The sequence below is a fragment of the Pseudomonas paraeruginosa PA7 genome (assembly GCF_000017205.1).
Lineage (GTDB): Bacteria > Pseudomonadota > Gammaproteobacteria > Pseudomonadales > Pseudomonadaceae > Pseudomonas > Pseudomonas paraeruginosa.
In genome coordinates, this window is the sequence record NC_009656.1 from 1260427 (window position 1) to 1316388 (window position 55962).

The 55962-nt window shown below is 66.0% G+C and carries 53 protein-coding genes, 1 tRNA gene and 2 pseudogenes (2 of these 56 cut by a window edge); 39 read left to right on the forward strand and 17 right to left on the reverse strand.

The window, feature by feature from the left end:
* The 16 genes and pseudogenes from vgrG2b to PSPA7_RS06010 form a co-directional block, all read left to right on the forward strand.
* Positions 1-2665 carry the 3' portion of a type VI secretion system spike protein VgrG2b gene (gene vgrG2b / locus PSPA7_RS05935; protein WP_012074520.1) on the forward strand. Its footprint begins 395 nt before the window's first position, so only the last 2665 of its 3060 coding nucleotides appear in the window; the start codon falls outside the window, past its left edge; it ends in the stop codon at positions 2663-2665.
* A gap of 3 nt (positions 2666-2668) precedes the next feature.
* Positions 2669-3166: a type VI lipase immunity protein Tli3 gene (tli3, locus tag PSPA7_RS05940; RefSeq protein ID WP_012074521.1), complete on the forward strand. Its 498-nt coding sequence runs from the start codon at positions 2669-2671 to the stop codon at positions 3164-3166.
* A complete protein-coding gene (tle3, locus tag PSPA7_RS05945) occupies positions 3163-5313 on the forward strand; it encodes a type VI lipase effector Tle3 (RefSeq protein WP_012074522.1) in 2151 nt (716 codons plus the stop codon). Before tli3 ends, tle3 begins: the two co-directional genes overlap by 4 nt.
* Positions 5313-6859: pseudogene (tla3, locus tag PSPA7_RS30800) on the forward strand (type VI lipase adapter protein Tla3). The gene tle3 and the pseudogene tla3 overlap by 1 nt, the downstream one beginning before the upstream one ends.
* A gap of 4 nt (positions 6860-6863) precedes the next feature.
* A complete protein-coding gene (locus PSPA7_RS32615) occupies positions 6864-7274 on the forward strand; it encodes a DUF2388 domain-containing protein (protein ID WP_228380088.1) in 411 nt (136 codons plus the stop codon).
* A gap of 102 nt (positions 7275-7376) precedes the next feature.
* Positions 7377-7637, forward strand: a complete 261-nt coding sequence (locus PSPA7_RS05960; protein WP_033997057.1) for a PAAR domain-containing protein — start codon at positions 7377-7379, stop codon at positions 7635-7637.
* A 3-nt stretch (positions 7638-7640) separates the two neighbouring features.
* On the forward strand, positions 7641-8294 hold the full coding sequence (locus PSPA7_RS05965; RefSeq protein ID WP_033997054.1) for a hypothetical protein: 654 nt from the start codon (positions 7641-7643) through the stop codon (positions 8292-8294).
* A gap of 250 nt (positions 8295-8544) precedes the next feature.
* Entirely contained in the window at positions 8545-9570 is a 1026-nt protein-coding gene (locus PSPA7_RS05970) for an amino acid ABC transporter substrate-binding protein (RefSeq protein WP_012074525.1), read from the forward strand.
* A 112-nt stretch (positions 9571-9682) separates the two neighbouring features.
* Positions 9683-10399, forward strand: coding sequence for a phosphatidylcholine synthase (pcsA, locus tag PSPA7_RS05975; RefSeq protein WP_023443016.1), 717 nt, complete (start codon positions 9683-9685; stop codon positions 10397-10399).
* 73 nt (positions 10400-10472) lie between these two features.
* Positions 10473-10955, forward strand: a complete 483-nt coding sequence (locus tag PSPA7_RS05980) for a nuclear transport factor 2 family protein (RefSeq protein WP_012074526.1) — start codon at positions 10473-10475, stop codon at positions 10953-10955.
* 66 nt (positions 10956-11021) lie between these two features.
* Positions 11022-11723 carry a glutathione S-transferase C-terminal domain-containing protein gene (locus PSPA7_RS05985; RefSeq protein WP_012074527.1) on the forward strand — a complete coding sequence of 234 codons (702 nt, stop codon included), beginning with the start codon at positions 11022-11024 and terminating at the stop codon, positions 11721-11723.
* Positions 11716-12030 (forward strand): GIY-YIG nuclease family protein, encoded by a 315-nt coding sequence (locus PSPA7_RS05990; protein WP_003152939.1) that lies wholly within the window; start codon positions 11716-11718, stop codon positions 12028-12030. The genes PSPA7_RS05985 and PSPA7_RS05990 overlap by 8 nt, the downstream gene beginning before the upstream one ends.
* Before the next feature lie 28 nt (positions 12031-12058).
* On the forward strand, positions 12059-12748 hold the full coding sequence (locus tag PSPA7_RS05995; RefSeq protein WP_012074528.1) for a CatB-related O-acetyltransferase: 690 nt from the start codon (positions 12059-12061) through the stop codon (positions 12746-12748).
* Between the two features lie 122 nt (positions 12749-12870).
* Complete coding sequence (locus tag PSPA7_RS06000) at positions 12871-13806, forward strand: glutathione S-transferase family protein (RefSeq protein WP_012074529.1); 936 nt, start codon at positions 12871-12873, stop codon at positions 13804-13806.
* Positions 13803-14051: pseudogene (locus PSPA7_RS06005) on the forward strand (VIT1/CCC1 transporter family protein); the annotation flags it as partial. The gene PSPA7_RS06000 and the pseudogene PSPA7_RS06005, both read left to right, overlap by 4 nt.
* A gap of 103 nt (positions 14052-14154) precedes the next feature.
* Positions 14155-15066, forward strand: a complete 912-nt coding sequence (locus PSPA7_RS06010) for a hypothetical protein (protein ID WP_012074531.1) — start codon at positions 14155-14157, stop codon at positions 15064-15066.
* A gap of 42 nt (positions 15067-15108) precedes the next feature.
* On the opposite strand, the gene yejK is transcribed toward PSPA7_RS06010, so the two are convergent.
* The 3 genes from yejK to PSPA7_RS06025 all read right to left on the reverse strand — a co-directional run bounded on the left by yejK (position 15109) and on the right by PSPA7_RS06025 (position 18105).
* A complete protein-coding gene (gene yejK / locus PSPA7_RS06015; RefSeq protein ID WP_003092908.1) occupies positions 15109-16113 on the reverse strand; it encodes a nucleoid-associated protein YejK in 1005 nt (334 codons plus the stop codon).
* Between the two features lie 92 nt (positions 16114-16205).
* Positions 16206-17561: a TAXI family TRAP transporter solute-binding subunit gene (locus PSPA7_RS06020; RefSeq protein WP_012074532.1), complete on the reverse strand. Its 1356-nt coding sequence runs from the start codon at positions 17559-17561 to the stop codon at positions 16206-16208.
* Between the two features lie 73 nt (positions 17562-17634).
* The gene (locus tag PSPA7_RS06025) at positions 17635-18105 is read right to left on the reverse strand and encodes an Rv1443c family protein (RefSeq protein WP_012074533.1); all 471 of its coding nucleotides are present in this window, start codon (positions 18103-18105) and stop codon (positions 17635-17637) included.
* A 103-nt stretch (positions 18106-18208) separates the two neighbouring features.
* On the opposite strand from PSPA7_RS06025, the gene PSPA7_RS06030 reads away from it, so the two are divergent.
* The gene (locus PSPA7_RS06030) at positions 18209-18751 is read left to right on the forward strand and encodes a hydrolase (protein WP_012074534.1); all 543 of its coding nucleotides are present in this window, start codon (positions 18209-18211) and stop codon (positions 18749-18751) included.
* On the opposite strand, the gene PSPA7_RS06035 is transcribed toward PSPA7_RS06030, so the two are convergent.
* Positions 18741-19637 (reverse strand): LysR substrate-binding domain-containing protein, encoded by an 897-nt coding sequence (locus PSPA7_RS06035; RefSeq protein WP_012074535.1) that lies wholly within the window; start codon positions 19635-19637, stop codon positions 18741-18743. The two genes, PSPA7_RS06030 and PSPA7_RS06035, sit on opposite strands and share 11 nt — an antisense overlap.
* A gap of 123 nt (positions 19638-19760) precedes the next feature.
* Between PSPA7_RS06035 and PSPA7_RS06040 the strand changes: the two genes are divergently transcribed.
* Positions 19761-20372, forward strand: a complete 612-nt coding sequence (locus tag PSPA7_RS06040) for a glutathione S-transferase (protein ID WP_012074536.1) — start codon at positions 19761-19763, stop codon at positions 20370-20372.
* A 148-nt stretch (positions 20373-20520) separates the two neighbouring features.
* Here the strand turns inward: PSPA7_RS06040 and PSPA7_RS06045 are convergent, their stop codons facing one another.
* Positions 20521-21414: a LysR family transcriptional regulator gene (locus PSPA7_RS06045; RefSeq protein ID WP_003151833.1), complete on the reverse strand. Its 894-nt coding sequence runs from the start codon at positions 21412-21414 to the stop codon at positions 20521-20523.
* 145 nt (positions 21415-21559) lie between these two features.
* On the opposite strand from PSPA7_RS06045, the gene PSPA7_RS06050 reads away from it, so the two are divergent.
* From PSPA7_RS06050 to PSPA7_RS06065, 4 genes are all read left to right on the forward strand, one after another.
* Positions 21560-22639, forward strand: coding sequence for a 4-oxalomesaconate tautomerase (locus tag PSPA7_RS06050; protein WP_071535386.1), 1080 nt, complete (start codon positions 21560-21562; stop codon positions 22637-22639).
* Between the two features lie 60 nt (positions 22640-22699).
* The gene (gene dctA, locus PSPA7_RS06055) at positions 22700-24007 is read left to right on the forward strand and encodes a C4-dicarboxylate transporter DctA (protein ID WP_012074538.1); all 1308 of its coding nucleotides are present in this window, start codon (positions 22700-22702) and stop codon (positions 24005-24007) included.
* A 126-nt stretch (positions 24008-24133) separates the two neighbouring features.
* Complete coding sequence (locus tag PSPA7_RS06060) at positions 24134-25438, forward strand: CitMHS family transporter (protein WP_012074539.1); 1305 nt, start codon at positions 24134-24136, stop codon at positions 25436-25438.
* Between the two features lie 39 nt (positions 25439-25477).
* Positions 25478-26731 carry an OprD family porin gene (locus PSPA7_RS06065; RefSeq protein WP_012074540.1) on the forward strand — a complete coding sequence of 418 codons (1254 nt, stop codon included), beginning with the start codon at positions 25478-25480 and terminating at the stop codon, positions 26729-26731.
* A 221-nt stretch (positions 26732-26952) separates the two neighbouring features.
* Here PSPA7_RS06065 and rlmF read toward each other — a convergent pair whose 3' ends face one another.
* The 5 genes from rlmF to PSPA7_RS06090 form a co-directional block, all read right to left on the reverse strand.
* Positions 26953-27957 carry a 23S rRNA (adenine(1618)-N(6))-methyltransferase RlmF gene (gene rlmF / locus PSPA7_RS06070; protein ID WP_041025455.1) on the reverse strand — a complete coding sequence of 335 codons (1005 nt, stop codon included), beginning with the start codon at positions 27955-27957 and terminating at the stop codon, positions 26953-26955.
* Between the two features lie 91 nt (positions 27958-28048).
* Entirely contained in the window at positions 28049-29881 is a 1833-nt protein-coding gene (locus PSPA7_RS06075) for an SLC13 family permease (RefSeq protein ID WP_012074542.1), read from the reverse strand.
* Positions 29882-29998: 117 nt separating this feature from the next.
* The gene (locus PSPA7_RS06080) at positions 29999-30793 is read right to left on the reverse strand and encodes an ABC transporter ATP-binding protein (protein ID WP_012074543.1); all 795 of its coding nucleotides are present in this window, start codon (positions 30791-30793) and stop codon (positions 29999-30001) included.
* A 2-nt stretch (positions 30794-30795) separates the two neighbouring features.
* Positions 30796-31686 (reverse strand): ABC transporter permease, encoded by an 891-nt coding sequence (locus PSPA7_RS06085; RefSeq protein ID WP_003157608.1) that lies wholly within the window; start codon positions 31684-31686, stop codon positions 30796-30798.
* Positions 31687-31768: 82 nt separating this feature from the next.
* The gene (locus tag PSPA7_RS06090; protein WP_003157607.1) at positions 31769-32746 is read right to left on the reverse strand and encodes an ABC transporter substrate-binding protein; all 978 of its coding nucleotides are present in this window, start codon (positions 32744-32746) and stop codon (positions 31769-31771) included.
* Positions 32747-32940: 194 nt separating this feature from the next.
* Between PSPA7_RS06090 and PSPA7_RS06095 the strand changes: the two genes are divergently transcribed.
* The gene (locus PSPA7_RS06095; protein WP_003157606.1) at positions 32941-33354 is read left to right on the forward strand and encodes a putative signal transducing protein; all 414 of its coding nucleotides are present in this window, start codon (positions 32941-32943) and stop codon (positions 33352-33354) included.
* A gap of 37 nt (positions 33355-33391) precedes the next feature.
* Here the strand turns inward: PSPA7_RS06095 and PSPA7_RS06100 are convergent, their stop codons facing one another.
* The 4 genes from PSPA7_RS06100 to PSPA7_RS06115 form a co-directional block, all read right to left on the reverse strand.
* A complete protein-coding gene (locus tag PSPA7_RS06100) occupies positions 33392-36244 on the reverse strand; it encodes a valine--tRNA ligase (RefSeq protein ID WP_012074544.1) in 2853 nt (950 codons plus the stop codon).
* A 120-nt stretch (positions 36245-36364) separates the two neighbouring features.
* Positions 36365-36733 (reverse strand): hypothetical protein, encoded by a 369-nt coding sequence (locus PSPA7_RS06105; protein WP_041025295.1) that lies wholly within the window; start codon positions 36731-36733, stop codon positions 36365-36367.
* Positions 36734-36744: 11 nt separating this feature from the next.
* Positions 36745-37173: a DNA polymerase III subunit chi gene (gene holC, locus PSPA7_RS06110; RefSeq protein ID WP_003149876.1), complete on the reverse strand. Its 429-nt coding sequence runs from the start codon at positions 37171-37173 to the stop codon at positions 36745-36747.
* The gene (locus PSPA7_RS06115) at positions 37170-38657 is read right to left on the reverse strand and encodes a leucyl aminopeptidase (RefSeq protein WP_012074546.1); all 1488 of its coding nucleotides are present in this window, start codon (positions 38655-38657) and stop codon (positions 37170-37172) included. The genes holC and PSPA7_RS06115 overlap by 4 nt, the downstream gene beginning before the upstream one ends.
* 512 nt (positions 38658-39169) lie before the next feature.
* Between PSPA7_RS06115 and lptF the strand changes: the two genes are divergently transcribed.
* The gene (lptF, locus tag PSPA7_RS06125; protein ID WP_003149870.1) at positions 39170-40288 is read left to right on the forward strand and encodes an LPS export ABC transporter permease LptF; all 1119 of its coding nucleotides are present in this window, start codon (positions 39170-39172) and stop codon (positions 40286-40288) included.
* Positions 40281-41348: an LPS export ABC transporter permease LptG gene (gene lptG / locus PSPA7_RS06130; protein WP_012074547.1), complete on the forward strand. Its 1068-nt coding sequence runs from the start codon at positions 40281-40283 to the stop codon at positions 41346-41348. Before lptF ends, lptG begins: the two co-directional genes overlap by 8 nt.
* Positions 41349-41523: 175 nt before the next feature.
* Here lptG and PSPA7_RS06135 read toward each other — a convergent pair whose 3' ends face one another.
* Positions 41524-42021 (reverse strand): RDD family protein, encoded by a 498-nt coding sequence (locus PSPA7_RS06135; RefSeq protein ID WP_012074548.1) that lies wholly within the window; start codon positions 42019-42021, stop codon positions 41524-41526.
* 131 nt (positions 42022-42152) lie between these two features.
* On the opposite strand from PSPA7_RS06135, the gene PSPA7_RS06140 reads away from it, so the two are divergent.
* Complete coding sequence (locus PSPA7_RS06140; protein ID WP_012074549.1) at positions 42153-43718, forward strand: EAL domain-containing protein; 1566 nt, start codon at positions 42153-42155, stop codon at positions 43716-43718.
* Positions 43719-43919: 201 nt separating this feature from the next.
* Positions 43920-44243, forward strand: coding sequence for a lipoprotein YegR (gene yegR / locus PSPA7_RS06145; RefSeq protein ID WP_003149864.1), 324 nt, complete (start codon positions 43920-43922; stop codon positions 44241-44243).
* Between the two features lie 303 nt (positions 44244-44546).
* On the opposite strand, the gene PSPA7_RS06150 is transcribed toward yegR, so the two are convergent.
* Positions 44547-44633, reverse strand: a tRNA-Leu gene (locus PSPA7_RS06150).
* Between the two features lie 102 nt (positions 44634-44735).
* Between PSPA7_RS06150 and queA the strand changes: the two genes are divergently transcribed.
* From queA to PSPA7_RS06180, 6 genes are all read left to right on the forward strand, one after another.
* Positions 44736-45779 carry a tRNA preQ1(34) S-adenosylmethionine ribosyltransferase-isomerase QueA gene (queA, locus tag PSPA7_RS06155; protein ID WP_012074550.1) on the forward strand — a complete coding sequence of 348 codons (1044 nt, stop codon included), beginning with the start codon at positions 44736-44738 and terminating at the stop codon, positions 45777-45779.
* A 12-nt stretch (positions 45780-45791) separates the two neighbouring features.
* Positions 45792-46910, forward strand: coding sequence for a tRNA guanosine(34) transglycosylase Tgt (gene tgt / locus PSPA7_RS06160; RefSeq protein ID WP_003150725.1), 1119 nt, complete (start codon positions 45792-45794; stop codon positions 46908-46910).
* A gap of 43 nt (positions 46911-46953) precedes the next feature.
* A complete protein-coding gene (gene yajC, locus PSPA7_RS06165; RefSeq protein WP_003092856.1) occupies positions 46954-47292 on the forward strand; it encodes a preprotein translocase subunit YajC in 339 nt (112 codons plus the stop codon).
* Between the two features lie 59 nt (positions 47293-47351).
* Positions 47352-49214: a protein translocase subunit SecD gene (secD, locus tag PSPA7_RS06170; RefSeq protein ID WP_003150724.1), complete on the forward strand. Its 1863-nt coding sequence runs from the start codon at positions 47352-47354 to the stop codon at positions 49212-49214.
* 10 nt (positions 49215-49224) lie between these two features.
* Positions 49225-50145, forward strand: coding sequence for a protein translocase subunit SecF (gene secF / locus PSPA7_RS06175; protein ID WP_003150723.1), 921 nt, complete (start codon positions 49225-49227; stop codon positions 50143-50145).
* A gap of 183 nt (positions 50146-50328) precedes the next feature.
* The gene (locus tag PSPA7_RS06180; protein WP_012074552.1) at positions 50329-50877 is read left to right on the forward strand and encodes a glycine zipper 2TM domain-containing protein; all 549 of its coding nucleotides are present in this window, start codon (positions 50329-50331) and stop codon (positions 50875-50877) included.
* Between the two features lie 102 nt (positions 50878-50979).
* Here the strand turns inward: PSPA7_RS06180 and suhB are convergent, their stop codons facing one another.
* On the reverse strand, positions 50980-51795 hold the full coding sequence (suhB, locus tag PSPA7_RS06185) for a type III secretion system regulator SuhB (RefSeq protein WP_003150721.1): 816 nt from the start codon (positions 51793-51795) through the stop codon (positions 50980-50982).
* 151 nt (positions 51796-51946) lie between these two features.
* Here suhB and trmJ point away from each other — a divergent pair, with 151 nt between their 5' ends.
* The 6 genes from trmJ to iscA form a co-directional block, all read left to right on the forward strand.
* The gene (gene trmJ / locus PSPA7_RS06190) at positions 51947-52720 is read left to right on the forward strand and encodes a tRNA (cytosine(32)/uridine(32)-2'-O)-methyltransferase TrmJ (protein ID WP_003150720.1); all 774 of its coding nucleotides are present in this window, start codon (positions 51947-51949) and stop codon (positions 52718-52720) included.
* On the forward strand, positions 52720-53496 hold the full coding sequence (cysE, locus tag PSPA7_RS06195) for a serine O-acetyltransferase (protein ID WP_012074554.1): 777 nt from the start codon (positions 52720-52722) through the stop codon (positions 53494-53496). Before trmJ ends, cysE begins: the two co-directional genes overlap by 1 nt.
* Positions 53497-53638: 142 nt before the next feature.
* Positions 53639-54130: a Fe-S cluster assembly transcriptional regulator IscR gene (iscR, locus tag PSPA7_RS06200; RefSeq protein WP_003092836.1), complete on the forward strand. Its 492-nt coding sequence runs from the start codon at positions 53639-53641 to the stop codon at positions 54128-54130.
* Positions 54131-54159: 29 nt separating this feature from the next.
* Positions 54160-55374, forward strand: coding sequence for an IscS subfamily cysteine desulfurase (locus PSPA7_RS06205; protein ID WP_012074555.1), 1215 nt, complete (start codon positions 54160-54162; stop codon positions 55372-55374).
* Positions 55375-55409: 35 nt separating this feature from the next.
* Positions 55410-55796 (forward strand): Fe-S cluster assembly scaffold IscU, encoded by a 387-nt coding sequence (gene iscU, locus PSPA7_RS06210; protein ID WP_003092829.1) that lies wholly within the window; start codon positions 55410-55412, stop codon positions 55794-55796.
* A 27-nt stretch (positions 55797-55823) separates the two neighbouring features.
* Positions 55824-55962: the start of an iron-sulfur cluster assembly protein IscA gene (gene iscA, locus PSPA7_RS06215; protein WP_003100617.1), read on the forward strand. It continues 185 nt past the right edge of the window; 139 of the gene's 324 nt are visible here — the first part of the coding sequence; its start codon is at positions 55824-55826; its stop codon lies off the right edge, out of view.

A 55962-nucleotide genomic window follows, 5' to 3' on the forward strand; every position in this document is an offset into this window, starting at 1 on the left:
GCAGCGCATCTACCACGAGCACCTGCCGCGCGAATACTGCGTGCAGGCCGGCGACAGCGATCGCTACCTGCACGACCGGCTGGCCTTCGAGGAGGGTCTGGTCTACTACTTCCGCTTCGACGAGCAGCGCCACACCCTGGTCTGCTGCGACCGGCTCTATGTCCAGGAGCGCATCGCCGGCGGCCCGGTGCTGTTCAGCGCCCAGCCGGAGGGCGACAACCCGCGGCCGGTGCTGCATGCCTTGCGCTACAGCGAAAACGTCCGCACGGCGCGGCAGACCCAGCGCGACTACAGCTTCAAGCGGCCGACCTTCGACCAGGAACAGCACCTGCATGGCGAGGCGCTCGAGCACCAGGGCTCGACCTACGAGCGCTACGACTACCCCGGGCGCTACAAGCAGAGTGCCGCGGGCCGGCCCTTCAGCGAAAACCGCCTGCGCGGGCACCGGCGCGACGCGCGGGTGGCCTGCGTCAGCGGCGACGACCCGCGGCTGATCCCGGGCCACGCGTTCGAGCTGAGCGGTCATCCGCGCGCCGACTTCAACGCCTGGTGGCGGCCGGTGCGGGTGGTCCATCGCGGCACCCAGTATGCCGGCCAGGAGGAAGAGTCCGCCGACGCTCCCCTGGGGGTGAGCTACGACCTGCACGCCGAACTGGTGCCCGAGGACGCCGAATGGCGTCCCGAGCCGCTGCCCCGGCCGCGCATCGACGGTCCGCAGATCGCCACGGTGGTCGGCCCGGCAGGGGAAGAGATCCATTGCGACGAGTGGGGACGGGTGAAGGTGCGGTTCCCCTGGGATCGCGAGGGCCGTCCGGACGAATTCAGCACCTGCTGGATCCGCGTCGCGCAGAACTGGGCGGGCGCCGACTGGGGGCACATGGCGATCCCGCGGATCGGCCAGGAGGTGATCGTCGACTACCTGGACGGAGACTGCGACCAGCCGATCATCACCGGGCGCACCTACCGGGCGACCAACCGGCCGCCCTACGCGCTGCCTGACCACAAGATCCTCAGCACCATCAAGAGCAAGGAGTACAAGGGCAGCCGGGCCAACGAGCTGCGCATCGACGACACCACGGCGCAGATCAGTGCGGCGCTGATGAGCGACCACGGCGCCAGCGCGCTGCACCTGGGCTACCTGACCCATCCTCGGCCCGAAGGCGGCCAGCCGCGCGGCGAGGGCTTCGAACTGCGCACAGACGAACATGGCGCGGTGCGTGCGGCCAGGGGCCTGCTGCTGAGCGCCGAGGAACAGCTCAGGGCCGGTGCCGGCCATCTCGAGCGTGGCGTGGTGGTGCAGGTGCTGGAAGCGGCGCTGGAACTGGCCCGCGAGCTGGGCGACTACGCCGGGGAGCACCAGGGCGTGGGGCACGATGCGGCGCCGCAGCAGAGCCTCCAGGAAGCCGTGCGCGACCTCGGCCTTGGCGCCAACGACGAACCCGGGCAGGGCGTCGGCGGCAAGCCGGCGATCGCCCTGAGCGGCCCGGCGGGGATCGCCGCGGCGACGCCGGCGAGCCTGACCCTGGCCGCCGGCGAGCACGTCGACAGCGTGGCCCGGCAGAACCAGCAGGTGACCGCCGGGCAGAAGGTGGTGGTCAACGCCGGCAGCGACATCGGCCTGTTCGCCCAGGGCGGCGAACTGCGCCAGATCGCCCACCAGGGGCCGATGCTGCTGCAGGCGCAGAAGAACGATATCCGCCTGGAGGCCGAGCAGAGCGTGGAGGTCAGCGCCAGCCAGCAGCACGTGCTGGTCACGGCGAAGGAGCACATCACCCTGATGTGCGGCGGCGCCTACCTGACCCTCAAGGGCGGCAACATCGAGCTGGGCATGCCCGGCAACTTCGTGGTCAAGGCGGCGAAGCACAGTCATGTCGGTGCGGCCAGCCTGGAAGCCGAGCTGCCGCAGTTCGAGGTGGGCGAGACGCAGCGGCGGTTCGTCCTCAAGCAACTGGACGGGCAGACGGCCATGCCCAACGTGCCTTATACCATCACCATGGCCAACGGCGAGGTCATCGAGGGCGTCACCGACGCCGAAGGCGCCACCCGGTTGCTGCAGAAGGATGCGATGAACATCGCCAAGGTCGATATGAAACACGCGAAATCGCCCGCCTCCGCAGTTGCCGGGATAACGGCGGCGGTTGGCGCGGCGGTTGCCCTCGGCAAGCTCCTGGGTGGCCCCGACGCCGAGGCCGGACGTGCTCTCAGCGAAGGGGAAATCAGCCTGGCGAAAGGCGTATTCGGCGATTCCATCGACTATTCCACGGTCCGCCTGCGCGACGAGGACTATGTCCCCTGGCAGGGCAAGGACTACGTGATGGCGCCGAACGGCCACATCTACTTCGGCGAGGAGTTGCGCGGCGTGGCGGACTGGAGCCTGGAGAGCCTGCAGCGCCAGGGCCTGTTCATCCACGAAATGACCCATGTCTGGCAGCACCAGCATGGCGTCAACGTCCTTATGGTGGGGGCCTACCAGCAAGCCAGGCAGTTTCTCCTGGGCGACCAGTACGCCTACCGGTTGGAGCCGGGAAAGACGTTGAAGGACTACAACATCGAACAGCAGGGAGACATCGTTCGAGATTATTTCCTCGAGAAGAACGAGTTCGGGGAAGCCTCTGCGAACAGCAGGTTCGCTGGCGTACTGAAAAACTTCCCAACGGGATACTGACCGATGAAATGCAAGACCTTGCTCATTGTCTGTCTGCTCGGCCTGGAAAGCGTCCAGGCCCTGGCCGTTTCCAAACTGCCGCCGCAGATCCCGGTGTACGCCGGCTCCGGGCGCGTGACACTGGATCTACGCCCCTTGCTGGCGGAAACCAACGACGTCGAGATCACCCGTGTTTCGGTATGTCGGCGGGTCGGCAGCCGTTGCCAGGAAACGCTGTGGCGGATCGAACTGCCTCCGGGGTGGCGTGCCGGGGAGATCGAGGTATTCGGCGACTATCCCGGCTCCAGCGCGCTCCTGCGCCGGCCGGAGCGCTTGCAGCCCGGAGGGAGCTACAACGCGTTCATTCATTTCAACGAGCGCAGCCGTCGGCACCGGCAAACGGTTTCCAGCATCGCCGTCGAATTCTGCCTGGCCGGCGAACCTGGCAACTGGTTGCTGCTCGATGACGCGACCTGCCTGGCAAGACGCAACGCCGAGGAGCGGCAAGGAGAGAAACCATGAACGTTAGGGTTCGGTCGAGGACGATCGTCTCTGCCCAGTCCATCACCCTGCCCAAGGGCGGCGACGTGCACCTGGTGCCGCCTCCGCCCAAGCCTTGCGTGACCATCGTGGTGCATGGCGTCAACGATCTCGCCGGCTGCTACGAGCGGATCGAGCGCGGGCTCTGCCAGGGTCTCAACGAGCGCCTGGACATGCCGCCGACCTTGCCCGGCGGGCAGGCCAATCCCGGCTACCTGACGCCGGCGGGCTACAGCCTGCCGGCGGACGACGAAGGCAAGGCGGAGAACCCCGACGCCGTCTACTACCGGCGCAAGTTCGCCAGTGGCGCCGGCGGGGCCGCCGTACGCAGCGTGCTCGTACCTTTCTACTGGGGCTTCCGCGAGGAAGAGCAATACATCAACAAGACCGCGGCCCACGGCGAATGGCTGGACCGCAACGGCAACCGGCTGGACAAGTCCGGCACCAAGGAAGGCGGGCAGTTCGTCAATGCCACCACCAACCTGCCGGACATGTGGGGCCAGGGCTTCAACGGCAAGCTGTTCGGTTTCGTGTCGCTGGACTGGTTCGGCGGCACCATGACCCATCCGCTGTTTTCGGCGGCGGGGCGCAAGTACATGGTCCTGGCGGCCATGCGCCTGGCCATGCTGATCAAGATCATCCGCAAGCGTTACCCCGACGACACCATCAATGTCGTCGGGCACAGCCAGGGCACCCTGTTGACCCTGCTGGCACATGCCTTCCTCAAGGACGACGGCGTGGCGCCGGCGGACGGGGTGATCATGCTCAACTCCCCCTACGGCCTGTTCGAACCCCTCAACGAGAAGTTCCAGAACTGGAACGGCCAGCAGACTCGCGAGGCGCGGCTGGCCACGCTCAAGGGCATCCTCGAGTTCATCTGCGGCCGACGCCATCCGGTCCCCGCGCTGAGCAGCGTCGCGTTGCGCAACTGCCAAGGCTATGGCGCGATAGGCGGCCCCGGCTGGGTGGGTGGCCAGGGCTGCCAGACGAGCATCGACGGGGAACGGCTCAGCTTCGACGAGCGCGACAATCGCGGCAGCGTCTACCTGTACTTCACGCCCCAGGACCAGACGGTGGGACTTGCCAACGTCCAGGGTATCGGCTGGCGCGGCATTGCTGAGCAGGTCAACGGGCTCCCGGGAAGGACCGGGCTGCCGCAGGGTTTTCACCAGCGCATCTTCACCGTACGCAAGCGCAATGGCGAGAAGGAAAAGATCGGCGGGCACGCCCCTCCCCATGCCTACCCTCTTCTGCTGGCCGGCGAGAAGACCTGGGAAGACACCGGGCTGGGCGGCAAGGACAGATTCGGCCGGGCGAACTTCGACCAGGGCGACAGCGTGCTGCTGACCGCGCCGCGTCTGCCGTTGCCGACGGAAGCGCGATTCGATTTCGACGGAACCGTCACGGCGCCGGGAGAGAACTCCGCCAGCGGCGTCTATCAGGTGCGCGATACCCTCGATCCGATCGACGCCGCCATCGGCGTAAGCAACGGCGGCTGGAAGGAGAAGGACAGCGGGCACGCCGTCGCGCAACAGGTGGACGCCGCGCTGGCGTACCGCTACGGGCGCGACGCGCGCAGCGTGGAAAGGGCGTTGAACGAAGGCAAGGAACTGGCCCAGCAGACCCATGTGTTTTCCGCTCGTGAACTGGGTACCGGCATGGTTCTGGTCACCCGCGCGGAAACTCCCTACGAGGCCCGGCTGCGCCTGCAGACGGCGGAGGGCCATCTGGAGCCCTTGTCGTTCCACTCGGCCATACCCAACAACCCGGAGCACAGCCGGCGGGTACTGGCCTATGACCTGGCCATCGGGGCCGGGGACAGCGTGGATGATGTGGTTTTCTATCAGTATCTGTGTCGGGTGGCGGATTGGCGGTTGGATTGGAGAGCCCCGCGAGGAGGAATAAATGAGCAAGCGGACTCTGAAGTTGATCTTCCCGATGAAGAGCTTTACGCACTATATCGTGCCGAAGAATATGAAAATAGAGAGTTGATTGACTCTGCAGTGATTTACCGAAAATCTGGAAACTTCCCTTCAATAGTAGGCAATAGCCTACCCACTTTGGTGGCGACGCAAACCATCCTGGACCGCTATCACGAACAACCGGTACGTTTTGGAGGGCCGATCTAATGCGCTTGATGCTCTTCGTTCTCTCTTTTGTCGGTGTCCTTTTGAATTGCACTGTGGGGCAGACGGCTGAGTCGCCACTGTCCTTGATGCGCTGCTTCGCCAGTCCGGCGACGTCCGTTACTGCCTACGCCTCGGCCAAGGAGGCCACCATGTCCGCTGATGCTTATCACGCACCGACAACTTCGCCGCGCCTGGAAACCCTGGACGTGCTCAGCATAGGCATGAGCCTGGATGTGTTTCGCCAGGGGCAGGTGTGGAAGGCCTTGCAGAAGCAAAATGCCATACAGGCCGAGGCCTTGCATGTCGGTAGCATTCTGCCGATGGACCCGAAGAAGTATCCGATTTCTGCGTCTGACAAGGATATGGCTTATTCGAAACGCGAGGCTGATGCACTGGAGTTAGGACTGAAGAATTTTTTGGAAAAATGGCCTATCCCAACAATGACGGTGGTGCGTGGTTGGAACCCGAGTACTCCTAACCTACGTTTTACCCCAGAGGAAACGCAGGAAAGCTTATCGGTCATGGTTAATGACATACGTGTTCCTGCGGGACTGCATTGGCATCGCATTGCGAATCTGCAAGATGGCATCGTCTGTAATGACACACCTGAGGGAGTACTGGAGGCAGTGTTTCGCCTTTTCGAGCGTCATCCAGACCTTCCAGCAGTTTTGATATATGCCAATGATGGAATAAATATGGCCGGCTCTTTATCAAGCCGAGATATAACTTTGAAATCTTTGGGGGGCGGTTCTGGCCCTCGCGTACCGGGAACCTTGACAGACACCATGGTCGCCCTGATCGTCGGCCGCCCCGAGCGGGTCGACTGGCTACGCCAGTTCGCCCCCTACACCAAGGTCAACGAAAACAGGATCGACCCCGAGTTCCGTGGCTGGGGCTGGCGCAAGCCGCCGGTGGAGTTCCGCCCCACGCGGTTCATTCCTCAGCCCTGGACCGCGCGCGCCCTGGAGCAGTGGGATGCGTTGCCGGTGCTGGCCAGGCTGCATCGGCCGGTGAGTGTGCCGCTGACCCGCCCGGATACCGGCGAACGGCTCAAGCGCGAAGCCCTCACCGCACAACTGGCCGCCGCCTGGAAGACGGCCAGCGCCACACTGACATCGGCGCCTGCCCGGCTGTTCTACGACGGTGGGCTGAATGCCACGCCGCTGGCCGAACTCACCCCGGCGCTGGGCGCCGCGCAGAGTTCGTTGGACCTGCTGGACTCGCGGGAAAGCTACGACCTGACCCAGCGCCTGGGCGACACCGGCGCTGCCTCGCCCTTTGTCGGTATCGCCCTGGCGACCATGGCCAGCTACCTCAACGGTGACAGCAGCATGGTGATGCCGTTGCGGCGCAAGGACCAGGCGACCCTGATCGGCATCAGTTCGCCGACGCCTGGGAAGAAGCCCGCTCACGACCCGTTCGGCGTCGACCTGCTGCCGCAGACCGCCAGTCGACTAACGACCCGGTTGCCGCCCGGCGAAGACTATGCCCTGGAAGAGTTCTGAGCAGCCTCAAGCCTAGGAGCGACTGGCTGGACGATTTGTAGATCGATGGTTTCCCGCCTCGGATGGAGTTTTCGTCAGATGACAAGGACAGGATGTTCGGAATATGCATGGGGCTTCTGTATTGCGCTGTTCAGCCAGCTTTGCTGGGCCGATTCTTCATTCGACCTGGGGGAATTCAGTGCGCAGGCTACCCTGGGAACGACATTCGTTCCGCCCTTATTGACGACGATGGGGTCCGGCTATGTGAGCGATACCCGGCCGTTCGAAGGAATGTTCGTATTCAAGAAATACGCGTATGCCCGCGAGGACGCCGCCGCCTTCGTGGCTTCGGCGGGTGTTATCGACGGCGCGCAGTTGGAGCGTGCCTGGCGCGACTATCTTGCCGGTGTCCCTGGACCCAGGCTGGAACGGAAAGCTTTCGCGGCGGGCGTGCTGGCCTGGAGCGCAGCGGAGTGAGGTGGGCAGAGTGCTCCTCCCAGCGGAGGGCGCGATGCGCAGCCAGGTCGGGGAACCGGCTGACCGGGTGGGTCGACCAGATGGAGAGTGAGGAGGACAACGATGGATATCGTCCGGCTCGGTGATAGCACCGACCACGGTGGCACGGTTATAGAAGCGTTCGGCCAGACCGATCTCAACGGTAAGCCGATGGCCGGGGTTGGCCACCAGGTGGTTTGCCCCTTGTGCAAAGGGACCTTCCCCATTATCGAAGGCAGCGCACTGCTGGATGTGGACGGGGTGCCGGTGGCCCTGCACGGGATGAAGACGGCCTGCGGTGCCAGCCTGATCGCCAGCGGGCCGTTGGGAGCGGCGGAGAACTGAGGGATGCAGGGGAGCCAGCCTACCCGGCGGAGTGACGTTGCGTCGCATGCCGCTGCCGTCGCCCTGGACTCGGGCAAGTTCCGGGAACTCCTGCTGCGGTATGAATTGCAATGCCTGGACGATGAATGGAAAGGCTGGTCGCGCAAGTACCGCTTCCGTTGCCGGCAAGGCCATGTCTTCGACAGGAGCGCCGATGCGCTTGCCCGCGCCAGGACCGACGCCTGCCCGACCTGTGCGGCGGAGCTGCGCAACCGGCGCCTGTCCGATGCCACCCGTGCGGCGGGAGTAACCTGCCTGGAAGCGGGTTGGCTTGGAAGCAAGGCGGGCCATCGCTGTCGATGCCCGGCCGGGCACCATTGGTTGCGGACGGGCGAGCAGTTGCTTCGGCGGGCGCAATGCCCCCATTGTCATCGCCAGTCCACGCAGGACCACAGGTTGCAGCAGCTCGAGGCACAGGCTGCCCGCCACGGCGGGGAGTGCCTGGTCGACAGGTTCGCCGGGCTGAACTGGCGCTATTCGTTCCGCTGTCGCCAGGGCCATGAATGGAAAGCCATGGGCGCGGCGGTGTTGCGCGGGTCCTGGTGCCCGGTGTGCGCCAGGGAGCAGCGGCTGCTGAAGGCGAGTGGGACGCGGAAGAGGAAAGCGTCCTCCGCATAACGCCGCGCCACCGTCTTTCGCCGATGCCGCCCCGCCGCCAACTCGGCGCGGCGGGTTGCCGGAGTCCGGACATTCGCCAATTCCCCACGGATGCGCTTTGCTAAGGGAAGTGCGCCGGGCACACCGTTCGTCGCCCGTCGTCGCCTCGTGGCGGGCAGCCCCTGCCGGTGCCGCGGCGGTTGCGGTTACAGTTCGGTGACGGGCCGGGTACGCAGCTTACGGGACGAGGGGCGAAGGGAGTGGCGAACAGATGACGATAATGAAAGGTACCTGGCTGTTGCTGGCCGCCCTTTGCCTCGGCGCCAGCGCCACGGCCCAGGCCGGGGCGACGCTGGATGCGGTGAAGCGCAAGGGCTACCTGCAGTGCGGCGTCAGCGATGGCCTGGCGGGGTTCTCCTACGCCGACGCCAAGGGCCGCTACCAGGGCCTCGACGTCGATTTCTGCCGGGCGCTGGCCGCCGCGCTGTTCGGCGACGCCGGGAAGGTGCGCTTCACCCCGCTGTCCACCACCGAACGCTTTTCCGCGTTGCAGTCCGGCACGGTCGACCTGCTGTCGCGCAACACGTCCTGGACCAGCGCGCGGGACACCGCGCTGGGCATCCACTTCACCGGCGTCACCTATTTCGACGGCCAGGGCTTCCTGGTCAACCGCCGGCTCGGCGTGTCCAGCGCCCGCGAGCTGAAGGACGCGACGGTGTGCATCCAGTCCGGCACCACCAACGAGCTGAACGTGGCGGATTATTTCCGCGCCCACGGCATCCGCTACAAGGCGGTCCTCGACGACAGCTACGAGAAGAGCGCCCGCGCCCTGGAGGCGGGGCAGTGCGACGTGCTCAGCTCCGACCAGTCGCAGCTCTACGCCCAGCGCCTGAAGCTGGCCAAGCCGGAGCAGTACGTGGTGCTGCCGGAAGTGATCTCCAAGGAGCCGCTCGGCCCAGCCGTGCGCCAGGGCGACGAGGCCTGGTTCAACATCGTCCGCTGGACCCTGTACGGCCTGCTCAATGCCGAGGAACTGGGCGTCACCTCGAGTAACGTCGAGCGCCAGGCCAGGGACAGCCGCAACCCGGACGTCGCCCGCCTGCTCGGCAGCGAGGGTGACGTCGGCAAGGACCTGCAGCTGCCGCGCGACTGGGTGGTGCAGATGGTGCGCCAGGTCGGCAACTACGGCGAGATCTTCGCCCGCAACGTCGGTGACGGCAGCCCGCTGAAGATGCCGCGCGGGCTCAACGCGCAATGGAATCTCGGCGGCCTGCACTATGCGCCGCCGATCCGCTGACCGGCGGGGGCTGGCTGAACTCTCGCCAGCACCGACAATCCGATAACAGACAGACGCACCGGTGCCGGTGCACTATAGAGCGACGTGTCATGCCGAACACCGAACAAGAGAAATGCCCGTGAACCTATCGATGACTCCCATCAACAAAGCCAAGGCCTGGGGCGTCCACGCCGTCACCGCCAGCGGCGTGATCCTGGCCCTGCTGGCCCTGCTCGCGCTGGTCGACAACAAACCCCAGGCCTGCCTGCTCTGGCTCGGCGTGGCGCTGCTGGTGGACGGCCTCGACGGCACCCTGGCGCGCAAGTACGAAGTCAAGGAGATGCTGCCGCACTTCGACGGCTCGGTACTCGACCTGGTGATCGACTACCTGACCTACGTGTTCATCCCGGCGATCTTCATCTACCGCTACATTCCCCTGCCGGAGCACTTCGAGCTGCTGGCGGTGGGGGTGATCCTGGTCTCGTCGCTGTTCTGCTTCTGCAACGTCAACATGAAGAGCACCGACAACTACTTCGTCGGCTTCCCGGCCGCCTGGAACGTGGTGGCGGTGTACTTCTACGTGCTCGACCTGCACCCCTGGGTCAACCTCGCCACCGTGCTGGTGCTGGCTGCCCTGACCCTGACCCGGATGAAGTTCCTCCACCCGTTCCGCGTGCGCCAGTTCATGCCGCTGAACATCGCGGTGACCTTCGTCTGGCTGATCAGTAGCGGCCTGCTGATCGTCCAGCAGCCGGCCGACCTGCCGCTCCTGCTCGGCCTGTGGTTCGCCGCCTCGGCCTATTTCGTCGGCATCTGCCTGTGGCGCAGCGCCCGCGAGTGGTTCGGCTGAACCGGCCTGGGCGGCAACGGCGTTCCCGTGCGGGGACGCCGGATGAACTTCCACTCTCCGCAAGGGAGCCCCCATGGACCATCCCAACGCCGAACTGATCGTGCGCTTCTACCAGGCCTTCCAGCGCCTCGACGGCGAGGCCATGGCGGCTTGCTACGCGCCGCAGGCGACCTTCCACGACCCGGCCTTCGGCGAGCTGCGCGGGCGCGAGGTAGGCGACATGTGGCGCCTGCTGGCCAGCCGGGCCCGGGATTTCCGCCTGGACTACGCGGACGTCCGCGCCGACGGGAACGAGGGGCGTGCGCAATGGGTGGCCCACTACCTGTTCACCCAGACCGGGCGCAGGGTAGAGAACCGCATCGAAGCCCGCTTCCGTTTCGCCGATGGCTTGATCGTCGAGCATCGCGACCATTTCGACCTGTGGCGCTGGAGCCGCCAGGCGCTCGGCCTCACGGGCCTGCTGCTGGGCTGGACGCCGCCGCTGCAGCGGGCGATCCGCCAGCAGGCGCGCAAGGGCCTGGCCGCCTACCAGGCAGCCCATCCGGCGGCCGGCTGAGGCTGGCGGTGGCCGAAGCGCGGATAATCTCCTAAGCTCGCCGCGGACAACCCGCAGGACGCCGCGATGATCACGCTCTTCCAGTTCCCCGCCGCATTCAACGTTCCCAATGCCAGTCCCTACTGCCTGAAGCTGGAAACCTGGTTGCGCCTGGCCGGCCTGGAGTACCAGGTGAAGGTCGTCCGCGATCCGCGCAAGGCACCCAAGGGCAAGCTGCCCTACGTGCGTATCGACGGCGAGGCGATCGGCGATAGCGAAATCATCATCCGTACCCTCGACGAGCGTTACGGGGTCACCCTCGACGCCGGCCTGGACGCCCGCGGCAAGGGCTGGGCACGGGCGATCACGCGTCTGTGCGACGAACACCTGTACTACCTGATGCTGTATTTCCGCTGGTTCGACGAGGACAGCTGGCGGGTGCTCAAGCCGGTGTTCTTCGGCGCGCTGCCGTTCGGCGTGCGCGACGCGGTGGCGGCGCTGATGCGCCGCAGGGTGGGCCATACCCTCAAGGCCCAGGGCCTCGGCGCCCACAGCCGGGACGAACTGCTGGCCTTCGCCCGCGACGACCTCGATGCGCTGGATGGCCTGCTCGGCCAGGTCCCGTACTACGGCGGCGAACATCCGTGCAGCGCCGATGCCGCCGCTTACGGTATCCTCGCCAACCTCATCGAGGCGACCCTGGATACCCCGCTCAGCCATGTGGCGCGCGGCTATCCGCGCCTGGTGGCATATTGCGAGCGGATGCGGGAGCGGGTCTGGAGTGAGTGAGGCGACGGCCGCCACGGTGGCGCTCGGGAAGAGCTGGTCGGTGTACCTGGTAAGGGCGGCAAACGGCGCGCTGTATTGCGGCATCAGCGACGATCCGCTGCGTCGCTTCGATACCCACTGCAGCGGCAAGGGCGCTCGCTTCTTCCATTCCAGCCCGGCACGCGCGCTGGTCTACGTCGAGGCCTGCGCCAGCAAGGGCGATGCCCTGCGCCGCGAGCGGGCGATCAAGGCCCTGAGCAAGCGCGCCAAGGAGCGCCTGTTGGTCGGTGTACCGGTGTTGCGCGAGGTCGGCGAGCCGGCAATCTAGGACGTTCATCTGCGGTCATGGGGTATTCGTGGGTTACCTGAAGAATCATTGGTGGAAACGCTGGATCCGCCGCCGCGGCTGCAAGCTCGCCGGCGGCCCGGCCAGTGTCGGCAAGCGCACCACGCTGGTGCTCGAGGAGCGCGTCGAACTCGGCCACCTGCGCATCGTCCCGCCGAGGCTGGAGATCGGCGCCTACAGCTATGTGCGCAGCGGCACCGACCTGTCTCTGGTGGCGTCCATCGGACGTTTCTGCTCGATCGGCTCGGACTGCTTCATCGGCCAGGAAAAACACACCCATCCCAGCGACTGGGTGAGCAGCCATCCGTTCCAGCACACCGGCACCGCGCTGCGCTACGAGCCGGCGCCGAGCTACGCGGAGATCGGCCACGACGTCTGGATCGGACACAGCGCGATGGTGATGGAGGGGGTCAAGGTCGGCACCGGGGCGATCATCGCCACGCGTGCCGTGGTGACGCGCGACGTGCCGCCCTACGCCATCGTCGCCGGCACGCCGGCGCAGGTGATCCGCTACCGGCATCCGCCGGAAATCGTCGAGCGCCTGCTCGCCTCGCGCTGGTGGGAGCTGGATACTTCCTTCCTCACCGGCTTGCCGCTGGACCGACCGCAGGATTTCCTCGCCGCCCTGGAGGCGCGCGCGGCGCCGCGCGCGACGTACCGGCGGATGACCATCACCCGCCAGGGCTGCCGGCTGGACTGAGCGGATCCGCCGCGGGGGCGTCATCGCCCTCCGCGATGGGTTGCGCTTCATGTCCCGGATTGTCATAGGCGCGTTTTCCCCGCCGCGCTAAGCTGGTGTTTCACATCCGCCTGGAGGCGCCCATGTCAGAGCTGATCCTGCATCACTATCCCACTTCGCCCTTCGCCGAGAAGGCGCGCCTGCTGCTCGGTTTCAAGCAACTGTCCTGGCGCTCGGTGATGATTCCGCCGGTGATGCCCAAGCCGGACCTGGTGGCGCTGACCGGTGGCTACCGGAAGACCCCGGTGCTGCAGGTCGGCGCCGACGTGTATTGCGATACCGCGTTGATCGCCCGTCGCCTGGAGCAGGAAAAGGCGGTGCCGGCGCTGTTTCCCGAAGGCCGGGAGATGACCGCCGCGAGCTTCGCCCAATGGGCCGATGCGGTGCTGTTCCAGCACGCGGTGAGCCTGGTGTTCGCTCCGGAATCCATCGCCGTGCGCTTCGGCAAGCTGCCGCCGGAATTCCTCAAGGCCTTCATGGCCGACCGCAGCCAGCTGTTCAGCGGCGGCAGCGCCAGCCGCCTGTCGCTGGAGCAGGCGCGCCACCAGTGGCCGGGCTTCATGGCGCGGCTGGAACGCCAGCTGGCGCGCGAGGAGGGCGACTTCCTGTTCGGCGAGCCATCCGTCGCCGACTTCGCCGTGGCACACTGCCTGTGGTTCCTCAAGGGCACGCCGGTCACCGCGCCGCTGGTGGATGACTATCCGCAGGTGCAGGCCTGGTTGGGCCGGGTGCTCGGCTTCGGCCACGGCGCGCCGGCCGAGATGAGCGCGGAGGAAGCCCTGGAGGTGGCCCGCGGCAGCCAGCCCGCGGCATTGCCGGACGAATCCTTCAACGATCCCAACGGCTTCCTGCCCGGCCAGGCGGTGGCCATCGCCGCCACCGACTACGGCGTCGACGCGGTACAGGGCGAGCTGCTCTTCGCCGGCAGCGAAGAACTCATCCTGCGCCGCGAGGATCCGCGCGCCGGCACGGTGCATGTGCACTTCCCGCGCCTGGGCTTCCGCATCGAGGCGCGCTGAGGCATGTCGGCGGGGCCCCCCTGCCGCGGCCGGACGCCGATCCGTCGCAGTGCGCGTTGCCCGGGGCGAGGCCGGACCGCGACGCCGGCACCAAGCTGTGCGCCGCAGTGCTCGGCGCCAACGACGGCCTGGTGTCGAACCTGTGCCTGGTAATGGGCGTGGCGGGGGCGAGCATGGCGCATTCGTCCATCGTCCTCACCGGGCGGGCCGGACTGGTGTCCGGCGCCTGCTCGATGGCGCTCGGCGTGGGCCTGGGCTGAAAACCCTTCGCCTGCGGCGCGTGCCGCCTTACACTGCGGAGCCCGGCCGGCGTGGCCGGGAACAGGAAAAACCGACCAGGGAGTGGCCATGAACGCCTACGACATCGAAATCGTCAACGACGCCGCGCACGCCGGCGAAGCCAACCACGGCTGGTGCTTCGGCCTGCCGCCGGGCATCCGTCCGGAGCAGTGGCCGCTGGATCCGGACACCGGCTATCCGCTGATGCACGGCTTCACCCTGCTGCTGCCGGAGGACTACCGGGTGCATGGCCCGGAGATCGTCGCGCTGAGCTTCTTCGCCCTCGCCCCGGACCAGAACGACGGTGGACCGACCAGCGTCGACGGCATTCGCGAGATGCTCATCGATCCGCCCGCGCAACCGCCGGCCGAAGCGGAACTGCGGCCGTTCTGGGAGGCCGGGCGCAATAGCCATCCGCGTTTGCATCGGATGGAGGACATCCTCGGCGGCGCCTATGCGGTGATCCTGCTCGACGCCGCTGAATTCAGCGGCGCGCCCTGCCAGCCGCCGGCGCTGCCGGCGGGCAACCAGCTGTTGGCGCAGACCGAGCCGCCGCAGTGGCTGGAGGCTGGTTCGGCGGCCAGCTTCGTGCCGGACTGGGCGGAGGACGACTACTACCTGCTGCGTGCCCTCGGTGGCCGCCCGGCGGCCGGCCACCAGCAGCGCTACCCGCTGCGCTGGACGGCGCGGGTGCAGGATCCCAACGCCGGGGTGGTGCCCAGCGAATACGGCGACGGCGGCTACCAACTGCCGCACTATTGGCTGGACGGCAAGATCGAGCGCGACAACTACCGCGAGCATCCCTGGGTGGAAGGGCACCTGCCGAACCATATCGGCGGCACCATGCGTCCGGTGCAGGGCGTGCCGGAGATGAGCCCGTTCTACGTGGAGTTCGAGGAATACCTGGGCGGCTACAACTTCGGCGGCGGCAACGCCCAGCTCGATTTCCGCGACATGCGCTTCGACTGGGCCTGCGGCTGAGGAGGGAAGGGGAGCGCCGGCGGCGCTCCCGGGCGGCGCGGCTCAGTCCTTGCGCCGCTTGAGCTGGTCCTTCAACTGGGTCGGCAACTGGCGGATGATGAGCATGTCGCGCTCTTCGTCGTACTCCACCTTTGAGCCCAGCAGGTGCGCCTCGAAGCTGATCGACAGGCCTTCGGCGCGGCCGGTGAAGCGACGGAACTGGTTGAGGGTGCGCTTGTCCGCCGGGATTTCCGGCGACAGGCCGTAGTCCTTGTTGCGGATGTAGTCGTAGAACGCCCGTGGTTGCTGGTCGTCCATCAGTTCGGAGAGCGCGTCGAGGGTCATCGGCTCGCCGATGCGCGCCTGCGAGGTGGCGTAGTCGACCAGCGTCTCGGTTTTCTCGCGGGCCTGTTCCTCGGCCATGTCCTCGCTTTCGACGAAGTCGCTGAAGGCCTTCAGCAGGGTACGCGTCTCGCTCGGCGAATCGACCCCTTCCTGGCAGCCGATGAAGTCGCGGAAGTAATCGGAGACCTTCTTCCCGCCCTTGCCCTTGATGAACGAGATGTACTGCTTCGACTGCTTGTTGTTGCGCCATTCGGAAATGTTGATCCGCGCGGCCAGGTGCAACTGGCCGAGGTCCAGGTGGCGCGACGGGGTGACTTCCAGCGATTCGTTCACCGCCACGCCTTCGCTGTGGTGCAGCAGGGCGATCGCCAGGTAGTCGGTCATGCCCTGCTGGTAGTGGGCGAACAGGACGTGGCCGCCGGTGGAGAGATTGGACTCCTCCATCAGCTTCTGCAGGTGCTCGACCGCTTCGCGGCTGAAGCCGACGAAGTCGCGGTCACCCTCCAGGTACTCGCCGAGCCAGCCGCTGAACGGGTAGGCCCCGGACTCGCCCTGGAAGAAGCCCCAGGCCTTGTTCTTGGCGTTGTAGCTTTCGTTGAGGTCGGCCAGCAGGTTCTCGATGGCCTGGGAGTCGCCCAGCTCGGCGTCGCGCGCGTGGAGCACGGCCGGGGTGCCGTCGGGCTTTTTCTCGATCAGGTGGACGATGGCGTGATGGATCGGCATGTCAGGTTCGACCTTTCAGGTAATCGGCGGCGCCGCGCAGGTTTCCGCGACGCTGCGGGACACGCCGCTGGCGCGCCCGCGGATCGGCCAGTTTACCCGAGGTTGCCGGCTTCTGCCTGCGTCGCCTGGCGTTCCTGCAGGCCGTGCAGGCGCCTGATCACGAAGTTCAGGTGCAGGTGCAGCTCGTACAGCTCGTGGTAGTAGGAGAGCGGCACCTCCACGGTGTTCAGCTCGCTCTCCAGCTTCTCCAGCCGTTCGATCTCGCTCCTCAGCTGCTCGGCGTCGGTGCCGCTGTCGAGCTTGCGGTCGATGTCGCGGATGTAGCGGTACCAGCGGTAGATGCGTGCGCGGATGCGCCAGCGGTACAGCGGGCCGATGGACTTCATCAGCGGAATGAGGATGGCGATGAACGGAATCAGCAGGATGATGTAGCGGTCCGCCAGGGAGGCGATGCGGAACGGCAGGTAGCGCTGCAGCAGCGGCAGGCCGCTCTTGTAGTAGCGTTCGGCGTCTTCGTGCAGGCGCAGGGTGCGCGGCTCGGCGCTGGGGAAGGCACCGGGCTTGTCGAGCAGCGTGCCGTCCTTCATCACCTCGCGCGCGGCCTCCAGCACCAGCGGGACCAGTGCCGGGTGGAAGCGCTCGTTGATCACCAGGGTGGCCACCGGCGACAGGGTGCTGATGTTGCGTTCCGGCACGTTGCGCGGCAGGTTGAGCAGGCCCTCGCCGACCTCGACCCGCTTGAGGAACGGCAGGCGCGCCTCGTAGGCGGCGCTGCGGCGGAAATTGGCCAGGCGCAGCTGGTCGCTGTCGGCGAGCTTCTGGATCGCCGGGTTCTCCGCCGGCCCGACGAGGAACGCGGCGTCCAGCTTGCCGGCCAGCAGATCGTCTGCCACCGCGTTGCCGCCGCGCGCTTCCCAGGTGATCGGATAATGCCCGGGGGCGATATCGTTGGCCTGCAGGATCGCCTCGGTGGCGGCGCGGGTGCCGCTGCCATCGCTGCCGATGGCCAGGCGCAGGTGCAGCAGGTCGCTGATCCGGTCGATGTGCACGTTGCTGCGGTGGAACAGCCAGAGCGGTTCCTGGTAGACCGCGCCGAGGGTCTGCAACCGGCGCACCTGCCTGGCGTCGAGCTGGCGTTCCTGGCCGCTCTGCACCAGGGCGATGTCGACCTCGCCGTCGCCGAGCAGGCGTTCCAGGTTGTCGCGCGAGCCGGCGCTGGGCACCAGCTTCAGTTCGAAGCCCTGCTCCCTGAGCTTCTCCCGGAGCTTGCCGGCGAACACGGCATAGCCGCCGCCCTCGGCGCCGGTAGCCATGGTCGCGCTCATCGGCGGTGGCGGGGCGACGAAATAGAACACCGCGGCGACCAGGGCGGCGATCACCGGGATCAGCCAGAGGTTGGCGCGGATCAGGATGGCGAGGTCCTTGAGCAGGTGCTTGATGCGATTCATGAGCGGTCCTTGTGCTGCTCTCCAGAAGGGCGTGGGGGACGCGGCCAGGCGTCCTCCACAGCGTAGTCGAGGGTCACCGCGGGGCGGCGCGGAACTGCCGGCCGAGCACCCGGTGGCGGTGACGGAAGATGCGGGTGAGGAACCAGCGTACCAGCCCGGCGGCGAACAGCGGGCGCACGGTCAGTTGATCGACCAGCAGGCATTCTCCCGCGCCACCGGGGCTCGGCAGGATGCGTCGCTCGTGGCGCCAGAGACGCATGCCGGTCATCGGCGACTGTTCGATGAAGCCCTGGCCGGGCGTCAGCTCCAGCAGGGTCAGTTGCGAGGTGCCCAGCGGCAGCACGCCGAACAGGCGCATGCGGCTGCGAAACAGCGGTCGCCGCGGCTCCACTTCGAGGTCCGCGAGGCTGCGGACACCGGGCGGTACGCTCATGCTCAACAGCGGGCGCATCTCGCGGAGAATCCCGTCCACCGAGGTGATCCATCGCCAGAGCTGTTCCGGGCTGGCCTGCAGGCGCGATTCGAAATGCAGGCTGATGTTCATTGCGGGCTCCTGCTAGGGTTGAGGGAGGGCGCGCTGTCCATGGCGTCCGTGCCGTGCAAGCCTAAGTCAGACGAACCGAGACGTCGAACCGAAGGAGGACGCCATGCTGATCCGCGCCGCAACCTCGACCCTGCTGCTGGTCGACATCCAGGAACGCCTGCTGCCGGCCATCGACCACGGCCCGGCGCTGGTCGAGTACAGCCAGTGGCTGTTGCGCGTGGCCCGCGCGCTGGACGTGCCGGTGCTGGCCAGCGAGCAGTACAGCAAGGGCCTGGGGCCGACGGTGGCGGCCCTGCGCGACGAACTGGACGCCACGCAGATCCTCGAGAAGCTGGACTTTTCGGCCGCCGCCGACGGCGCCCTGCTGCGCGCGCCCGGCGGCGACCGCCGGCAGTTCGTGGTCTGCGGCAGCGAGGCGCACGTCTGCGTGCTGCAGACCGTGCTCGACCTGCTTGGCCGCGGGCGCGAGGTGTTCGTCGTGGAGGAGGCGATCGGCTCGCGGCGGCCGGGCGACAAGGCGCTGGCCGTGGAGCGGATGCGCCAGGCCGGAGCGATGATCGTGTCGCGGGAGATGGTCGCCTTCGAATGGATGGAACGCGCCGGCAGCGAGCGCTTCCGCGAGATCAGCCGCAACTTCATTCGCTGAGCGGCGGCTGCTCGGCCTGGTAGCGCCGGGCCTCCTCGCGCAGCCAGTCGGCGAAGGCCTGGTGACGCTCGCTCGGCGCCTCGCGCTGCGGCCAGACCAGCCAGTAGGGATAGGGGTAGGGCACGCGGATCTCGCCCAGTTGCACCAGGCGGCCCTCGGCGAGGGCGCCGGCGACCAGGCTGCGCCGCTCCAGGGCGATGCCCTGGCCCAGGCGCACGGCCTCCAGCAACAGGTTCGAATCGTTGATCAGCAGCCCGTGCTGCGGTTCCGCCACGCCGGCGCGCTGGCACCAGAGCGCCCAGGATTCGGTGGAGCGCAGGGTCGGGCAGGCGACGATCTCGCTCGGCGTGCGTGGCAGGCGGCCGCCGTTGAAAGCGGGCGCGGCGACCATCAGCAGTTCGTCGTCGAACAGCCGTTCGCAGCCGACCCCTTCCCAATCACCCTTGCCGATCCGCACCCCAAGGTCCGCCAGGCCCTGGCGCAGGTTCTGCACGTCGAGGCTGGCGATCAGTCGCACCCGGCACTGCGGATGGCGCTGGCGGAAACGCGGCAGGCGCGGCAGCAGCCAGTTCAGGCCGAAGGACGGCATTACCGTGACCACCAGCTCACCCTCCCGCGGACGCGCCCGCACCACCCGCGTGGCGTCGGCGATCTCGCCCAGCGAGGCGCGTACCTGCAGGGCGTAGAACCGGCCGTTCTCGCTCAGGCGCAGGCCGCGCCCCTCGCGGACGAACAGGGCCAGGCCGAGGAGGTTTTCCAGCAGCTTGATCTGCTGGCTGATCGCCGAGTGAGTGACGTGCAGCTCGCTGGCGGCCTGGCTGATGCTGCCGAGCCGGGCGACCGCTTCGAAGCTGCGCAGCGCAGTGAGGGGAGGAAGGTCGCTCATGTAAGTTTTTCTAAAGGATTCGCTGAATTTATCTCGATATTTTTCGCGCTGTGCAACGACTAGAGTGATTTTTCCAGGCGCTGCCCTCTTAGCGGCGCTTAATCATCGACAAAGGATGCCGCGATGCAACTGATCGGTATGCTGGATTCGCCTTTCGTCCGCCGGGTCGCCATCGCCCTGCGCCTGCTGGACCTGCCCTACGAACATCGGCCGCTGTCGGTATTTCGCAATTTCGAGGCGTTCAGCCTGTTCAACCCGATGGTCAAGGCGCCCAGTCTGGTGCTCGACGACGGCACCGTGCTGATGGATTCCAGCCTGATCCTCGATTACCTGGAGTGCCTGGCCGGCCCGGAACGCAGCCTGCTGCCGCAACGGCCGGAGGTCCGTGCACAAGCGCTGAGCCTGATCGGCGCGGCGCTGGTGGCCTGCGAGAAATCGGTGCAGATCTACTACGAACTGAACCTGCGCCCCGAGGAGCGCCGCCACGGCCCCTGGCTGGAGCGGGTGGAAGGGCAGTTGCTGGCGGCCTTCGACTGGCTGGAGGCGGCGCTGCGCCAGGAACCGCTGGCGCGCGACGGCGGCCTCGACCTGGTCGGGGTGACCGTCGCGGTGGCCTGGCGCTTCAGCCAACTGGTGGTCGCCGAGCGGGTCGTCGCCGGCGAATACCCGGAACTGGCGGGCTATTCGGATTATGCGGAGGGGTTGCCGGTGTTCCTGGAGACGCCGCCGGTCTGAACCACCGGGCGTGAAGGGCGGCAACTGGTGTCGATACATGAGCTGGTCGACATGGTCGATGCGCTGTTGCGGTTGTCCGCGGCAGAGTTCGTGCGGGGCTGGCTCCGCCGACGATTGGCTATGGGCGTTTTCGAGATGTGGAGAGGCATCAGTCGCCGGACCATTTTTCCAGGAGAATCGAAACGAACTTTTCCGCGGCGGGCGAGAGCGAAGCACCACGGCGGTAGACCATCCCGAGGGTGCGTGTGACCTGCGGTTCGATCAGCGGGATGCTGACCAGGGTCGGGTGGTCATCCGCTGGCATGGCCAGGCTGGGCATCGCCGAGACGCCCAACCCAGCTTCGACCATGCCCAGTGAGGTGGACAGGTGCTGGACCTCGTAGAACCATTTGGGGCGCCAACTGAGGCCGGAGAGCGCGTGGTCGAGCAGCATGCGATTGCCGCTGAGCCGGCCTACGCCGATCAGGCGATAGTCGGCCAGTTCGGTCCAGGTCACCGAGGCGCGCCCGGCCAGCTCGTGGTCCCGTCGGCAGGCCAGCACGAAGTGTTCCTGGACCAGGGGGACGAATTCGATGTCAGGGTGCTGGCCGCTCATCATGTTGATGCCGAAGTCGGCCTCGCCGCGCAATACGGACTCGAGTCCATCGTTGGCGCTCAGATCCAGCAGGCGGATGCGGATTTTCGGGTATTGCTCGTTGTAGAGGCGGATCACGGACGGCAGGAAGTAGAAGGCCGCCGTGGGGATGCAGGCAAGGGTGACCTGCCCCGTCTGGCGCTCCGCGAGTTCACGAATGCTGAGGATCGAGTCTTCGAAGTCGTCGAGCAGGCGGCGAGCCTTGGGCAGAAAGTCACGGCCGACGCTGGTCAGACTGACGCGCCGGGTAGTGCGATCGAGGAGAGGCGTGCCTAGCCCTTCTTCGAGTTTCTTCATCCTCCGACTCAGGGCTGGTTGGGACAGGTGAAGCGCGTCGGCAGCTTCATGAAAGCTGCCGAGTTCTGCGATTTTCACGAAAGATTTAAGATCTTGCAGCTCATATTCCATGATTCTTCTGTCGATCCCCAGATAATTATTGATTTGTTAAACGCAATAATCTGGCTGATATTTGCATTGGATTGATTTATACGCCTCTGTCACTCTTGTTTCAAACACATCAATCATGCCAATTGATCAACAAGAGTCAGTGGAAATGCAACGAATCCCTTGTGTCCTGATGCGCGGCGGTACTTCCAAAGGCCCGTTCTTCCATGCCCGGGACCTGCCTGCCAATATCGCTGAGCGTGACGAGTTGTTGATCGACCTGATGGGCTCGGGCCACGAACTGGAAATCGACGGAATCGGTGGTGGCAGTCCGCAAACCAGCAAGGTAGCCATCGTCAGCCCGTCGCCGCACCCCGAGGCCGATGTCGATTACCTGTTCGTCCAGGTGATGGTCGGCCAGCGCCGGGTCGACACCGCGCCCAACTGCGGCAACATGCTTTGCGCCGTGGGGCCGTTCGCCATCGAGCAAGGCCTGGTCGAGGCCCAGGCTGGCAAGACGCTGGTGCGTATCCGTAATCTCAATACCAACACCTTCGTCGATGCGCTGGTCGAGACCCCTGGAGGGGTGGTTCGCTACGAAGGCCGCACGGCGATCGATGGCGTGCCAGGCACGGCCGCCCCTGTGCTGCTGACCTTCCTTGATGCGGTAGGCAGCAAGACGGGCAGGCTGTTCCCCACCGGCAGCGCGCTGGACGTGATCGACGGGGTGGCGATCACGTGCATCGACATGGCTATGCCGATGATGATCGTCGAGGCTCGCCAGTTGGGCGTCTCAGGCTCGGAAACCCCGGCCTGGCTGGATGCCGACACCCGCCTGTTGCAGCGCCTGGAGGCACTGCGCCTGCGGGCGGGCAGGGCAATGGGGCTAGGCGATGTCAGTGGCATGGTCATTCCCAAGCCGGTGCTGATTTCCCCTCCGCAGCACGGCGGTACCCTCCAGGTGCGCTACTTCATGCCGCACAACTGTCATCGTGCGTTGGCCATTACCGGGGCCATCGGCCTGGCGAGCGCCTGCGTCAGCCCGGGAAGCGTGGCCATGCGCATGATCGGCGATAGGGCCTGGGACCTGACAGAGGTTCGCCTGGAACATCCCTGTGGCGTGATCGACGTGGCACTTTCACGCAGCGGCACGGAAGGACAGACGATCCAGGCTTCGGTCGTGCGTACCGCGCGGCGCCTTTTCTCGGGCTTCGTCTATGTATCGAGCCAGCGCAAGCTGGCTGGCTGAAGCACAGGCTGTGTAATCCCCAAAGCGCATCCGAACAATTTCAACAATGGGTGATGCCTCATGAAACTCGTCAAGTCGTTGTACTTCCAGATTCTCTGCGCCGTTGTGCTGGGTGTGCTGATCGGTCATGTATGGGCGGACCAGGCGGTCGCGTTGAAGCCGCTGGGCGACGCCTTCATCAAGCTGGTCAAGATGATGATCGCGCCCGTGGTGTTCTGCACCATCGTCACCGGCATCGCCGGCATGACCGACAAACGCTCCCTGGGATGCCTGATGGGCAAGACGCTGCTGCTGTTCCTGGTGCTGACCGTGATCAGCCTGGCGATCGGTCTGGCGGCGGTCTCCCTGTTCCGTCCAGGGGACGGCATGAATATCGACCCTTCCACCCTCAGTACCGAGGGACTTGGCCAGTACGCGGCCTCGGCGGCCAGGCTGAGCGTGGTCGACTTTTTCATGCACATCATTCCCGCGACCTTTGTCGGTGCGTTCGACAAGGGCGAGGTGCTGCCGGTGCTGTTCATCGCGGCGCTGTCGGGATTCGCCCTGTCGTCGCTGGGCGAAAGGGGGCGGCCGCTGCTGGTGGTAATCGAGTCTGCTTCGCAGATGGTTTTCCGTATCTTCGGCTACCTGATGCGTTTCGCCCCGGTCGGCGCCTTCGGCGCCCTGGCCTTTACCGTCGGCCAGTACGGCATCAGCTCGCTGGGAGCGCTGGCCAAGCTGATCGGTACCCTGTACATCGCCTGCGCCTTCTTCGTGCTGGTGGTGCTGGGCGGTATCTGCCGGGCCCACGGCTTCAGCCTGTGGAAGCTGCTGCGCTACCTGCGCGAGGAATTCCTGGTGGTGCTGGGCACATCCTCCACCGAGCCGGTGTTGCCACGAATGCTGGAAAAACTCGAGGCGCTGGGCTGCAGGAAGGGCGTCGTAGGGTTGGTGCTGCCTACGGGTTATTCCTTCAACCTCGACGGCACGGCCATCTACCTGTCGCTGGCCGCCGTCTTCATCGCCCAGGCCTGCGACATCGACCTGACGCTGGGTCAGACCATCACCATGCTCGCCATCATGCTGCTCTCGTCCAAGGGGGCGGCCGGAGTGACCGGCAGCGGTTTCGTCGCCCTGGCTTCGACCTTGACGGTCATCCACGACATTCCGCTGGCGGGGCTGGCGCTGCTGATCGGCATCGATCGCTTCATGTCCGAAGCCCGGGCTCTGACCAGCCTGGCGAGCAACGCGGTAGCCACCGTGGTGATTTCCCTGTCGGAAAATGCCTGCGAACGGGAAACCCTGGTGCGCGTCCTGGATGGTTCTGCACCGATGGTGTCGAACCGCCTCGAGGCAGACTGGTCGAGCGAACCTCAGCGCAACGCCTGAGCACGTTCCCAGCCTATCCATAGTCGACTTACGATCCCGCCCGCTGCCTTTTCGAGCCCGGTCGGGGCTGGGGGCCGTCTGCCCGGCGGGCGGCCACAGGAACAATAAGAACAAGAGATGCAAACCATGCTCGCACTTCTGGGCCTGCTCATGGTGGTGACCTTCACCTGCCTGATCATGAGCAAACGCTTGTCGCCGATCGTTGCCCTGACCTTGGTGCCGATCGTCTTCGCCGTGATCGGCGGCTTCGCCCCCGACCTCGGCAAGTTGATGCTCGATGGGCTGAAAATGGTCGCCCCGTCGGCCGCGCTGTTGCTGTTCGCCATCCTGTTCTTCGGCCTGATGATCGACGCCGGCCTGTTCGACCCGTTGATCCGCAAGATACTCAGGCGCGTCAACGGCGATCCCATGAAGATCGCCGTCGGCACCGCGTTGTTGTCCTTGCTGGTGGCGCTCGACGGAGACGGTACCACCACCTACATGATCACCTGCGCCGCCATGCTGCCGCTGTACAGGCGCATCGGCATGGACCCGATGATCCTGGCCACGCTGTCGATGCTGTCGCTGAGCATCATGAGCGGACTCAGCCCCTGGGGCGGGCCTGCGACCCGCGCCATCGCCGCCCTTGGCCTGGATGCCTCGGAATACTTCATACCCATGCTGCCGACCATGGTCGGCGGCGCCGCCTGGGTTGTATTCAGCGCGTTCCTGCTTGGCCGCTCCGAACGCAGGCGCATCGGCAACGTCAGGCTCGAATCCGGTGGTGGCGATTGCTACATCGAGGCGATCCTGGAGGCCACTCCACACAAGCGTCCGCGCCTGGCCTACATGAACCTGGCGTTGGTCATCGCGGTGATGGCCGCGCTGGTCCTGGGGGCGATGCACGCCGCGATCCTGTTCATGATCGGTTTCGTCGCCGCGCTGATGATCAACTACCCGGCGCTGGAGCAACAGAAGCAGCGCATCCAGGCTCACTCCGGCAACGCCATGACGGTGGTGTTGCTGGTATTCGCCGCCGGCATCTTCGCCGGCATCTTTTCCGGCACCCGGATGGTCGATGCACTGGCCCAGGCGCTGGTCGGCTGGATTCCCGACGCCTGGGGACACTGGTTCCCGCTGGTGGTGGCGCTGACCAGCATGCCGCTGACCTTCGTGCTCTCCAACGATGCCTACTACTTCGGCGTGGTGCCGATCCTGGCCAACGCGGCCGCCGCCTATGGCATCGACCCGGTGGAAATCGCCCGCGCCTCGGTGCTGGGCCAGCCGGTACACCTGATGAGTCCGCTGGTGGCCTCGACCTTGCTGCTGATGGGGATGGTCGATCGTGACATCGGCGATTTCCAGCGAGCGACGGTCAAGTGGGCGGTGCTGACCTCGCTGGTCATCACCGCGCTGGCTCTGGCCACCGGCGCGCTGTCCTTTTTCGTCTGAGCGAAGCCCGGCGCCGATAACCGAAAGAGGGTACTTTGCATGTCGTCACTCATACTGCGCGGGGCCGCCTGCGGCCTGCTGTGCGCCTGGCTGTCCGCTGCCGGCGCAGCCGGGTTCATCGAAGAGAGCAGGCTCAGGCTGCAACTGCGCAATGTCTATTTCAACGAGAACTTCCGTGACGAACACGGCATGAGCCCGCGCGCCGCCGCCAATGCCAGGAGCGAGCGTGTCGAGTGGGCGCAGGGGCTGCTGTTCGACTACCAGTCCGGCTACACCGAAGGTTCGCTGGGACTGGGGATCGACACCCTGGGCCTGCTGGGCGTGCACCTCGATTCCGGCCGGGGCCGCGCCGGCACCGGCTTGTTGCCGGTACACGACGATGGTCGTGCGGCGGACGAGTTCGGCAGTCTCGGCGCGACCCTCAAGGCACGACTCGGGCAGACGGTGCTCAGGCACGGCACCCTGTTGCCGAAGAATCCCCTGCTGATCTACAACGATGCGCGCCTGCTGCCCCAGACGTATCGGGGTACCCAACTGACCAGCAGCCCCATCGATGGCCTCAGTCTGGACGTGGGCTATCTGGACCGTTTCAAACTGCGCGATTCCACCGATAGCACCGGCTTGTATGCCGACGCTCATGCAGGCCGGGGATTCGGTGGCTTCGCTTACGCCGGTATGGAGCGCTCCGTCGGCGAACGCCTGCGCTTGAGCTACTTCCATGGCCAACTGGAGCATTTCTACCGGCAGGATTTCGTCGGCATGCAGCACGACCTGGCATTGGCTGGCGGCCTGCTGACCACGGACCTGCGTTATTTCCGCAGCCATGACATGGGTGCGGCCCATGCCGGGGGTATCGACAACGACATGTTCAGCGGGCAACTGGGCTTCAGGCACTCCGGGCACGTCTTCGGCGCGGGATACCAGTGGCTCGATGGTGAGGCGGGGTTGCCCTATGTCAGCGGAGCTACGGTGTATTCGTTCAGCAATGTCGGCATCGGCAAGTTCATCGGAGAGGAAGAGAAGACCTGGATGGCCAGATATTCCTATGATTTCGTGGCTGCGGCTGTGCCGGGGCTGACCTTCATGGTGCGCTATCTGGGCGGTAGCAACGGCCGTTCCGGCGAGCGCGGAGAGAAAGAGTGGGAACGTGATGCGGAGTTGGCCTACGTGGTGCAGTCGGGGCCTGTGAAAGGACTGGGGGTGAAACTACGCAATTATGTCTACCGTTCGGATTTTTCCCGAGGGCGCGACAGCAACCGGATCTACCTGACCTACGATATCGCCCTCTGGTAGCGCAACCACAGTCGTTGTGGGGACGCCTTCAATCTCCTGGAAGAAGGCCTGGCTGGCCACGACGCCGGCTATCACTCCACCGCACTGAGCCGGTTGTCGTCAGGCGCTTCGGGTAGGGCACGATATCCTCCGCGTTCGGCGGGTCCGGAATCGAGACGTTCGTTTCTGCTTTCGTCGCGCTCCGCAGGCGGGAACAATGGGAGCGGGGAGCGTCGTACCAGTTATTCGCCCAGCGGTACGGCTGCGCTCCAGCGCTCCCTGCGCCAGGCCCGGCGCTGCTTCTTGTCGAGGTAGGTCCAGGCGACGAAGCGGCTCTGCTTCTGCCCCTGGGCCATGTCCACCACGCGGATATCGCTGGCGCCCAGTGTTTTCAGGCGCTCCTGGAGGTTCGGCAGGTTGCTCGCCTTGGACACCAGGGTGGTGAACCAGAACACTTGCGTGGCGAACGCCCGGCTTTCCCCGGCCATGCTGGCGAGGAAGGCCGCTTCGCCGCCCTCGCAGTGCAGTTCGGCGCCCTGGCCGCCGAAATTCAGCAGCGGCAGGGTGCGGCCCGGGTCGAGCTTGCCGAGGTTCTTCCACTTGCGCCGGCTGCCGCGCGTGGCCTCGTCCAGCGAGGCGTGAAAGGGTGGGTTGCAGAGGGTCATGTCGAAGCGCTCGGCGGAATCGACCAGCCCTTCGAAGATGTGCCGGCGATCCGGCTGGCGGCGCAGCTCGATGGCGGCGGCGAAACGCGGGTTGGCGGCAAGGATCGCCGCGGCCGAGGCCAGCGATTGCGGGTCGATGTCGGCGCCGACGAAGCGCCAGCCGTACTCGTGGTGGCCGAGCAGCGGGTAGATGCAGTTGGCTCCGGTTCCGACGTCCAGCGCGCGCAGGCCGGTGCCGCGCGGGATCACGCCGTCGTGGCTGGCACCGAGCAGGTCGGCCAGGTAGTGCAGGTAGTCGGCGCGACCGGGGATGGGCGGGCACAGGTAGCCCTCGGGAATGTTCCACTCGCGCACGTCGTAGAACTGTTGCAGCAGCGCGCGGTTGAAGGCCTTCACCGCCAGCGGGTCGGCGAAGTCGATGCTCGGCTTGCCGTACGGGTTGACGATGACGAAGCGTTCCAGCTCCGGATTGCCGGCGATCAGGCCCGGAAAGTCGTAGCGTCCCAGATGGCGATTGCGTGGGTGTAGCGGGCTGGCGCTCTTGCGCTCGGCGTCGGGGCGTGGACTGGACGGACGGGGCATGATCTCGGTTTCCATTACGGCGAGGCGGGCATTATTCACATCCGCCGGAGGCTGGCCAGTGTTTCTGCCGGGCGGCGCGACCCTGGTCCGGTCACAACGGGAACAGCCACGGGATCACCAGCACGCAGACGAACATCACCAGCAGGGTGAACGGCACGCCGATCCTGACGAAGTCGCCGAAACGGTACTGGCCGGGGCCCAGCACCAGGGTGTTCACCGGCGAGGAGATCGGCGTCATGAAGGCCGCCGAGGCCGCCACCGCCACCACCATGGCGAAGGGGTAGGGCGAGGCGCCGATCTGGTTGGCGGTGGCGATGGCGATCGGCGCCATCAGCACCGCGGTGGCGGTGTTGGAGATGAACAGGCCGATCGCCGCGGTGAGCAGGAACAGGCTGGCCAGCAGCACGCGCGGGCCGGCGTCGCCGAGGGCGTCGACCAGCAGCGAGACCGCCAGGTCGATGCCGCCGGTCTTCTGCAGGGCCAGGGCGAAGGGCAGCATGCCGACGATCAGGATCAGGCTCTGCCAGTGGATCGCACGGTAGGCGCCGTCCATGTCGATGCAGCGGAACAGGCCCATCAGCAGGCAGCCGACCAGCGCCGCGACCACGTTGGGCACCACCCCGCTGACCATCAGCGCCACCATCACGGCCAGGCTCAGCAGCGCATGCGGAGCCTTGCTCAGGGCTGGCGCCACCTCGTCGATCTCCGCCGGCAGGCTGAGCACCAGGAAGTCGCGGCCGCGTCCCTGCAACTGGCGGATCGCCTTCCAGGCGCCGATCACCAGCAGGGTATCGCCAAGGCGCAGCTTCTCTTCCAGCATGCCGTCGGTGAGGGCTTCGTGGTCGCGGCGCAGGCCGACCACGTTGAGCCCGTACTGTGAACGGAAGCCCAGCTCCAGGACGCTCTTGCCGAGCAGGGTGGAGTCCGGCGGCAGAGTCACCTCGGCCATGCCGACCTCCCGCGACTGGTCGATGAAGTAGCTGGCGCGGAACGGCAGGCGCACCAGGTTCAGCTCGGCGCAGCGCCGGTCCATGTCCTGCGGCGGCGCGAAGACGTCCAGCAGGAGCACGTCGCCGGCCTTCAGCTCGGTGCTGCCGCCGACCTTGACCACCTCGCTGTGGAACTTGCGCACCCGCTCCAGGCCGACCACGTTGGCGCCCAGGCGGGTGCGCAGTTGCAGTTCCTCCAGGGTGCTGCCGATCAGCGGCGAGCCGAGCTGTACCTGCAGGCGCCGTTCGCGGCCGGCCAGGCGGTAGTCGCGGATCAGGTCGCGCAGGGTCCGCCGCGCCTTCGGCGCGCCGACTTCCGCCGGGCTGGCGGCGTTCAGCCAGTTGCGCGTGAGCAACATGTAGGCCACGCCGATGGCGAGCACCATCAGGCCTATCGGGGTGAAGGCGAAGAAGCCGAAGCCGGCATGCCCCTCGCGCGCCAGCTCGCTGTTCACCACCATGTTCGGCGGCGTGGCGACCAGGGTCATCATGCCGCTGATCAGCCCTGCGAAGGCCAGCGGCATCATCAGCCGGCCCGGCGGGATCTTCAGCTTGGCGGCGATGCTCAGGACCACCGGGATGAAGATCGCCACCACCCCGGTGGAACTCATCACCGAGCCCAGCCCGGCCACCGCCAGCATCAGCAGCACCAGCAGGCGCGCTTCGCTGCTGCCGGCGCGGGCGATCAGCCAGTCGCCGACCTGGTAGGCCACCCCGGTGCGCACCAGGCCTTCGCCGATCACGAACAGCGCGGCGATCAGCACCACGCTCGGATCGCTGAAGCCGGCCAGGGCCTCGTTGAGGGTCAGGGTTCCGCTGACGCTGAAGGCCATGATCACCAGCAGGGCGATCACGTCCAGGCGCAGGCGGTTGTGGATGAAGAGGGCGACGGTGGTGGCGAGCAGGCCGACCACCCAGAGCAGTTCGAGGTTCATGCGGGCATCCGGGCGGGAGGATGCCTGCGAGTGTGGCAGACGGACGCGGGGCGTGCCTTGATCTGTTGCAGGTCGCCGGCGCCTCCCCGGCTCGGGGCGAAGAGGCGCCGGGTGGGCTCAGCCGAGCAGCAGGGCGTCGTCGGCGAGCTTCTCGCCGCGCACCTTCTCGAACATCGCCAGCAGATCCGGCACGTCGAGGCCCTTGCGTTCATCCCCGGAGACGTCAAGCACCACCTGGCCCTGGTGCAGCATCACCGTGCGTTCGCCGACGTCCAGCGCCTGGCGCATGCTGTGGGTGACCATCATGGTGGTGAGTTTCTTCTCGGCGACGATCCGTGCGGTGAGATGCAGGACGAAGTCGGCGGTGCGCGGGTCGAGCGCCGCGGTGTGTTCGTCGAGCAGCAGGATACGCGAGGGTTGCAGCGCCGCCATCAGCAGGCTGACGGCCTGGCGCTGGCCGCCGGAGAGCAGGCCGATGCGGTCGCCGAGGCGGTTCTCCAGGCCGAGGCCGAGGGTCGCCAGGCTTTCCCGGAAACCGTCGCGCATCGACGCCTGCACCGCCCGGCCGAGGCCGCGGCCGGCCCCGCGACGCTGCGCCAGGGCCATGTTCTCCTCGATGGTGAGGTCCTCGCAAGTACCCGCCATGGGGTCCTGGAAAACCCGCGCGACGCGGTTGGCACGGGCCCAGACCGGCTTGCGGGTGACGTCTTCGTCGTCGATCAGGATCTGCCCGCTGTCGATCGGCAGGTCGCCGGAGACCGCGTTGAGGAAGGTCGACTTGCCGGCGCCGTTGGAGCCGATCACGGTGACGAACTGGCCGGCCGGGATGTCCAGCGACAGGCCGCGCAGGGCGCGGGTCTCGATGGGAGTGCCGGGGTTGAAGGTGATCTTCAGGTTCTTCGCGCTGAGCATGGTCAGGCCCCCTTCTTGCCGAGCAGGCGTTTCTTCATCATCGGGATCACCAGGGCGACGGTGACCAGCACCGCGGTGACCAGGTTCAGGTCCTGGGCCTGCAGGCCGATGAAGTCGCTGTTCAGCGCCAGGGCGATGAAGAAGCGGTAGACGATGGCGCCGAGGATCACCGCGAGGGTCGCCAGGATCAGCCGGCGCGAGGGCAGGATGCTCTCGCCGACGATCACCGCGGCCAGGCCGATGACGATGGTGCCGATGCCCATGGAAATGTCGGCGCCGCCCTGGGTCTGCGCGAACAGTGCGCCGGCCAGCGCCACCAGTGCGTTGGAAATGGCCATGCCGAGCAGGATCATGCCGCCGGTATTGACCCCCTGGGCACGGGCCATCCGCGGGTTGGAGCCGGTGGCGCGGATCGCCAGGCCCTTCTGGGTGGTGAAGAACCAGTCCAGCAGCAGCTTCGCGGCGATTACGATGAATACCAGCAACAGCGGGCGGAACACATAGTCGCTGAGCCATTCCGGCTGCAGCAGGGTGAACAGGGTCGGCTCGGCGATCAGCGGCACGTTGGGCTTGCCCATGATGCGCAGGTTGATCGAGTAGAGCGCGATCATCATCAGGATGCTGGCGAGCAGGTCCATGATCTTCAGCTTGACGTTGAGCAGGCCGGTGGCCAGCCCGGCCAGCGCGCCGGCGGCGGTGGCCACCAGGGTCGCGCTGTAGGGGTCCCAGCCGAGGGCGATGAGGGTCGCGCAGACCGCGCCGCCGAGCGGGAAGCTGCCGTCCACCGTGAGGTCGGGGAAGCGCAGCAGGCGGAAGGAGATGAACACGCCGAGTGCCACCAGGCTGAAGATCAGGCCGATCTCCAGGGCACCGAACAGGGAAAACAGAGACATGACTTGGTAACCGAGTGCGTGAAGGCAGGATTATCGTGCCGTCCGGCCACGGGCGAGAAACCCGCGGCCGGCGGCCGCTTTTTTACTGGATGACTTCCGCGGCCGACTTGACCAGCTCGTCGGACAGGGTCACGCCTTGCTTCTGCGCGGCCCCCGGGTTGACGAAGAGTTGCAGCTTGTCGCTGGTCTCCGGCTTGATCTCGCCCGGCTTCTCGCCCTTGAGGATGCGCACCACCATGCGGCCGGTCTGCTTGCCCATCTCCTTGTAGTTGATGCCGAGGGCGGCGATCGCGCCGCGCTTGACGCTGTCGGTGTCGGAGGCGATCAGCGGGATCTTCGCGTCGTTGCCGACCTTGACCAGCGCCTCGTAGGCGGACACCACGTTGTTGTCGGTGTTGGTGTAGATCGCGTCGACCTTGCCGACCAGGCTGCGCGCCGCCGAACTGACGTCCACCGAACGCGGGGCCGAGGCCTCGACCAGGCTCAGGCCCATCTTCGGCAGCAGTTCCTTGAGTTCCTTGACCACCACCACGGAGTTGGCTTCGCCGGGGTTGTAGACCATGCCGATGCGCTTGGCGCCCGGCACCACTTTCTTGATCAGCTCGATCTGCTTGTCCAGCGCGAGCATGTCGGAAACCCCGGTGACGTTGGTGCCGGAGGCTTCCCAGCTCGGCGTCAGGTGCGCGCCGACCGGGTCGGTGACGGTGCTGAAGACGATCGGAATGCTCTTGGTCGCGGCCACCAGCGCCTGGGCCGAGGGGGTGGCGATACCGACGATCACGTCGGGCTTGTCGCCGATGAACTTGCGGGCGATCTGCGCGGCGGTGCCGGTGTTGCCCTGGGCGCTCTGGTACTGCCACTTGAGGTTCTTGCCGTCTTCGTAGCCGGCCTCCTGGAGGGCTTCCTTGACCCCGTCGCGGGCGGCATCCAGCGCCGGGTGCTCGACGATGGCGGTCACGGCGACCGACTTCTGCTCGTCGGCGTTGGCGCCGAAGGACAGGGCCATGCCAAGGGCCAGGGCACTGAGGGGCAACCATTTATTCTTATAGGCCTGCATCATGCGGCGATCTCCTGATTGTATTGGCGCGCTGTAGCGAATTGTTCTGATTGGGCGGTGCGGGTACAGCGTGGCCGAAACATCGCATTTTTCGCGCAAGTCGTCAGCAGGTTTGATGTTTTTTCTTGCGGTGGGATTACCGCTCGGGGTGATCCGGGTAAGGTGTCGGCGTCGGACCGTGACCGAAAGGAGGCGACATGCTCACGACCATCGGCCGTTTTTCCCATCCCCTGGAAGCGCAGATCGCTCGCGCCCGCCTGGAGGCCGCTGGAATTCCGGCGTTCGTCGCCGACGAGCACACCATCAACATGCAATGGCTGTACTCCAACGCCCTGGGCGGCGTGCGCCTGCAAGTGCCCACGGTCTGTCGCGAAGAGGCGCTGGCGCTGTTGGCCACCGATGAAAGCGAGGCGCTGCGGGCCGAGCAGGGCAGCAGCGAGTTCCAGTGCTTGCGTTGCGGCAGCGACCAGGTGGCCTGGAAGGTGGACGGCCGCCGCCAGGCTTTCCTTGGCATCCTGCTGCTCAACGTACCGCTGTGGCCGATCCGGCGTCGGTTAGTGTGCGAGGCCTGCGGTCTCCGCAGCGAAGTACCGTTGCCTCTATGCGAGTGAAAGAAAAACGCCCGCCTCTGGGAGGCGGGCGCTGGAGTTAGAGCGCGGCGATCTTCTGCCGTTGCTCGGCCAGCTTGGCCAGGGCCTGTTCGGCTTCGGCGAGCTTGGCGCGCTCCTTCTCGATCACGTCGGCCGGGGCCTTGGCGACGAAGCCTTCGTTGGACAACTTGCCGCCGACGCGCTTGACCTCGCCTTCCAGGCGCTGGATCTCCTTGTCCAGGCGTCCCAGTTCGGCGCCCTTGTCGATCAGGCCGGCCATCGGCACCAATACTTCCATGTCGCCGACCAGGGCGGTGGCGGACATCGGTGCTTCCTCGCCGGCTTCCAGCACGCGGATGCTTTCCAGCTTGGCCAGTTTCATCAGCAGCGGCTCGTTGTCGGCCAGGCGGCGCTGGTCGCTGGGCGAGGCGTTCTTGAGGATGATGCCGATGCGCTTGGCCATGGAGATGTTCATCTCGCCGCGGATCTGCCGCACGCCGAGCATCAGCGCCTTGACCCACTCGATGTCGCCTTCGGCGGCGGCGTCGATCCGGCCTTCGTCGGCCACCGGCCAGGGTTGCAGCATCAGGGTCGGGCCTTGCTTGCCGGCCTGGCCCTTGATGCGCTGCCAGATTTCCTCGGTGATGAACGGCATGAACGGGTGCGCCAGGCGCAGGGCCGTCTCCAGCACGCGGATCAGGGTGCGACGAGTGCCGCGCTGGCGCTCGATGGGGGCGTTCTCGTCCCACAGCACCGGCTTGACCAGCTCCAGGTACCAGGCGCAGTACTCGTCCCAGATGAACTCATAGAGGGCCTGGGCGGCCAGGTCGAAGCGGAAGGCGTCGAGCTGGCGGGTGACTTCCTGCTCGGTGCGCTGCAACTGGGAGATGATCCAGCGGTCGACCGAGGACAGCTCGACCGGCTCGCCGTTGACCCCGGTGTCCTGGCCATCGGTGTTCTCGATGACGAAGTTGGCGGCGTTCCAGATCTTGTTGCAGAAGTTGCGGAAGCCTTCGACGCGGCCCATGTCGAACTTGATGTCGCGGCCGGTGGAGGCCAGCGAGCAGAAGGTGAAGCGCAGGGCGTCGGTGCCGTAGCTGGCGATGCCTTCGGGGAATTCGGCGCGGGTCTGCTTGGCGATCTTCTCCGCCAGCTTCGGCTGCATCATGCCGCTGGTGCGCTTTTGCAGCAGGGTATCGAGGTCGATGCCGTCGACGATGTCCAGCGGGTCGAGCACGTTGCCCTTGGACTTGGACATCTTCTGGCCCTGGCCGTCGCGCACCAGGCCATGGACGTAGACGGTCTTGAACGGGATCTGCGGGGTGCCGTCGGGATTCTTCACCAGGTGCATGGTGAGCATGATCATCCGCGCGACCCAGAAGAAGATGATGTCGAAGCCGGTGACCAGCACGTCGGTGGGGTGGAAGGTCTTGAGGAACTCGGTCTGCTGCGGCCAGCCGAGGGTGGAGAAGGTCCACAGGCCGGAACTGAACCAGGTGTCGAGAACGTCTTCGTCCTGACGCAACTCGACGTCATTGCCGAGCTGGTGCTTGCTGCGCACCTCGACCTCGTCGCGGCCGACGTAGACGTTGCCGGCCTCGTCGTACCAGGCCGGGATGCGGTGGCCCCACCAGAGCTGGCGGCTGATGCACCAGTCCTGGATGTCGCGCATCCAGGAGAAGTACATGTTCTCGTACTGCTTGGGCACGAACTGGATGCGGCCGTCTTCCACGGCGGCGATGGCGTCCTCGGCCAACGGCTTGGTGCTGACGTACCACTGGTCGGTCAGCCAGGGTTCGATGACGGTGCCAGAACGGTCGCCCTTCGGCACTTTCAGCGCGTGGTCGTCGATCTTCTCCAGCAGGCCCATGGCCTCGAACTCGGCGACGATGGCCTTGCGCGCCTCGAAGCGGTCCATGCCGGCGTAGCTCTGCGGCAGGCTGGGGTCGAGGTTCGGGTTGACGCTGCCGTCGAGGTGGAACACCTGGGCCTGGGCCAGCACCGCGGCGTTCTTGTCGAAGATGTTGATCAGCGGCAGGTCGTGGCGCTTGCCGACCTCATAGTCGTTGAAGTCATGGGCCGGGGTGATCTTCACGCAGCCGGTGCCGAACTCGCGATCGACGTACTCGTCGGCGATGATCGGGATGTGCCGGCCGACGATCGGCAGTTCGGCGAACTGGCCGATCAGCTTGGCGTAGCGCTCGTCTTCCGGGTGCACCGCGACCGCGGCGTCGCCCAGCAGGGTTTCCGGACGGGTGGTGGCGACCACCAGGTAATCCAGGCCTTCGCTGGTCTTCGCGCCGTTTACCAGCGGGTAGCGCAGGTGCCAGAGGTGGCCCTTTTCGTCGTGGTTTTCCACTTCCAGGTCGGAAATCGCGGTGTGCAGCTTGGTGTCCCAGTTCACCAGGCGCTTGCCGCGGTAGATCAGGCCGTCTTCATGCAGGCGCACGAAGGCTTCCTTGACCGCTTCGGAGAGGCCGTCGTCCATGGTGAAGCGCTCGCGCGACCAGTCCACCGAGGAGCCCAGGCGACGAATCTGCCGGGTGATGTTGCCGCCGGACTGTTCCTTCCATTCCCAGACCTTCTCCAGGAACTTCTCCCGGCCGAGGTCGTGGCGGCTCACGCCCTGGGCGCCGAGCTGGCGCTCGACCACCATCTGGGTGGCGATGCCGGCGTGGTCGGTGCCCGGTTGCCACAGGGTGTTGCGGCCCTGCATGCGGCGGTAGCGGATCAGCGCGTCCATGATCGCGTTGTTGAAGCCATGGCCCATGTGCAGGCTGCCGGTCACGTTCGGCGGCGGGATCATGATGGTGTAGGGCTGGCCTTCGCCGCTCGGAGCGAAGTAGTCGTTGGACTCCCAGGTCTCGTACCAGGAAGTCTCGATGGCGTGCGGCTGGTAAGTCTTGTCCATGCGAAAGGGGACCAAAGCTGAATATGGCTGGGGAAAATGCGAAGAAAGTCCGGGAGTATAGCGGGGATGGCGGCCCGGGGGTAAGGCCGCGGGCCGCGCCGGGCGCGCGCGGCGCCCGGCTCAGTCGTTGCGCTGGCCGAGCAGGCGCCCGAGGCGGGCCTGCAGGCGGCGGCGCAGCTCGGCTTCGATCTGCGGGGCGAAGTCGTCGATGACCTCTTGCAGGATCAGCTCGGCGGAGGCGCGCAGCTCGTCGTCCAGGCGCTCCTGCTCGGCGGGCGCCAGGCCCGTCGGCGCGGGCGCTTTGGCCACCGGCTCGGAGGCGCGCGGGGCGGTGCCGGGGGAGACGACGTCGGAGAGCAGGGGAATGTTGTCCGGCTCGAAGGATTCGGTCAGCAAGGGCGGCTCGTTGCTTTCGTAGAGCAGGTCGTGGATCGACTCCAGGTCATCGAGCAAGCGCTCCGGGGGTTGTGTCGGTTTGTGGCTGTCCATGGTCGTGCACTTCAGATACGCGGCAGGCGATGGTCCTGTAGAGGATAGCCCTGCTCCCGGTAGAAGCGGAATTTATCCCGTGCCGCCTGGCGGATCGCCGGCTCCTCGACCACCAGTTCGGCCACCCGCGAAAAGTTCGGGACGAAGCCGGGGGCCTCGAGGGTCAGGTTGATCAGCAGGTCGCGATGGTTCCCCGGGGGCTCGCCCAGGCCCAGGGCGACGGGCGCCTCGGCGTCTTCCTCGGCCAGGCTGTGAGGAATGAAGGCCTCGCCGCGGAAGCTCCACAGGCGGCCGTCCAACTCGCTGCGCTGCGCCTCGTCGGCGCAATGCAGGTAGACCCGCATGCCTTGCCGCCAGGCCTTCTCGGCCAGGCGGCAGGCGACCTGCAGGCGCGCCGACGGATCGGCGCTGGGGATCACGTAGAAGTCGACCCGGGTCACTTGGCCCGTTCCAGCAGGTACTGGGTCAGCAGCGGTACCGGGCGGCCGGTGGCGCCTTTGTCCTTGCCGCCGCTGATCCAGGCGGTGCCGGCGATGTCCAGGTGCGCCCAGTGGTATTTCTTGGCGAAGCGCGAGAGGAAGCAGCCGGCGGTGATGGTGCCGGCCTTCGGCCCGCCGATGTTGGCGATGTCGGCGAACGGGCTGTCCAGCTGTTCCTGGTATTCGTCGAACAGCGGCAATTGCCAGGCGCGGTCGTCGGCGAACTCGCCGGCCTTGAGCAGTTGCCTGACCAGCGCCTCGTTGTTGCCCATCAGGCCCGAGGTGTTGCTGCCCAGGGCGACGATGCAGGCGCCGGTGAGGGTGGCGATGTCGACCACCGACTGCGGCTTGAAGCGCTCGGCATAGGTCAGTGCGTCGCACAGCACCAGGCGCCCTTCGGCGTCGGTGTTGAGGATCTCGACGGTCTGCCCGCTCATGGTGGTGACGATGTCGCCCGGACGGGTGGCTCCGCCGCTGGGCATGTTCTCGGCGCAGGCGAGCAGGCCGACCAGGTTGATCGGCAGCTGCAGCTCGAGCACCGCGCGGAAGGTGCCGAAGACGCTGGCGGCGCCGCACATGTCGAACTTCATCTCGTCCATGCCCAGACCCGGCTTGAGGCTGATGCCGCCGGTGTCGAAGGTGATGCCCTTGCCGACCAGCACGTGCGGCGCCTGGTCCTTCTTCGCGCCGTTGTATTGCAGGACGATCAGCCGCGGCGGCTGTTCGCTGCCCTGGGCGACGGCGAGGAACGAGCCCATGCCCAGTTCGCGCAGCTTCTGCTCGTCGTGGACTTCGACCTTCAGGCCCTTGAATTCCTTGGCCAGGGCCTTGGCCTGCTCGCCGAGGAAGGTCGGGTGGCAGACGTTCGGCGGCAGGTTGCCGAGGTCGCGGGTCAGGGCCATGCCGTTGGCGATGGCCTGGGCTTCCTTGCTGCCTTGCTCGACGGCGGCGCTGTCGGCCTTGTCGGCGAGCAGGGTCAGCTTCTTCAGTTTCAGCGGCTCAGCTTTCTGGCTCTTGTAGCGATCGAACACGTACAGGCCATCGGCCAGGGTTTCCACCAGCAGGCGCGCCTTGGCGTGGGCGTCGCGACCTTTCACCGCGAGATCGCCGAGGGCCAGCACGGCATCGGCGCCGGCCAGGCCCTTGAGGGTCGACAGCACGGCGGAGGCCAGCTTGCGGTACTGGCGGTCGCCCAGTTCGCGCTCCTTGCCGGCGCCGACCAGCAGCACGCGCTCGGCCTTGAGATTGGGCAGGTTCTGCAGGAGCAGGGTCTGGCCGACCTTGCCGGCCAGGTCGCCGCGCTTGAGCACGGCGCCGATCGCGCCGCCGGTGGCGTCGTCGACCGCCTTGGCGCTGGCGCCGAGCTTGCGGCCTTCGCCCACGGCGAGCACCAGGGTGGCGGTTTTCAGGGTTTCCGGGCGTACGCTTTTAACAAGGAATTCCATGGAAGAGGTCCCCAATACAGACAGTCGGGATGGCGCAAGGGCGGCATCCATTACCGATGAGCGATCGTTCCGGCAGGCTCCGTTGCGTGGCTCGCGTCATCGCCGGAGCGACGCGGGGGCCGGTCGAGTGCCGGTATTCACGGCGCCGGAACCGCTCGAGCGACGCCTGCGGCAACCGCCCTCCGGCCGTTGCCGCACATGGTCGCACAAGTCCGGCGTCTCTGGCACGACCGTGTGCGTCCGGCCGACGCTAGCTATCCACCACCTTTTCGTCCGGCGTCCGGGGCGGGCGGCGAGCCGGTCGGCGGCGACGGCAAATAAATTGGAACGCGCTGAACGAGCGTTCCCCGCGACGGTCTATCGGGCTCTTGGTTCGGCCTGCGCAGTGACAGGCTCGCCGAATCGCAGGATAATGCCGGCTATTTTCTCCGCGCCATGTCGCCATGGCCGGAAACGCGTGATGACGGGGCCGCGAGGTCCTGTCAGAGCCTGGCAACCCAGGAGTGTCCGGATTGATCGTTTTCCGCTATTTGTCCCGTGAAGTGCTGGTCACCATGAGCGCCGTCAGCGCCGTGCTGCTGGTGATCATCATGAGTGGCCGTTTCATCAAGTACCTGGCGCAGGCGGCCCAGGGGCTGCTCGACCCCGGCTCGCTGTTCCTGATCATGGCGTTCCGGATTCCCGGTTTCTTGCAGTTGATCCTGCCGCTGGGCCTGTTCCTCGGCATCCTGCTGGCCTATGGCCGGCTCTACCTGGAAAGCGAGATGACGGTGCTCTCGGCGACCGGCATGAGCCAGAAGCGCCTGCTCGGCTACACCATGGCGCCGGCGCTGCTGGTGGCGATCCTGGTAGCCTGGCTGAGCCTGTTCCTGGCGCCCCAGGGCATCAACCAGTTCGCCCTGCTGCTGAACAAGCAGGATACCCTGACCGAGTTCGACACCCTGGTCCCAGGTCGCTTCCAGGCGATGCGCGACGGCACCCGGGTGACCTACACCGAGGAACTGTCGAAGGACCGCGGCGAGCTGGCCGGCATCTTCATCTCGCAGAAAGACCTCAACAGCAGCAACCAGGAACGCGGCATCTCGATCCTGGTGGCGGAGAAGGGCACCCAGAACATCCAGGCGGACGGCAGCCGCTATCTGATCCTGCACAACGGCTACCGCTACGATGGCAACCCCGGGCAGGCCAACTACCGTGCCATCAAGTACGACACCTATGGCGTGATGCTGCCCAAGCCGGAAGCCAGCAGCGAGGTCAGCGAGCGCGACGCGGTGCCCACCGTCGACCTCTTCGGCAGCGACAACCCGCGCTACCAGGCGGAATTGCAATGGCGCCTGTCGACCCCGCTGCTGGTGTTCGTGGTGACCCTGCTGGCGGTGCCGCTGTCGCGGGTCAACCCGCGCCAGGGGCGCTTCCTCAAGCTGCTGCCGGCGATCCTCCTCTACATGGCCTACCTGGCCCTGCTGATCGCCGTGCGCGGCCAGCTGGACAAAGGCAAGATCCCCATGGCCGTGGGCCTGTGGTGGGTACACGGGCTGTTCCTGGCGATCGGCCTCATCCTGTTCTACTGGGAACCCTTGCGCCTGAAGCTGGCGTCCTCCCGTGCCGGTCGCGAGGTGGCGCATGGTTAAGCTCGATCGTTACATCGGTGTCACCGTCTTCGTCGCGATCCTCGCGGTGCTCGGCGTGATTCTCGGCCTGGCGTTGCTGTTCGCCTTCATCGACGAACTGAACGATATCAGCGCCAGCTACGGCATCGGCGAGGCCCTGCGCTTCATCGCACTGACCGCGCCGCGCCGCGCCTACGACATGCTGCCGATGGCGGCGCTGATCGGCTGCCTGGTTGGCCTCGGCACCCTGGCCAGCAACAGCGAACTGACCATCATGCGCGCCGCCGGGGTGTCGCTGTCGCGGATCGTCTGGGCGGTGATGAAGCCGATGCTGGTACTGATGCTGGCTGGCATCCTGGTCGGCGAGTACGTCGCGCCCTGGACCGAGAATATCGCCCAGAGCGGCCGCGCCCTGGCCCAGGGCGGTGGCGACTCGCAAAGTTCCAAGCGCGGCCTGTGGCATCGCCAGGGACGCGAATACATCCACATCAACGCGGTGCAGCCCAATGGCGTGCTGTATGGCGTTACCCGCTACCGCTTCGACGAGCAGCGCGGGTTGCAATCGGCCAGCTTCGCCAAGCGCGCGCGTTTCGAGACCGACCATTGGCAACTGGAAGACGTCACCACCACACTGCTGCACCCACAGGAGAAACGCTCCGAGGTGGTCAAGCTGCCGACCGAACGCTGGGATGCCCAGCTCAGTCCGCAACTGTTGAATACCGTGGTTATGGAGCCCGAGGCGCTGTCGATCAGCGGCCTCTGGCAGTACATCCACTACCTGGCCGACCAGGGCCTGAACAACAACCGCTACTGGCTGGCGTTCTGGACCAAGGTGCTGCAGCCGCTGGTGACCGCCGCCCTGGTGCTGATGGCGATTTCGTTCATCTTCGGCCCGCTGCGTTCGGTGACCCTGGGCCAGCGGATCTTCACCGGCGTGCTGGTGGGCTTCGTCTTCCGCATCGCCCAGGATCTGCTTGGGCCGTCGAGCCTGGTGTTCGATTTCCCGCCGCTGCTGGCGGTGGTGATCCCTGCCTCGGCCTGCGCCCTGGCGGGCCTCTGGCTGCTACGCCGGGCGGGCTGACGGGCTCGGTCTGCGAGAACGCAAAAAGGCCACCTTCGGGTGGCCTTTCCGTTTCCGTGCCGTGCGTGCAGCAGACGGATAACCGTCGCTGTTCCGGATTATCGGCGCACGGCGCCGGGGGGCTAGCAGTCCGTGGATTGCCGGCAGGGGGTGCCGGCCGGACCGTGGTTTCCGCTCACTTCTTGTGGATGTTCTTCGGCAATCTGACTACCTGGCTCTCCGAATAACGGTCGTGCCAGGTGCGTTTGTCGCTGTCCCAGAGCATCCACAGGAAGCCGAGGCCGAGGCACAGCCAGGAGGCGATGGCGATCATGAAGCGCAGCAACGCCTGCAGCAGGCTGATGGCGCTGCCGTCGCGGTTCTGCACGCGCAGACCCCAGACCTGCATGCCCAGGGTCTGGCCGCTATGGGTCCAGAACTTGGCGAAGAAGCCGAACAACGCGAACACCAGCAGGGTCGAGAGCAGTGGGTCGCCGATCAGCGCGCCGCGGTCGGCCAGCTCGCGCAGGTGGTCGCTGCCGTAGACCAGGCGCAGGATACCCTGCTGGTAGGCCAGCGTGACCACCATCATCAGCGCCACGCAGAGCAGGAAGTCGTAGAACATCGCCGCCAGGCGGCGGACCAGTCCTGCGGGGGCATAGTCGCCCTTGGGGGAGAGCATGTGTTTCGGCATCGGCGTGTTCCGCGGCATCGGCAAAAGCGGCGATTATACGTGCATCCGTCGCCGGCGCCGTCCACCCGGGGCACGCTTTTTCCCGGTTGTTCTAGGCTTCTGGCAGTTCCCAATCATTTCGAGTCTTTTCCATGCCGATTCCGGTGAGGCGAGCCCGGCGCAAGGCGCTGCGGCTGTTGTTGTCCGTCCTGGTCGGGATGCTGCCGATCCTTCTCGGCCTGCTGATCCTCTATTGGCAGGCCGGGCGCAGCCTCCAGCTGACCTCCGAGCAGGCTGCCGGGAACGCGGTGCGGCAATTCGAGCGGATGCTCGACAACGCCGCGCTGGCCGCGCGCAACGTCATGCCGGTGGCGGGGCGCCCGTGCCCCGAGGCCGAGCTGGCGTTGCGCGAGCAGGTGGCGACCATGCCGTTCGTTCGCTCGGTAAACCTGACGCGCGACCGCACCATCTATTGCACCTCGCTGTTCGGTGGCTTCGACGAGCCGGTACGGATCGACAGCTACGTCGACGGACGCCTTCGGCTGATGCCCGGCAACCAGGTGACGCCGGACTCGGCGCTGCTGGTGCTGCGCGATTCGGACGGCCGTCGCGGCGTGCTGTCGGCGATCGACGGGCGCTATCTGAGCTACGTGCTTGACCTGGTCGATCGGCGCAGTCGCCAGGTCCTGGTGGTCGGGCCCCACTGGCTGGACGCCGAGGGCCGCACGCACCGCGATGCGCCGCCGCTCTATGCGGTGGCCGCCCAGGATCTCGCCTCGCAGCGCTACCCGTTCCGGGTCCTGTCGGGCTTCCCGGAGGGCGAGCAGTGGCGCTCGATCCGCTCGCAGAACCCGGCGATGTTCGGCCTGCTGCTGTTCTTCGGCGCCCTGGCCGGTACCCTCTGCTACTGGCTGTCGCGGCGCGTCGCCTCGCCCAGCGGCGAGTTGCGCCGGGCTCTCGACGCCAACGAGTTCATTCCCTACTACCAGCCGTTGAGTCCCGGCCAGGGCGGCGCCTGGATCGGTGTCGAGGTCCTGATGCGCTGGCGCCATCCGCGCGAGGGCCTGATCCGGCCGGACCTGTTCATCCCCTTCGCCGAGCGTTCGGGGCTGATCGTACCGATGACGCGCGCGCTGATGCGCCAGGTCGCGGAAGACCTGGGCGGGCATGCCGGGAAGCTGGAGCCGGGCTTCCACATCGGTTTCAACATCAGCGCCACCCATTGCCACGAACTGGCGTTGGTGGACGACTGTCGCGAATTGTTGGCGGCGTTTCCGCCCGGACACATCACCCTGGTCCTGGAGCTGACCGAGCGCGAGCTGATCGAGTCGAGCGCGGTTACCGATCGGCTGTTCGCCGAACTGCACGAACTGGGGGTGAAGATCGCCATCGACGACTTCGGCACCGGCCATTCCAGCCTGGCCTACCTGCGCAAGTTCCAGGTGGACTGCCTGAAGATCGACCAGAGCTTCGTCGCCCGCATCGGCATCGATACCCTCTCCGGACACATCCTCGACAGCATCGTCGAACTCTCCGCCAAGCTCGACCTGGATATCGTCGCCGAAGGCGTGGAGACTCCCGAGCAGCGTGACTACCTGGCCGCCCGCGGGGTGGATTACCTGCAAGGCTACCTGATCGGCCGGCCGATGCCGCTGGAGAGTTTTCTTGCCAGCCTGAGTGCACAAGCTGACCAGCCAGCGTTCGTGGCCGGACACTAACTGTTCCTGCGGCGCTGGAGCGCGCACGGCGGAGCGGGGGAGCAGCAGCGATGCGGGATTCCCGGCTGGCAGGGGGCGATGTGAGTGAATATCGAAAGTCGTTCGGCTCGGTTGGCGGTGGTGAAACTCTCCCTTAAGAAGAATTTAAGCGGCGGTGCCTTAGAACCATGAGCGCCATAGAACCCAAGAGAGAGACATTCGATGAAATCGAAGAAGAGCATCATTGCTGGCGCCGTGTTCACCATCGTCCTTCAGGGGTGCGCGGTAAAGAACGACAGGACCGAACTGGGCTTCATCGGACTGAGCTACCACGCGGACATAAAGGAAGTCGCGGACGGTCTCTATCGGGCCGAGGTCGAAGCCTCTCCCGGGCGTGGACGTATACGGGGTGCCAAAGCTGCTGCCTACGAGGATGCGGTGAAGTACTGCGAAGCGCAGAGCAAGGCCGCGCGGGTGGTCAAGGAGCGGACGGAATCGCATGTGTTGATCAATGGCGTTGCGCGGTTGGACTTTTCCTGCGCGTGAGATGACTTCGAAAGCGCTTGCAATATCCGCTGCGCTACGACGGCATATGCCTTCTCCCCGTATGCTCCGCCGAGGCCGCTCCTGCCGGGCTTGCGGAGCTGCGGCGCTGCACGTTTCCGGGAGGTGGTGGCTCGGCCGGTGTTCCAGCCGGACCACTGCGCAAGCTCGTGATGGCGTTCAGGCTGCCGCGCAGTTATGAGTTTGCCTGGATTGGATGAAGGAAATGCAGGCAACAAAAAACCGGCGCTAAGGCCGGTTTCTCTGCTGTCCTGGGTTCCCTCGGGAAGGCATGGGAATCCAGGATGGTGCCTCGGGAGAGACTCGAACTCTCACTCTGTCGCCAGAAACGGATTTTGAATCCGCCGCGTCTACCGATTCCGCCACCGAGGCAATGGCGGCGCAGTATAGGGAGGCGCCTACCGTTGGTCAATCGGGTTCATGGCGGGGGAAACACATTTCCGGTAAGCTACGCGGCCTTTCGAGAGTCTCCCCATGCGTGTCGCCGATTTCCATTTCGACTTGCCCGAGGCCCTGATCGCTCGCCATCCCCTGCCTGAACGCCGCGCAAGCCGCCTGCTGGCGCTGGATGGCCCGACGGGAAGCCTTGCCCATAAACAGTTCGCCGATCTCCTGGACTACCTGCGTCCGGGCGACCTGATGGTGTTCAACAATACCCGGGTGATCCCGGCGCGCCTGTTCGGCCAGAAGGAGTCCGGTGGCAAGCTGGAGGTCCTCGTCGAGCGGGTCCTCGACCAGCACCGGGTGCTCGCCCACGTGCGCGCCAGCAAGGCGCCCAAGCCCGGTACGCGGATCCTCGTCGAGGGCGGTGGCAGCGCGGAGATGCTGCAACGCCACGACGCCCTGTTCGAACTCGCTTTCGCCGAGCCCGTGCTGCCGCTGCTGGAGCGGGTCGGGCACATGCCGTTACCGCCCTATATCGACCGCCCCGACGACGCGGCCGACCGCGAGCGCTACCAGACCGTCTACGCCCAGCGCGCCGGGGCGGTGGCGGCGCCGACCGCCGGCCTGCACTTCGACGAGGCGCTGCTCGAGGCGATCCGCGCCAAGGGCGTGGATACCGCGTTCGTCACCTTGCACGTCGGCGCCGGTACCTTCCAGCCGGTGCGTGTCGAGCGTATCGAGGACCATGTGATGCACCGCGAATGGCTGGAGGTCGGCCAGGACGTGGTGGACGCCGTCGCCGCCTGCCGGGCGCGCGGTGGCCGGGTGGTCGCGGTGGGCACCACCAGCGTGCGCTCGCTGGAAAGCGCGGCGCGCGACGGTGAGCTGAAGCCGTTCAGCGGCGACACCGACATCTTCATCTATCCGGGCCGGCCGTTCCACGTGGTCGATGCCCTGGTGACCAACTTCCACCTGCCCGAATCGACCCTGCTGATGCTGGTCTCGGCCTTCGCCGGCTATCCGGAGACCATGGCCGCCTATGCCGCGGCGGTGGAGCAGGGCTATCGCTTCTTCAGTTACGGTGATGCCATGTTCATCACCCGCAATCCCGCGCCCCGCGGACCCGAGGACTGATCCATGAGCTTCATGAACTTCGAGCTGCTGGCGACCGACGGCAAGGCCCGTCGCGGCCGCCTGACCTTTCCCCGCGGCGTGGTCGAGACCCCGGCCTTCATGCCGGTGGGGACCTACGGCACGGTGAAGGGCATGCTCCCGCGCGATATCGAGGACATCGGCGCGCAGATCATCCTCGGCAACACCTTCCATCTCTGGTTGCGCCCGGGCACCGAGGTCATCCAGCGCCACGGCGACCTGCACGACTTCATGCAATGGAAGGGACCGATACTTACCGACTCCGGTGGTTTCCAGGTGTTCAGCCTGGGCGCCATGCGCAAGATCAAGGAGGAGGGTGTGACCTTCGCTTCGCCGGTGGACGGCGCCAAGGTCTTCATGGGGCCGGAGGAATCCATGGCGGTGCAGCGCGCCCTGGGCTCGGACATCGTGATGATCTTCGACGAGTGCACGCCGTACCCGGCCGACCATGACGTCGCCAAGCGCTCCATGGAGCTGTCGCTGCGCTGGGCCAGGCGCTCGAAGATCGCCCATGGCGATAGCCCGTCGGCGCTGTTCGGCATCGTCCAGGGCGGCATGCACGAGGACCTGCGCCTGCGCTCGCTGGATGGCCTGCAGGAGATCGGCTTCGACGGCCTGGCCATCGGCGGCCTGTCGGTGGGCGAGCCGAAGGAAGAGATGATCCGCGTGCTCGATTTCCTGCCGCCGCAGATGCCGGCCGACAAGCCGCGCTACCTGATGGGCGTGGGCAAGCCGGAAGACCTGGTGGAAGGCGTGCGCCGCGGCGTGGACATGTTCGACTGCGTGATGCCGACCCGCAATGCGCGCAACGGCCACCTGTTCGTCGATACCGGGGTGATCAAGATCCGCAACTCGGTGCACAAGCACGACGACTCCGCGCTCGACCCGACCTGCGACTGTTACACCTGCAAACATTTTTCCCGCGCCTATCTGCACCACCTGGACAAGTGCGGGGAAATGCTCGGTAGCATGCTCAATACCATCCACAACTTGCGGCATTATCAGCGGGTTATGGCTGGTTTGCGCGAGGCAATCCAACAGGGTACATTGGCCGCCTTTGTCGATGCCTTCTATGCCAAGCGCGGCCTTCCCACGCCGCCGCTGGATGCCTGACTTTCCTTTATCCAACTCTATTGCTTTGTGACAGGAGTGCTACATGAGCTTTCTAATTCCCGCTGCCTACGCCGACGCAGCCGCTCCGGCAGCCGCTGGCCCGGCCGGCACCGGTTTCGAGTGGGTCTTCCTGGTCGGTTTCCTGGTCATCTTCTACCTGATGATCTGGCGCCCCCAGGCCAAGCGCGCGAAGGAACACAAGAACCTGCTGGGCAACCTGCAGAAAGGTGATGAAGTCGTCACTTCCGGCGGGATCGCCGGCAAGGTGACCAAGGTCGCCGACGATTTCGTCGTGGTCGAGGTTTCCGACAACGTCGAGCTGAAGTTCCAGAAGGCCGCGATTGCCGCCACCCTGCCGAAAGGCACCCTGAAAGCGATCTGATTTTCACCTAAACACATGACGGGGCGCGCAAGGCGCCCCGCGTCATAACGGGCGGTGTCATGCTCAACAAGTATCCTCTGTGGAAATATCTGCTGATCCTGGCGGTCCTCGCCGTCGGGTTCATCTATTCCGCACCCAACCTCTACCCGGACGACCCGGCGGTGCAGATCAGCGGTGCCAGCACGGCGCTGCAGGTCACCCAGGCCGATGTCGACCGCGCCGCCAAGGCGCTGAGCGACGCCGGTATCGCGGTGAAGGCCGACAGCCTGTCGAAGAAGGGCGGCCTGATCCGCCTGGTCAAGCAGGACGACCAGCTCCCCGCCAAGGAAGTGGTGCGCCGGACCCTGGGCGACGACTACGTGGTCGCGCTGAACCTGGCCCAGACCACTCCCGAGTGGCTGCGCAAGCTGGGCGGCAGCCCGATGAAGCTCGGCCTGGACCTGTCCGGCGGCGTGCACTTCCTGTTGGAAGTGGACATGGACAAGGCGGTCGATGCGCGCCTGAAGGTCTACGAGAGCGAAGTGAAGAGCCTGCTGCGCAAGGAGCGCGTGCGCTACCGCAGCCTGCCGATCCAGGATCGCGCGATCCAGCTCGGCTTCACCGACAGCGAGTCCCTGGACAAGGCGCGCAGCCTGATCGCCAAGGACTTCCGCGATTTCGAGGTCGTGCCCGAAGAGCGCAACGGCCTGCAGGTCCTGCGTGTCGCCCTGACCCAGGCCAAGCTGGCGGAAATCCGTGAATACTCCATCAAGCAGAACCTCACCACCGTCCGCAACCGGGTCAACGAGCTGGGCGTGTCCGAGCCGCTGGTGCAGCGCCAGGGCGCCAACCGCATCGTGGTCGAGCTGCCGGGCGTGCAGGACACCGCCGAAGCCAAGCGGATCCTCGGCAAGACCGCCAACCTCGAATTCCGCCTGGCCGCCGAGCCGGATGCGCTGAAGTCCGCCACCGAGACCTTCGAGTTCCGCGAGCCGCGCCGTCCGCCGGTGCCGCTGGAGCGCGGGGTGATCATCACCGGTGACCAGGTCACCGACGCCAGCGCCAGCTTCGACGAGAACGGCCGTCCGCAGGTGAACATCCGTCTGGATGGCCATGGCGGCGAGCTGATGAACCGGGCGACCCGCAACAACGTCGGCCGCAGCATGGCGGTGGTATTCATCGAGCAGAAGCCGGTGACCCGCTATACCAAGCAGATGGTCGATGGCGTCGAGAAGGAAGTGGCGGTCCCGGCGTTCAAGGAAGAGAAGCAGATCATCAGCCTGGCGACCATCCAGTCGCCGCTGGGCAACCAGTTCCGCATCACCGGCCTCGACGGTCCGGGCGAGTCCTCCGAACTGGCCCTGCTGCTGCGCGCCGGCGGCCTTGCCGCGCCGATGTACTTCGCCGAGGAGCGTACCATCGGCCCGAGCCTGGGCGCGGACAACATCGCCAAGGGTATCGACGCGTCGCTGTGGGGCATGGTCTTCGTGTCGCTGTTCATCATCGTCATCTACCGCTTCTTCGGCGTGATCGCCACCGTTGCGCTGGCTTTCAACATGGTCATGCTGGTGGCGCTCATGTCGATCCTCGGCGCGACCCTGACCCTGCCTGGCATCGCCGGTATCGTGCTGACCATGGGCATGGCGGTGGACGCCAACGTGCTGATCTTCTCGCGGATACGCGAGGAGCTGGCCAATGGCATGTCGGTCCAGCGGGCGATCCACGAAGGCTTCAACCGCGCCTTCACCGCGATCCTCGACGCCAACCTGACCTCGCTGCTGGTCGGCGGCATCCTCTACGCCATGGGCACCGGCCCGGTGAAAGGTTTCGCCGTGACCATGTCGCTCGGCATCATCACCTCGATGTTCACGGCCATCCTGGTCACCCGCGCAATGGTCAACCTGATCTTCGGCGGGCGTGACTTCAAGAAGCTGTGGATCTAAGGGGGCTGAGATGAATATCAAGATCGGTACCATCAACTTCATGGGCATTCGCAACGTTGCGTTTGCCGTCACCCTGATCCTCACCGTCATCGCCCTGGGCAGCTGGTTCACCAAGGGCATCAACTTCGGCCTCGACTTCACCGGCGGTACGCTGATCGAGCTGACCTACGAGCAACCGGCCGATCTCGGCAAGGTGCGTGGGCAACTGGTCGGCGCCGGCTACGAGGACGCCGTGGTGCAGAGCTTCGGCGATGCCCGCGACGTGCTGGTGCGCATGCCCAGCGAGGATCCCGAGCTGGGCAAGAAGGTCGCCGCTGCGCTGCAACAGGCCGATACCGGCAACCCGGCGAGCCTGAAGCGGGTCGAGTACGTCGGCCCGCAGGTGGGTGAGGAACTGCGCGACCAGGGCGGCCTCGGCATGCTCCTGGCGCTGGGCGGGATCCTGCTGTACGTCGGCTTCCGCTTCCAGTGGAAGTTCGCCCTCGGCGCGATCCTCTCGCTGGTGCATGACGCCATCATCGTGATGGGCGTGCTGTCGTTCTTCCAGGTGACCTTCGACCTGACCGTGCTCGCCGCGGTGCTGGCGGTGGTCGGCTATTCGCTGAACGACACCATCGTGATCTTCGACCGGGTGCGGGAAAACTTCCGCGTGCTGCGCAAGGCCAGCCTGATCGAGAACCTGAACATCTCCACCAGCCAGACCCTGTTGCGCACCATCGCCACCTCGGTGTCCACGCTGCTGGCGATCGCCGCGCTGCTGTTCTTCGGCGGCGACAACCTGTTCGGTTTCTCCATCGCCCTGTTCGTCGGGGTTCTGGCGGGAACCTACTCGTCGATCTACATCGCCAACGTGGTGCTGATCTGGCTGAACCTGACCAGCGAGGACCTGATCCCGCCGCAGGCCAAGGACACCGTCGACGATCGCCCCTGAGGCGCTCTGGTTCGGTGCTCCGGCGCCTGCCGGTCACTCGAGGACTCCCGCTTTTTGCGGGAGTTTTCGTAGCTGTGCCACTGAAGCGTTTGTCGGAAACCAGGAACTTGCTCGCTTTTGGCCAGTCCTAGGCAAGGCAAAGGGCGAAGATAGCCCGCATTGGATGAAAGCCAGGAGGTACATGTGAACAAGTCGATGCTCGTCGGGGCCGTTCTGGGTGCCGTAGGCGTGACCGCGGGTGGCGCAGTGGCCACCTATAGCCTGGTGGATCGCGGTCCCGACTACGCCGAGGTCGTCGCTGTCCAGCCGGTCAAGGAAACCATCAAGACGCCGCGCCAGGTCTGCAAGGACGTGGCCGTGACCCGCCAGCGCCCGGTCAAGGACCAGCACCAGATCGCCGGTACCGCCATCGGCGCGGTGGTCGGCGGCCTGCTGGGCAACCAGATCGGCGGCGGCACCGGCAAGAAGATTGCCACCGTGGCCGGCGCCGTCGGTGGCGGCTACGCCGGCAACAAGGTGCAGGAAGGCATGCAGGAGCGTGATACCTACACCACCACCGAGACGCGCTGCAGCACCGTGCATGACCGCAGCGAGAAGGTCGTCGGCTACGACGTGAAGTACATGCTCGACGGCAAGGCCGGGCAGATCCGCATGGATCGCGACCCGGGCAGCCAGATTCCGGTCGACAAGAACGGCCGACTGGTCCTCAGCCAGGGCGAAGTGCTGCGCTGAGCAGAGGTTCCCGGTAATGCGAAAGGGCGTCGGAAGACGCCCTTTCGCATTTTCCAGGCGATAAAAAACCCGGCGCCTGGCCGGGTTCTTCATGGCGCCTGGTCAGCGCTTCAGCGCTGGCGGCAGGTGCGGCTGGATGGTGGTCAGCAGTGCCTTGAAGCACTTGGTGTTGCCGGCGACGATGTGGCCCTTCTCGAGGAACTCGTGGCTGCCGGTGAAATCGCTCACCAGGCCGCCGGCTTCCTGTACCAGCAGTGCGCCGGCAGCCATGTCCCACTCGGACAGGCCGAACTCCCAGAAGGCATCGAAGCGGCCGGCGGCGACATAGGCCAGGTCCAGGCTGGCGGCGCCGGCGCGACGGATGCCGGCGGTCTGGCCGACCAGGCTGCGGAACATGTTCAGGTAGTTGTCGAGGTGGTCGATCTGACTGTCGCGGAACGGGAAGCCGGTGCCGAGCAGGGCGCCCTCCAGGCTCTTGCGCCCGCTGACGCGCAGGCGACGACCGTTGAGGGCGGCGCCGCGGCCACGGCTGGCGGTGAATTCTTCCTGGCGGACCGGGTCGAGGACCACGGCGTGCTCCAGGCGGCCCTTGTACTTGCAGGCGATGCTCACGGCGAAGTGCGGCACGCCATGGATGAAGTTGGTGGTGCCATCCAGCGGGTCGATCACCCAGAGGTAGTCGGCGCCTTCGCCGCTGCCTTCGATGAAACCGCCTTCCTCGCCCATGATGGAGTGGGTCGGATAGGCCTTGCGCAGGGCGGCGACGATGGTCTGCTCGGCGGCGCGGTCGACCTCGGTCACGTAGTCCTTGGCATCCTTCTCGTTGACCGAGATGACATCCAGGCGTTCGATGGAGCGGAAAATCAGTTCACCGGCGCTGCGAGCGGCGCGCAGGGCGATATTCAGCATAGGCTGCATGGAGAGGTCACCTGGGTCGTTAAAGAAAGCCGGCCATTCTAGCAGAAACCGATGGCGTTTGAAGGGCGGCCTGTCGGTCTCGTGGCATAAAGCTGACCTCTGCTGTAGGATTTCACACCCTTTTGCAACTTGGCGTTGGAGAGCATCGGCGTTGCTCGACCGAATTCGTGTGGTGTTGGTCAACACCAGCCATCCCGGCAACATCGGCGGGGCGGCCCGTGCCATGAAGAACATGGGCCTGTCGCAGCTGGTGCTGGTACAGCCGGAAAGCTTCCCCCATGGCGACGCGGTGGCGCGGGCCTCCGGTGCCACCGACATCCTCGATGCCGCGCGGGTGGTCGACAGCCTGGAAGAGGCGCTGGTCGGCTGCAGCGTGGTGCTCGGCACCAGCGCGCGCGACCGGCGCATTCCCTGGCCGCTGCTCGACCCGCGCGAGTGCGCGGCGACCTGCCTGGAGCACCTGGAGGCCAATGGCGAGGCGGCCCTGGTGTTCGGTCGCGAATACGCGGGCCTGACCAACGAGGAATTGCAACGCTGCCAGTTCCATGTGCACATCCCGTCCGATCCGGAGTTCGGTTCGCTGAATCTCGCGGCCGCGGTCCAGGTGCTCACCTACGAGGTGCGCATGGCCTGGCTGGCGGCCCAGGGCAAGCCGACCAAGATGGAAAAGTTCGAGTCCACCTCGATGCTCAACACCGAACTGGTAACGGCCGACGAGTTGGAGCTTTACTACGCGCACCTGGAGAAGACGCTGATCGATATCGGCTTCCTCGACCCGGAGAAGCCGCGCCACCTGATGTCGCGTCTGCGGCGCCTGTATGGGCGCAGCGCGATCAGCAAGCTGGAAATGAATATCCTGCGCGGGATCCTGACCGAAACCCAGAAGGTGGCCCGAGGCCTGACCTACAAGCGGAGTGACGACTGATGTTCGAACGTGTGCGTGAAGATATCCAAAGCGTATTCCACCGTGATCCGGCGGCTCGCAACGCACTCGAGGTTCTCACCTGTTACCCGGGGCTGCATGCCGTCTGGCTGCACCGGCTGGCCCACGGCCTGTGGGCGTCGGGCTGGAAGTGGCTGGCGCGCCTGGTGTCCAACTTCGGTCGCTGGATGACCGGCATCGAGATCCACCCGGGGGCGAAGATCGGTCGGCGCTTCTTCATCGATCACGGGATGGGCATCGTCATCGGCGAGACTGCCGAGATCGGCGACGACGTTACCCTCTACCAAGGTGTCACCCTGGGCGGCACCACCTGGAACAAGGGCAAGCGTCACCCGACCCTGGGCAACAACGTGGTGGTCGGCGCCGGCGCCAAGGTGCTCGGTCCGTTCACCGTCGGCGAGGGCGCCAAGGTCGGTTCCAACGCCGTGGTGACCAAGGAAGTGCCGCCGGGCGCGACGGTAGTCGGCATTCCCGGGCGCATCATCATGCGCGAGGACTCCGAGCAGCAGGCCAAGCGCCAGGCCATGGCGGAGAAGCTCGGCTTCGACGCTTACGGGGTCAGCCAGGACATGCCGGACCCGGTGGCGCGTGCCATTGGTCAGTTGCTCGATCACCTGCAGGCGGTCGACGGGCGCCTCGAGGGCATGTGCCAGGCGCTCACCGCGCTGGGCAGCGACTACAGCGCCAAGGATCTGCCCGTCCTGCGCGAAGAGGATTTCGCCGGGGTCAAGGACGAGGAAGACAAGCCGGCCGTGTAATGCGCGGTCGGCGGCTTTCTGCTACCATGTGGCGCCCTGAATTCGCTTATTCCCGAGTAATTTGATCGGTCTTATAGTTGACCTAATTACTCGGGTAAGGGCATAATTCGTGTCAACCGAATGATCCCGATGGGAATAGCCCATGCGTCTGACCACCAAAGGCCGCTACGCCGTAACCGCCATGCTCGACCTGGCGCTGCATGCTCAGCAAGGTCCGGTCTCGCTGGCCGATATCTCCGAACGCCAAGGTATTTCCCTGTCCTACCTCGAACAGCTGTTCGCCAAGTTGCGCCGTGGCAACCTGGTGACCAGCGTGCGCGGCCCCGGTGGCGGCTACCAGCTGTCCCGGCACATGTCGGGCATCCATGTCGCGCAGGTGATCGACGCGGTCAACGAATCCGTCGACGCCACCCGCTGCCAGGGGCAGGGCGATTGCCATTCCGGTGATACCTGCCTCACCCACCACCTGTGGTGCGACCTCAGTTTGCAGATCCATGAGTTCCTCAGTGGCATCAGCCTGGCCGATCTGGTCAGCCGCCAGGAGGTCCAGGAAGTCGCACTGCGCCAGGACGAACGCCGTTGCTCAGGCAAGACGCCTCGTCTCGACAAGATTGAAGCGTCCGCCATCGACTGAGCAGGGCGCCAGCCTGTAGGAGTTACCTGATGAAATTGCCGATCTACCTCGATTACTCCGCGACCACCCCCGTCGATCCCCGCGTCGCCCAGAAGATGAGCGAATGCCTGCTGATGGACGGCAACTTCGGCAACCCGGCATCGCGTTCCCACGTGTTCGGCTGGAAGGCCGAGGAAGCCGTGGAAAACGCCCGTCGCCAGGTGGCCGAGCTGGTCAACGCCGACCCCCGCGAGATCGTCTGGACCTCCGGCGCGACCGAGTCCGACAACCTGGCGATCAAGGGCGTCGCGCACTTCTACTCGGGCAAGGGCAAGCACATCATCACCTCGAAGATCGAGCACAAGGCAGTCCTGGATACCTGCCGCCAGCTGGAGCGCGAGGGTTTCGAGGTGACCTACCTGGAGCCGGGCGAAGACGGCCTGATCACTCCGGCGATGGTCGAGGCGGCGCTGCGTGACGACACCATCCTGGTCTCGGTCATGCATGTGAACAACGAGATCGGCACTATCAACGACATCGCCGCCATCGGCGAGCTGACCCGCTCCCGCGGCGTGCTGTTCCACGTCGACGCCGCGCAGTCGACCGGCAAGGTCGAGATCGACCTGGACAAGCTCAAGGTCGACCTGATGTCCTTCTCCGCGCACAAGACCTACGGCCCGAAAGGCATCGGCGCGCTCTACGTGCGCCGCAAGCCGCGCGTCCGCATCGAGGGGCAGATGCACGGAGGCGGCCACGAGCGCGGCATGCGTTCCGGGACCCTGGCCACCCACCAGATCGTCGGCATGGGCGAAGCCTTCCGCATCGCCCGGGAAGAAATGGCCCAGGAGAGCGCCCACGTGCTGGCGCTCCGCGACCGCTTCTTCGCCCAGATCGACGGCCTGGAAGAACTCTACATCAACGGCAGCATGACCTCCCGCGTCCCGCACAACCTCAACGTCAGCTTCAACTACGTCGAGGGCGAGTCGCTGATCATGGCGCTCAAGGACCTCGCGGTCTCCTCCGGCTCGGCCTGCACCTCGGCGTCCCTGGAACCGTCCTACGTGCTGCGCGCCCTGGGCCGCAACGACGAGCTGGCGCATAGCTCCATCCGCTTCACCTTCGGTCGCTTCACCACCGAGGAAGAGATCGACTATGCCGCGCAGAAGGTGGTCGAGGCCGTTTCCAAGCTGCGCGAACTGTCGCCGCTGTGGGATATGTACAAAGAGGGCGTCGACCTGTCGCAGGTCGAATGGCAGGCGCACTGAGCGCCTCGTGCCCCGGAAAAACGTGAGGATTAGCCATGGCATATAGCGAAAAGGTCATCGACCACTACGAAAACCCGCGCAACGTCGGCAAGCTCGACGCCGCCGATCCCAACGTCGGCACCGGCATGGTCGGCGCTCCGGCCTGCGGCGACGTGATGCGCCTGCAGATCAAGGTCAACGAGCAGGGCGTGATCGAAGACGCCAAGTTCAAGACCTACGGCTGCGGTTCCGCCATCGCCTCCAGTTCCCTCGCCACCGAGTGGATGAAGGGCAAGACCCTGGACGAGGCGGAAACCATCAAGAACACCACCATCGCCGAAGAGCTGGCCCTGCCACCGGTGAAGATCCACTGCTCGGTACTCGCCGAAGACGCCATCAAGGCCGCCGTCCGCGACTACAAGCAGAAGAAGGGTTTGCTCTAAGCCGCTCGTGACGAGTAAGGAGTTGCAATGGCCATCAGCATGACCGAAGCCGCCGCCAAGCATGTGCAGCGCTCCCTGGAGGGGCGCGGCAAGGGCGAGGGTATCCGTCTTGGCGTGCGCACCACCGGTTGTTCCGGGCTGGCCTACGTCCTCGAGTTCGTCGATG

Bases quoted from the DNA above. Each gene is read 5' to 3' on its own strand.
- tli3 (WP_012074521.1), top strand. From the start codon at position 2,669: ATGAAATGCAAGACCTTGCTCATTGTCTGTCTGCTCGGCCTGGAAAGC.
- tle3 (WP_012074522.1), top strand. From the start codon at position 3,163: ATGAACGTTAGGGTTCGGTCGAGGACGATCGTCTCTGCCCAGTCCATC.
- PSPA7_RS32615 (WP_228380088.1), top strand. From the start codon at position 6,864: ATGGTTTCCCGCCTCGGATGGAGTTTTCGTCAGATGACAAGGACAGGA.
- PSPA7_RS05960 (WP_033997057.1), top strand. From the start codon at position 7,377: ATGGATATCGTCCGGCTCGGTGATAGCACCGACCACGGTGGCACGGTT.
- PSPA7_RS05965 (WP_033997054.1), top strand. From the start codon at position 7,641: ATGCAGGGGAGCCAGCCTACCCGGCGGAGTGACGTTGCGTCGCATGCC.
- PSPA7_RS05970 (WP_012074525.1), top strand. From the start codon at position 8,545: ATGACGATAATGAAAGGTACCTGGCTGTTGCTGGCCGCCCTTTGCCTC.
- pcsA (WP_023443016.1), top strand. From the start codon at position 9,683: ATGCCCGTGAACCTATCGATGACTCCCATCAACAAAGCCAAGGCCTGG.
- PSPA7_RS05980 (WP_012074526.1), top strand. From the start codon at position 10,473: ATGGACCATCCCAACGCCGAACTGATCGTGCGCTTCTACCAGGCCTTC.
- PSPA7_RS05985 (WP_012074527.1), top strand. From the start codon at position 11,022: ATGATCACGCTCTTCCAGTTCCCCGCCGCATTCAACGTTCCCAATGCC.
- PSPA7_RS06000 (WP_012074529.1), top strand. From the start codon at position 12,871: ATGTCAGAGCTGATCCTGCATCACTATCCCACTTCGCCCTTCGCCGAG.
- PSPA7_RS06010 (WP_012074531.1), top strand. From the start codon at position 14,155: ATGAACGCCTACGACATCGAAATCGTCAACGACGCCGCGCACGCCGGC.
- yejK (WP_003092908.1), bottom strand. From the start codon at position 16,113: ATGCCGATCCATCACGCCATCGTCCACCTGATCGAGAAAAAGCCCGAC.
- PSPA7_RS06020 (WP_012074532.1), bottom strand. From the start codon at position 17,561: ATGAATCGCATCAAGCACCTGCTCAAGGACCTCGCCATCCTGATCCGC.
- PSPA7_RS06025 (WP_012074533.1), bottom strand. From the start codon at position 18,105: ATGAACATCAGCCTGCATTTCGAATCGCGCCTGCAGGCCAGCCCGGAA.
- PSPA7_RS06030 (WP_012074534.1), top strand. From the start codon at position 18,209: ATGCTGATCCGCGCCGCAACCTCGACCCTGCTGCTGGTCGACATCCAG.
- PSPA7_RS06035 (WP_012074535.1), bottom strand. From the start codon at position 19,637: ATGAGCGACCTTCCTCCCCTCACTGCGCTGCGCAGCTTCGAAGCGGTC.
- PSPA7_RS06040 (WP_012074536.1), top strand. From the start codon at position 19,761: ATGCAACTGATCGGTATGCTGGATTCGCCTTTCGTCCGCCGGGTCGCC.
- PSPA7_RS06045 (WP_003151833.1), bottom strand. From the start codon at position 21,414: ATGGAATATGAGCTGCAAGATCTTAAATCTTTCGTGAAAATCGCAGAA.
- PSPA7_RS06050 (WP_071535386.1), top strand. From the start codon at position 21,560: ATGCAACGAATCCCTTGTGTCCTGATGCGCGGCGGTACTTCCAAAGGC.
- dctA (WP_012074538.1), top strand. From the start codon at position 22,700: ATGAAACTCGTCAAGTCGTTGTACTTCCAGATTCTCTGCGCCGTTGTG.
- PSPA7_RS06060 (WP_012074539.1), top strand. From the start codon at position 24,134: ATGCTCGCACTTCTGGGCCTGCTCATGGTGGTGACCTTCACCTGCCTG.
- PSPA7_RS06065 (WP_012074540.1), top strand. From the start codon at position 25,478: ATGTCGTCACTCATACTGCGCGGGGCCGCCTGCGGCCTGCTGTGCGCC.
- rlmF (WP_041025455.1), bottom strand. From the start codon at position 27,957: ATGCCCCGTCCGTCCAGTCCACGCCCCGACGCCGAGCGCAAGAGCGCC.
- PSPA7_RS06075 (WP_012074542.1), bottom strand. From the start codon at position 29,881: ATGAACCTCGAACTGCTCTGGGTGGTCGGCCTGCTCGCCACCACCGTC.
- PSPA7_RS06080 (WP_012074543.1), bottom strand. From the start codon at position 30,793: ATGCTCAGCGCGAAGAACCTGAAGATCACCTTCAACCCCGGCACTCCC.
- PSPA7_RS06085 (WP_003157608.1), bottom strand. From the start codon at position 31,686: ATGTCTCTGTTTTCCCTGTTCGGTGCCCTGGAGATCGGCCTGATCTTC.
- PSPA7_RS06090 (WP_003157607.1), bottom strand. From the start codon at position 32,746: ATGATGCAGGCCTATAAGAATAAATGGTTGCCCCTCAGTGCCCTGGCC.
- PSPA7_RS06095 (WP_003157606.1), top strand. From the start codon at position 32,941: ATGCTCACGACCATCGGCCGTTTTTCCCATCCCCTGGAAGCGCAGATC.
- PSPA7_RS06100 (WP_012074544.1), bottom strand. From the start codon at position 36,244: ATGGACAAGACTTACCAGCCGCACGCCATCGAGACTTCCTGGTACGAG.
- PSPA7_RS06105 (WP_041025295.1), bottom strand. From the start codon at position 36,733: ATGGACAGCCACAAACCGACACAACCCCCGGAGCGCTTGCTCGATGAC.
- PSPA7_RS06115 (WP_012074546.1), bottom strand. From the start codon at position 38,657: ATGGAATTCCTTGTTAAAAGCGTACGCCCGGAAACCCTGAAAACCGCC.
- lptG (WP_012074547.1), top strand. From the start codon at position 40,281: ATGGTTAAGCTCGATCGTTACATCGGTGTCACCGTCTTCGTCGCGATC.
- PSPA7_RS06135 (WP_012074548.1), bottom strand. From the start codon at position 42,021: ATGCCGAAACACATGCTCTCCCCCAAGGGCGACTATGCCCCCGCAGGA.
- PSPA7_RS06140 (WP_012074549.1), top strand. From the start codon at position 42,153: ATGCCGATTCCGGTGAGGCGAGCCCGGCGCAAGGCGCTGCGGCTGTTG.
- yegR (WP_003149864.1), top strand. From the start codon at position 43,920: ATGAAATCGAAGAAGAGCATCATTGCTGGCGCCGTGTTCACCATCGTC.
- queA (WP_012074550.1), top strand. From the start codon at position 44,736: ATGCGTGTCGCCGATTTCCATTTCGACTTGCCCGAGGCCCTGATCGCT.
- tgt (WP_003150725.1), top strand. From the start codon at position 45,792: ATGAACTTCGAGCTGCTGGCGACCGACGGCAAGGCCCGTCGCGGCCGC.
- yajC (WP_003092856.1), top strand. From the start codon at position 46,954: ATGAGCTTTCTAATTCCCGCTGCCTACGCCGACGCAGCCGCTCCGGCA.
- secD (WP_003150724.1), top strand. From the start codon at position 47,352: ATGCTCAACAAGTATCCTCTGTGGAAATATCTGCTGATCCTGGCGGTC.
- secF (WP_003150723.1), top strand. From the start codon at position 49,225: ATGAATATCAAGATCGGTACCATCAACTTCATGGGCATTCGCAACGTT.
- suhB (WP_003150721.1), bottom strand. From the start codon at position 51,795: ATGCAGCCTATGCTGAATATCGCCCTGCGCGCCGCTCGCAGCGCCGGT.
- cysE (WP_012074554.1), top strand. From the start codon at position 52,720: ATGTTCGAACGTGTGCGTGAAGATATCCAAAGCGTATTCCACCGTGAT.
- iscR (WP_003092836.1), top strand. From the start codon at position 53,639: ATGCGTCTGACCACCAAAGGCCGCTACGCCGTAACCGCCATGCTCGAC.
- PSPA7_RS06205 (WP_012074555.1), top strand. From the start codon at position 54,160: ATGAAATTGCCGATCTACCTCGATTACTCCGCGACCACCCCCGTCGAT.
- iscU (WP_003092829.1), top strand. From the start codon at position 55,410: ATGGCATATAGCGAAAAGGTCATCGACCACTACGAAAACCCGCGCAAC.